Source organism: Cupriavidus sp. 01L46, from assembly GCF_056399905.1.
Genome location: NZ_JBFTSF010000066.1, coordinates 1 through 48,846 on the forward strand (window position 1 = coordinate 1; position 48,846 = coordinate 48,846).

Annotated in this window: 36 protein-coding genes, 2 tRNA genes and 3 pseudogenes; 7 read left to right on the plus strand and 34 right to left on the minus strand. The window is 64.6% G+C overall.

Going from position 1 to position 48,846, the window contains the following annotated elements; all coding sequences use genetic code 11:
• The 5 genes from AC1DS3_RS13940 to AC1DS3_RS13960 all read right to left on the minus strand — a co-directional run.
• Positions 1-566 (minus strand): C40 family peptidase (locus AC1DS3_RS13940; RefSeq protein WP_477127377.1); only part of this gene is annotated, 566 nt, incomplete at its 3' end.
• Between the two features lie 286 nt (positions 567-852).
• Positions 853-2,493 carry an ABC transporter ATP-binding protein gene (locus tag AC1DS3_RS13945; RefSeq protein ID WP_477127392.1) on the minus strand — a complete coding sequence of 547 codons (1,641 nt, stop codon included), beginning with the start codon at positions 2,491-2,493 and terminating at the stop codon, positions 853-855.
• Between the two features lie 110 nt (positions 2,494-2,603).
• Positions 2,604-3,731, minus strand: a complete 1,128-nt coding sequence (locus AC1DS3_RS13950; RefSeq protein WP_477127378.1) for an ABC transporter permease — start codon at positions 3,729-3,731, stop codon at positions 2,604-2,606.
• Positions 3,728-4,780: a microcin C ABC transporter permease YejB gene (locus AC1DS3_RS13955; protein ID WP_477127379.1), complete on the minus strand. Its 1,053-nt coding sequence runs from the start codon at positions 4,778-4,780 to the stop codon at positions 3,728-3,730. The genes AC1DS3_RS13950 and AC1DS3_RS13955 overlap by 4 nt, the downstream gene beginning before the upstream one ends.
• 18 nt (positions 4,781-4,798) lie before the next feature.
• Entirely contained in the window at positions 4,799-6,679 is a 1,881-nt protein-coding gene (locus tag AC1DS3_RS13960; protein WP_477127393.1) for an extracellular solute-binding protein, read from the minus strand.
• 238 nt (positions 6,680-6,917) lie between these two features.
• On the opposite strand from AC1DS3_RS13960, the gene fabI reads away from it, so the two are divergent.
• Positions 6,918-7,706 (plus strand): enoyl-ACP reductase FabI, encoded by a 789-nt coding sequence (gene fabI / locus AC1DS3_RS13965; protein WP_441636897.1) that lies wholly within the window; start codon positions 6,918-6,920, stop codon positions 7,704-7,706.
• Between the two features lie 103 nt (positions 7,707-7,809).
• Here the strand turns inward: fabI and AC1DS3_RS13970 are convergent, their stop codons facing one another.
• The 3 genes from AC1DS3_RS13970 to AC1DS3_RS13980 form a co-directional block, all read right to left on the minus strand.
• Positions 7,810-8,697 carry an alpha/beta hydrolase gene (locus AC1DS3_RS13970; protein ID WP_441636899.1) on the minus strand — a complete coding sequence of 296 codons (888 nt, stop codon included), beginning with the start codon at positions 8,695-8,697 and terminating at the stop codon, positions 7,810-7,812.
• A 162-nt stretch (positions 8,698-8,859) separates the two neighbouring features.
• Positions 8,860-8,936, minus strand: a tRNA-Arg gene (locus AC1DS3_RS13975).
• A 128-nt stretch (positions 8,937-9,064) separates the two neighbouring features.
• The gene (locus tag AC1DS3_RS13980) at positions 9,065-10,282 is read right to left on the minus strand and encodes a GGDEF domain-containing protein (protein ID WP_477127380.1); all 1,218 of its coding nucleotides are present in this window, start codon (positions 10,280-10,282) and stop codon (positions 9,065-9,067) included.
• A gap of 398 nt (positions 10,283-10,680) precedes the next feature.
• Here AC1DS3_RS13980 and AC1DS3_RS13985 point away from each other — a divergent pair.
• The 4 genes from AC1DS3_RS13985 (at position 10,681) to AC1DS3_RS14000 (ending at position 13,604) form a co-directional block, all read left to right on the plus strand.
• A tRNA-Pro gene (locus AC1DS3_RS13985) sits at positions 10,681-10,757 on the plus strand.
• Between the two features lie 748 nt (positions 10,758-11,505).
• A complete protein-coding gene (gene infA, locus AC1DS3_RS13990; RefSeq protein WP_006157708.1) occupies positions 11,506-11,727 on the plus strand; it encodes a translation initiation factor IF-1 in 222 nt (73 codons plus the stop codon).
• A 408-nt stretch (positions 11,728-12,135) separates the two neighbouring features.
• Positions 12,136-12,612, plus strand: coding sequence for a SixA phosphatase family protein (locus tag AC1DS3_RS13995; protein WP_477127381.1), 477 nt, complete (start codon positions 12,136-12,138; stop codon positions 12,610-12,612).
• Positions 12,613-12,749: 137 nt separating this feature from the next.
• A complete protein-coding gene (locus tag AC1DS3_RS14000; RefSeq protein ID WP_477127382.1) occupies positions 12,750-13,604 on the plus strand; it encodes a GNAT family N-acetyltransferase in 855 nt (284 codons plus the stop codon).
• Positions 13,605-13,687: 83 nt separating this feature from the next.
• Here the strand turns inward: AC1DS3_RS14000 and ppx are convergent, their stop codons facing one another.
• Positions 13,688-15,220 (minus strand): exopolyphosphatase, encoded by a 1,533-nt coding sequence (gene ppx, locus AC1DS3_RS14005; protein WP_477127383.1) that lies wholly within the window; start codon positions 15,218-15,220, stop codon positions 13,688-13,690.
• 145 nt (positions 15,221-15,365) lie between these two features.
• Here ppx and ppk1 point away from each other — a divergent pair, with 145 nt between their 5' ends.
• Positions 15,366-17,489 (plus strand): polyphosphate kinase 1, encoded by a 2,124-nt coding sequence (gene ppk1 / locus AC1DS3_RS14010; protein WP_477127384.1) that lies wholly within the window; start codon positions 15,366-15,368, stop codon positions 17,487-17,489.
• Positions 17,490-17,556: 67 nt separating this feature from the next.
• Here ppk1 and phoR read toward each other — a convergent pair whose 3' ends face one another.
• The 11 genes and pseudogenes from phoR to AC1DS3_RS14065 all read right to left on the minus strand — a co-directional run bounded on the left by phoR (position 17,557) and on the right by AC1DS3_RS14065 (position 29,800).
• Entirely contained in the window at positions 17,557-18,900 is a 1,344-nt protein-coding gene (gene phoR / locus AC1DS3_RS14015; RefSeq protein WP_441636910.1) for a phosphate regulon sensor histidine kinase PhoR, read from the minus strand.
• Between the two features lie 116 nt (positions 18,901-19,016).
• Positions 19,017-19,724: a phosphate regulon transcriptional regulator PhoB gene (gene phoB, locus AC1DS3_RS14020; protein WP_477127385.1), complete on the minus strand. Its 708-nt coding sequence runs from the start codon at positions 19,722-19,724 to the stop codon at positions 19,017-19,019.
• A 23-nt stretch (positions 19,725-19,747) separates the two neighbouring features.
• Entirely contained in the window at positions 19,748-20,452 is a 705-nt protein-coding gene (gene phoU, locus AC1DS3_RS14025) for a phosphate signaling complex protein PhoU (protein ID WP_441636912.1), read from the minus strand.
• Positions 20,453-20,507: 55 nt separating this feature from the next.
• Positions 20,508-21,296, minus strand: a complete 789-nt coding sequence (gene pstB, locus AC1DS3_RS14030) for a phosphate ABC transporter ATP-binding protein PstB (protein ID WP_253927527.1) — start codon at positions 21,294-21,296, stop codon at positions 20,508-20,510.
• A 53-nt stretch (positions 21,297-21,349) separates the two neighbouring features.
• Positions 21,350-22,255, minus strand: coding sequence for a phosphate ABC transporter permease PstA (pstA, locus tag AC1DS3_RS14035; protein WP_477127386.1), 906 nt, complete (start codon positions 22,253-22,255; stop codon positions 21,350-21,352).
• Positions 22,252-23,217 (minus strand): phosphate ABC transporter permease PstC, encoded by a 966-nt coding sequence (gene pstC, locus AC1DS3_RS14040; protein ID WP_174423342.1) that lies wholly within the window; start codon positions 23,215-23,217, stop codon positions 22,252-22,254. The genes pstA and pstC overlap by 4 nt, the downstream gene beginning before the upstream one ends.
• A 232-nt stretch (positions 23,218-23,449) precedes the next feature.
• A complete protein-coding gene (pstS, locus tag AC1DS3_RS14045; RefSeq protein WP_441636918.1) occupies positions 23,450-24,484 on the minus strand; it encodes a phosphate ABC transporter substrate-binding protein PstS in 1,035 nt (344 codons plus the stop codon).
• Between the two features lie 276 nt (positions 24,485-24,760).
• Positions 24,761-26,000, minus strand: a pseudogene (locus AC1DS3_RS14050) (phosphoglucosamine mutase).
• An 88-nt stretch (positions 26,001-26,088) separates the two neighbouring features.
• The gene (folP, locus tag AC1DS3_RS14055; RefSeq protein ID WP_441637011.1) at positions 26,089-26,886 is read right to left on the minus strand and encodes a dihydropteroate synthase; all 798 of its coding nucleotides are present in this window, start codon (positions 26,884-26,886) and stop codon (positions 26,089-26,091) included.
• A gap of 260 nt (positions 26,887-27,146) precedes the next feature.
• Positions 27,147-29,030, minus strand: coding sequence for an ATP-dependent zinc metalloprotease FtsH (gene ftsH, locus AC1DS3_RS14060; RefSeq protein ID WP_150983315.1), 1,884 nt, complete (start codon positions 29,028-29,030; stop codon positions 27,147-27,149).
• A gap of 104 nt (positions 29,031-29,134) precedes the next feature.
• Positions 29,135-29,800, minus strand: a complete 666-nt coding sequence (locus AC1DS3_RS14065) for an RlmE family RNA methyltransferase (RefSeq protein ID WP_441636921.1) — start codon at positions 29,798-29,800, stop codon at positions 29,135-29,137.
• Between the two features lie 195 nt (positions 29,801-29,995).
• On the opposite strand from AC1DS3_RS14065, the gene AC1DS3_RS14070 reads away from it, so the two are divergent.
• The gene (locus tag AC1DS3_RS14070) at positions 29,996-30,493 is read left to right on the plus strand and encodes a YhbY family RNA-binding protein (protein ID WP_477127394.1); all 498 of its coding nucleotides are present in this window, start codon (positions 29,996-29,998) and stop codon (positions 30,491-30,493) included.
• Between the two features lie 76 nt (positions 30,494-30,569).
• Here the strand turns inward: AC1DS3_RS14070 and AC1DS3_RS14075 are convergent, their stop codons facing one another.
• The 14 genes and pseudogenes from AC1DS3_RS14075 to AC1DS3_RS14140 form a co-directional block, all read right to left on the minus strand.
• On the minus strand, positions 30,570-31,073 hold the full coding sequence (locus AC1DS3_RS14075; RefSeq protein WP_441636923.1) for a DUF4149 domain-containing protein: 504 nt from the start codon (positions 31,071-31,073) through the stop codon (positions 30,570-30,572).
• Positions 31,074-31,083: 10 nt separating this feature from the next.
• Positions 31,084-31,557 (minus strand): transcription elongation factor GreA, encoded by a 474-nt coding sequence (gene greA, locus AC1DS3_RS14080; RefSeq protein ID WP_043352072.1) that lies wholly within the window; start codon positions 31,555-31,557, stop codon positions 31,084-31,086.
• 224 nt (positions 31,558-31,781) lie between these two features.
• On the minus strand, positions 31,782-35,030 hold the full coding sequence (gene carB, locus AC1DS3_RS14085) for a carbamoyl-phosphate synthase large subunit (RefSeq protein ID WP_477127387.1): 3,249 nt from the start codon (positions 35,028-35,030) through the stop codon (positions 31,782-31,784).
• Between the two features lie 65 nt (positions 35,031-35,095).
• The gene (leuE, locus tag AC1DS3_RS14090; protein WP_441636927.1) at positions 35,096-35,776 is read right to left on the minus strand and encodes a leucine efflux protein LeuE; all 681 of its coding nucleotides are present in this window, start codon (positions 35,774-35,776) and stop codon (positions 35,096-35,098) included.
• Positions 35,777-35,832: 56 nt separating this feature from the next.
• The gene (gene carA, locus AC1DS3_RS14095) at positions 35,833-36,969 is read right to left on the minus strand and encodes a glutamine-hydrolyzing carbamoyl-phosphate synthase small subunit (protein WP_441636929.1); all 1,137 of its coding nucleotides are present in this window, start codon (positions 36,967-36,969) and stop codon (positions 35,833-35,835) included.
• Positions 36,970-37,326: 357 nt separating this feature from the next.
• Positions 37,327-37,737, minus strand: a complete 411-nt coding sequence (locus AC1DS3_RS14100) for a RidA family protein (protein ID WP_441636931.1) — start codon at positions 37,735-37,737, stop codon at positions 37,327-37,329.
• 73 nt (positions 37,738-37,810) lie between these two features.
• Entirely contained in the window at positions 37,811-38,269 is a 459-nt protein-coding gene (locus AC1DS3_RS14105; protein WP_441636933.1) for an acyl-CoA thioesterase, read from the minus strand.
• Entirely contained in the window at positions 38,266-39,939 is a 1,674-nt protein-coding gene (locus AC1DS3_RS14110) for an AMP-binding protein (RefSeq protein WP_477127388.1), read from the minus strand. Before AC1DS3_RS14110 ends, AC1DS3_RS14105 begins: the two co-directional genes overlap by 4 nt.
• A 63-nt stretch (positions 39,940-40,002) precedes the next feature.
• Complete coding sequence (locus AC1DS3_RS14115) at positions 40,003-41,166, minus strand: acyl-CoA dehydrogenase family protein (protein WP_477127389.1); 1,164 nt, start codon at positions 41,164-41,166, stop codon at positions 40,003-40,005.
• Between the two features lie 15 nt (positions 41,167-41,181).
• The gene (locus AC1DS3_RS14120; RefSeq protein WP_477127390.1) at positions 41,182-42,033 is read right to left on the minus strand and encodes an enoyl-CoA hydratase family protein; all 852 of its coding nucleotides are present in this window, start codon (positions 42,031-42,033) and stop codon (positions 41,182-41,184) included.
• Between the two features lie 52 nt (positions 42,034-42,085).
• Positions 42,086-42,403: pseudogene (locus AC1DS3_RS14125) on the minus strand (SDR family oxidoreductase); the annotation flags it as partial.
• 90 nt (positions 42,404-42,493) lie between these two features.
• Positions 42,494-44,893, minus strand: a complete 2,400-nt coding sequence (locus tag AC1DS3_RS14130; RefSeq protein ID WP_441636943.1) for a bifunctional salicylyl-CoA 5-hydroxylase/oxidoreductase — start codon at positions 44,891-44,893, stop codon at positions 42,494-42,496.
• Between the two features lie 198 nt (positions 44,894-45,091).
• Positions 45,092-47,035 (minus strand): annotated as a pseudogene (locus tag AC1DS3_RS14135) (propionate--CoA ligase); the annotation flags it as partial.
• A 191-nt stretch (positions 47,036-47,226) separates the two neighbouring features.
• Positions 47,227-48,846 (minus strand): transglycosylase SLT domain-containing protein (locus AC1DS3_RS14140; protein WP_477127391.1); only part of this gene is annotated, 1,620 nt, incomplete at its 5' end.

The window sequence follows — 48,846 nt, forward strand, 5'->3', positions numbered from 1 at the left end:
CCGTTATAGCGTGTCACCCAATACGAGGCGCGCATGTCGTCGACGCGGATCTTGCTGCCGGTGGACGGCGCGTGCACGAACTTGTTGTCGCCAATATAGATGCCAACATGCGAGAAGGTGTGGCGCATGGTGTTGAAGAACACCAGGTCGCCGGGGCGCAGGTCGTTGGATGCCACGGTGGTGCCGACCTGGCTCATCTCGACCGAGCGGCGCGGCAGCACGAAGCCAAAGGTGTCATTGAACACGTAGCGAACGAAGCCGCTGCAGTCCAGGCCCGATTCGGGGCTGTTGCCACCGAAGCGGTAGCGCACGCCAATCAGTCCGAGGGCATTCATGACCAGGTCGCCGGCCTTGCTGGCCACATGGCTGGTGGAATTCATTACCGAAGAGAGCAAGCCGCGCTTGCCTTCCGGATGTGGGTCTGCACTCAGTTCGGTACGTGCATCGATGCGGGCGTCGGGATCCTTGAACACCGTATCAGCCAGCACTCCATTCGATAGAGTGGCACCGCAGGCAATGGCAATTCCTACGGCGCCGCGCGCCAGGGAATGAAGCATTCGCTGCATTGGTTCTCCTGATGAATCGTTCTTGACCGGCCCCGGGAAAACGCACCGGGCGGGCTTGAAATCAATGGGATGACTCGCACGCAAAAAGCGGACCAAGTGATGCAAACCACTCGCCACACGCATAAGCGACGTGCTAACCACCCCCGAAAATAGTTCTCGCCGGATGGTATAAGGTTGTCATCCACATGTCAAAGTTCGTTACAAAATTCAAATAAAACGCTTTGCAATCAAGGCTATACGACGAAAGTCGCAGATGCTTTCTCGGTTTGATTATGTCAACCGCAGGTCAATCGGGTGACACCCTGAGCTCGGCTGCACCAATTTGTGGCGGCGTCGGGTCGCTCGCACCAATTTCGGCCGCGATCATGAGCTTGCGGGTGTATGCGTGCTGCGGAGCACCCAGGACGGCCTCGGTATCCCCTGCTTCGACCACCTCGCCGGACTTCATCACGATGACGCGGTGCGCCATGGCGCGGATCACGGCGAGATCGTGGCTGATGAAGAGATAGCTCAGGTTGTACTTGCGCTGCAATTGCGTCAGGAGCGCCAGCACCTGCTGCTGGATGGATACGTCGAGCGCCGAGGTGGGTTCGTCGAGCACCAGCACCTGCGGCTTGAGGATCAGCACGCGCGCGATGGCAACGCGCTGGCGCTGGCCACCGGAAAACTCGTGCGGATACCGCCCCAGGGCAGTGCGGTCCATGCCTACCTCTCGCAGCGCCTCGGTGACGCGCTGGCGCATGGCATCGCGCGACAAGCCGGGCTGGTGCAGGGCCAGGCCCTCCCCCACGATCTGCTCGATGGTCATGCGCGGCGACAACGAGCCGAACGGATCCTGAAACACCACCTGCAGGCGCGAGCGCAAGGTGCTGCGCTCGCGCCGGGAGACCTCGTCCAGGCTCTTGCCCAGGAACTGGATATCCCCGGCGCCGCGGCGCTGCAGGTTCAGCACCGCATGGGCCAACGTGGTCTTGCCAGAGCCCGACTCGCCCACGATGCCGATGGTCTCGCCCTCGCGCAGCGCGAAATTCACGTCCTTGACGGCGGCAAACTGGTCGCGGCCAAACCATCCGGCCAGGCCGCGGCGCTTGCGCGCATAGTTCACGCACAGGCCGCGCGCCTCCAGCAACACGGGGGCTAGCGGGACCAGCGGAAGCACCTCGCGCCGCGGCCGGCTGTCGATCAGCTTGCGGGTGTAAGGATGCTGGGGCGCTGCGAAGACCGCGGCAGTTTCGCCAACCTCGACCAGCACGCCCTTCTCCATCACCCCCACTCGCTGGGCGAAGGCCCGCACCAGGTTGAGGTCGTGCGTGATCAGCATCACGGCCATGCCGAACTCCGCCTGCAGGTCGCGCAGCAACTCCAGGATCTGGACCCGGATGGTAACGTCCAGCGCCGTGGTGGGCTCGTCGGCCAGCAGCAGCTTGGGCCGGCAGGCCAGCGCCATGGCGATCATGGCGCGCTGGCGCTGGCCGCCCGAAAGCTGGTGGGGAAAGCTGTCGAAACGGTGCGTGGCGTCGCTGATGCCCGTGCGCTCGAGCAACGCGATGGCACGCTCGCGCGCCGCGCGCCGGTCCAGGCCCTCATGCAGCGCCAGCGTCTCCACGATCTGGTTGCCAATCGTGTAAAGCGGATTGAGCGCCGTCATCGGCTCCTGGAAGATCATGGCGATGTCGGCGCCGCGGATGCCGCGCATCTCGCGCTCCGACACCTTGAGCAGGTCGCGCCCCTCGAAACGCACCGAGCCCTGGTAGCGCGCGTCGTCCACCAGGCGCAGCATGGCCAGCGCCGTGACAGTCTTGCCCGAGCCTGACTCGCCCACCAGCGCGAAGCGCTCGCCGGCGCGCAGGTCGAAGCTGACATCGCGCACCGCCMGGGTGGCACCCTCGCCATGGCCGAAGGTGACCGACAGGCGTTCGATGCACATCAGCGGGCCGCCGGCATCCCCCTTGGCTTGCGCGGGTTGYGTCGGGTCGTTGGCGCTGGCTTGCGTGGCCCGTGCGGCTTGTGCGGCCTGTGTGGCTTGTTGCATTGCGCTCATGACACCGCCTCGGCCGCGGGAGAACCCTCTGGCGCCTTCGGCTCAACACGGCCGCGCAGCTGGGCCAGGCCCAGGCGCGTATCGAAGGCGTCGCGCAGCGCGTCGCCCATKAACGTCAGCAGCAGCAGCGTCACCACTAGTACGGCAAAGGTCGACAAGGAAATCCACCAGGCGTCGAGGTTAGCCTTGCCTTGCGCCAGCAGCTCGCCCAGGCTCGGCGTGGTGGGTGGCACGCCAAGGCCGAGGAAGTCGAGGCTGGTCAGGGCCAGGATGGCTGCACTCATGCGAAATGGCAGGAAGGTGATGACTGGTGTCAGGCTGTTGGGCAGGATATGGCGCCACATGATCTGTACATTGGACAGTCCCAGCGCCCGCGCCGCCTTGACGTAGTCGAGCGAGCGGTTGCGATAGAACTCGGCGCGCACGTAGTCGGACAAACCCATCCAGCCGAACAGCGAAAGCAGGATGATCAGCAGCGCCAGGCTCGGCGTGAAGATGGACGCGAAGATGATCAGCAGGTAGAGCTCGGGCATCGAGCTCCAGATTTCGATGGCGCGCTGCGAGATCAGATCGAAGCGCCCGCCAAAGAAACCCATCAGCGCGCCCGTCAAGGTGCCGATCACCACGCCGATCAACGTCAGCGCCAGGCTGAACAGCACCGAGACGCGGAACCCATAGAGCAGCCGCGCCAGCACATCGCGCCCGCGGTCATCGGTACCCAGCCAGTTCTCCGCGGAAGGCGGCGCCGGGTTCGGCTCCTTGGAGAAATAGTTGATCGAATCGTATGAGTACCGGTTGGGCGGGAAGATGGCGAAATTGCCGTTGCTGGTGATGCGGTCGTGGATAAACGGATCGAGATAGTCAGCCTTGGTGGGAAAGTCCCCGTCGAAGGTGCTCTCGGCGTAGGTCTTGACGATGGGGAAATACCACTCGCCCTTGTACTTCACCACCAGCGGCCGGTCGCTGGACAGGGTCTCGGCGACCATGCTCAGCAGGAAGATGGCGACGAAGAGGATCAGGCTCCAGTAGCCCAGGCGATTTCGGCGAAAGCGCTGCCAGGCGCGCTGGCGCGGTGACAGGGAATGCGGCAGCCCGTTGGGGAGCGTGCGCGAGCTGAATTTCATCGGTGCACCGCCTCGAAGTGRATGCGCGGGTCGACCATCACATAGCAAACRTCSGARATCAGSCGCGTCACCAGSCCGATCARSGTGAACAGGTAGAGCGTGCCCAGCACGACAGGATAGTCCCGCCGCAGCACCGCCTCGTAGGACAGCAGGCCAAGCCCGTCGAGCGAAAACAGGGTTTCGATCAGCAGCGAGCCGGTGAAGAAAGCACCGATGAAGGCCGCCGGAAAACCGGTCACGAGCGGAATCAGCGCGTTACGGAAGACGTGTTTCCAGAGCACGCGCCGCTCCGCCAGCCCCTTGGCGCGGGCGGTCAGGACGTACTGCTTGCGGATCTCTTCCAGGAACGCGTTCTTGGTCAGCATGGTGACGACCGCGAAGCTGCCCACCACCGAGGCGGTGATCGGCAGCACGAGGTGCCACAGGTAATCCATCACCTTGCCCATCAGCGTGAGCTGGTCCCAGTTATCCGATGTGAGGCCGCGCAAGGGGAACCACTGCACGAAGGTACCGCCTCCGAACAGCACCAGCAGCAGCACGCCCAGCACGAAGCCGGGAATGGCATAGCCCACCAGCACCACCATGCTGGTCACGACATCGAAGCGGCTGCCCGCCCGGATCGCCTTGGATATGCCGAGCGGCACCGATATCAGGTAGGTCAGGAAAAAGGTCCATAGCCCCAGGCTGACCGAGACCGRCATCTTCGACTTCACCAGTTCCCACACGCTGCGGTGCTGGAAATAGCTCTGCCCCAGGTCAAACTGGGCGAAGCGCTTGAGCATCATGAAATAGCGCTCCAGCGGCGGCTTGTCGAAGCCATACAGGGCCTGGATCTCCTTAATCTTGTCGGGGTCCACGCCGCGCCGGCCGCGATACTCCGCGCCGCCGCCGCTGGCCTCCCCGCCACCGCCACCCCGTCCCTTGAGCTCCAGCATCATTTGTTCGACCGGCCCTCCCGGAACGAACTGGATCACCGCGAAAGTCAGGGTGATGACGCCGAGCAGTGTCGGGATCATCAACAGTACGCGCTTGAGCAGATAGGCGAGCATCTTGTTTCCTTGTCGCGCTTATTGTGCGGCTGGCTTGGTGTCGGCACGCCACCAGTTGCTCAGGATCCAGCCTTCCGCCGTGTAGTAGTACGGCAGGCGCTGCGGATAGACCAGCTCTTTCCGGTATGCCACTCGATGCGACGCGCTGTACCAGTTGGGCACGATGTAGTAGCCGTGCATCAGCACGCGGTCCAGCGCGCGCCCGGCATTGACCAGTTCTTCGCGAGTATGGGCGTGCAGGACATTGTCCACCAAGCGGTCGATCGCCGGCGATTTCAGGCCAAACAGATTGTCGGAGCCGGGCGTGCCGGCCGCCTCGCTGTTGAAGCGGTCGCGCAGCTCGTTGCCCGGGCTCTGCGAATCGGGGAAACGGATCGACACCATGTCGAAGTCGAAGTCTTCCAGCCGCTTCTGGTACAGCGCGAAATCGGTGGTGCGCTGGTTCACCTCGATTCCCAGCTTTTCCAGGTTGCGCACGTAGGTGGTGATGACGCGGCTCATGGCCCCGCCGTCGTCCAGGAACTCAAAGACAAAAGGCTCGCCCTTGGCATTGCGCAGTGCACCATCCGCGTAGGTCCAGCCAGCCTGTGCCAGCAACCGGCGCGCATCGCGCAGGTTGTCGCGCAGCGAACGCGGCGGATTGGTTGTGGGCATCGACACGATGGGGCCAAACACCTCGGGCACCAGTTGCGCGCGCAGCGGCTCCAGCAGTTCCAGCTCGCCGGGGCCGGGCCGGCCGTCGAACGTGGCGCTGGCGGCCAGCTCGCTGTTGGAAAACCAGCTATCGAGGCGGCGATACGCGCCATAGAACAGCTGGCGATTGAGCCACTCGAAATCCAGCGCCAGGATCAGGGCCTGCCGCACCCGCACGTCCTGGAACATCGGCTTGCGCATGTTCATGACGAAGCCTTGCATGCCGGCTCCGTTGCGGTGCGGAAAATCGGTCTTGAGCAGTTCGCCATTGGAAAAGCGCTTGCCCTCGTAGCTCTTGGCCCAGCTCTTGGCCTTGTACTCGACGATGGCATCGAACTCGCCAGCCTTGAAGGCTTCGAGCTTGGCGGTCTCGTCCTTGTATAGGCGATAGACCACCCGGTCKAAGTTGAAGGTGCCGCGACGCACCGCCAGGTCTTTGCCCCAGTACGACGGGTCGCGCTTGAAGGTAATGCCGCGCCCGGCATCGTAGCGCTCGATCAGGTAGGGTCCGCTGGCCACCGGATCCTCGAAGGTCAGCTTGTCAAACGACACCGTGGCGGTCCACTTCTTGGAGAACACCGGCAAGGAGCCAACGATCAGCGGCAGCTCGATGTTGCGCTGCCTGAAATCGAACCGTACCGTGCGCGAATCCACCACCGTGACGGCCTTCACGTCGGTGCACATGCTGCGGTAGCCAGGGCTGGATGCCTTGCTCATCAGCATGTCGTAGGAGTACTTGACGTCGCCGGCCAGCACCGGATCGCCATTGCTGAAACGCGCCTGCGGCCGGATGTGGAAGGTAACGGACAATTCGTCCGGCGCCACGGTCACGTCATCCGCCAGCAAGCCATAAGCGCTGGCCGTTTCATCGCTGCTGGCAATCAACAGCGACTCGAACATCAGCGCGTTCACGCCCGGGGCGGAGGTACCCTTGAGCGTGAACGGGTTGAACTTGTCGAAGCTGGTGCGGCGGTCCGGGTTGGCGAGCGTCAGCGTGCCGCCGCGCGGCGCGTCCGGGTTGGCGTAGTCGAAATGGGTGAAATCGGCGGGATACTTGAGGCCGCCATACTGTGCGAAGCCATGGGCGGCTCCGGCTGACAAGGGAAAACCCGCGGTACACAGGGCTATTAATCCACAGCCCAGCGCCGCAACTGTGCGGAAGCGCTGCCATGCCGCCTGAAGCGGTCTACGTGCGCGAATATGCATCCGGTTTGGGTCCTCCACCTGAATCGGATCGTCCGCAGCCTTCGGCGGCGCGGTCAAGTTATGAGACAATTTTACATGGGTTCGGCTGGCATCCAGCCATCCGGACATTCCAGTACGCGGCACCGCTGTTTTGCCGGTCGTCAGCCTGCTGAAAAGCAGCCGCCGCGCGGTGCGCGCCGCAACCCGGACGCCATTGCACGAAACGTGCCCGTCCACCTCGAACATCATTGGAGAAGTTATGGGATTTCTCGCAGGTAAGCGAATCCTGATCACCGGTTTGCTGTCCAATCGCTCGATCGCCTACGGCATCGCAACCGCCTGCAAGCGCGAAGGCGCCGAGCTCGCCTTCACCTATGTCGGCGAGCGGTTCAAGGACCGCATCAACGACTTTGCCAAGGAATTCGGCAGCAGCCTGGTATTCGATTGCGACGTTGGCAGCGACGAGCAGATCGCCGCCACCTTCGCCGCGCTTGGCCAAAGCTGGGACAAGCTCGATGGCCTGGTGCACTCGATCGGCTTCGCCCCGCGCGAAGCCATCGCCGGCGACTTCCTGGAAGGCCTCTCGCGCGAATCCTTCCGCATCGCGCACGACATCTCCGCCTACAGCTTCCCCGCGCTGGCCAAGGCCGCCTTGCCCATGCTGTCCGACAAGGCCTCGCTGCTGACGCTGACCTACCTCGGCGCGGAGCGCGTGGTCCCGAACTACAACACCATGGGCCTGGCCAAGGCATCACTGGAAGCCAGCGTGCGCTACCTGGCCGCTTCGGTGGGCCCGCGCGGCATTCGTGCCAACGGCATTTCCGCCGGCCCGATCAAGACCCTGGCCGCATCCGGCATCAAGGGCTTCGGCAAGCTGCTGGGCCACATCGAGGAGGCAGCGCCGCTGCGCCGCAATGTGACCATCGACGAGGTCGGCAACGTGGCCGCCTTCCTGCTGTCGGACCTGTCCAGCGGCGTGACCGGCGAGATCACCTACGTGGATGCCGGCTTCAATACGGTAGGGGCGAGCCTGCCCGAAGAAGCGTAATCCCGGCACGGCCGCCTCGCGCGGCGGCCATTGCTAAAAAGGGGCGTACGGCTTTGGCCGACGCCCCTTTTTCGTGCCCGCCCGGCGGCACAGCGCGCGCGGCCTATTCGTCGCCCTGCCCGGCCAGGCGGCCCGAGCGCAGATAGGCGACGATAGGCGCCCAGAACGCGTCCTGCCGCTCCGGCTGGATCGCCGCATCGTGCGGCAGCGCCGACAGCGCCACCAGCCAGCTGGGGCCACCGGCGGCGCGCTCCAGCCGCTCGGCATAGGCAAAGGGAATCACTTCGTCCGCGCGGCTGTGCACAAGCAGCAGTGGCAGCATGGATTTTCGCAATTGGTCCTCGTTGTCCCACGGTTCCGGAAGCAGCCTGGCCATCCACGCCGGCACCCGCCCGGTCACCACCGCCGCCTCGCGTGCGGATGTGAAGCCGGCGGCAATCACAAGGCCAGCGGGCGCCGGGCGCAAGGCGGAGATCACGTCCAACAGCACCCCGGAACCCAGCGAAAAGCCCATCACATAGCGCCGGCTGGCACGCGGCGTCATGGCGAGGAACTGTCCATACGCGGCCAGGCCGTCCTCATGCAGGTTGAGCACGCCGGGCTTGCCGCCGCTGGCGCCATAGCCGCTGTAGTCGAATACGCAGGACGAGATCCCATTGCGGTAGAGCAACGCCTGCGCGCTGGCCCAGTCCGACAAGTTTTCCTCGTCGCCGTGGTAGATCAGCACGGCGGGCGCGTCACCGCCCTGAGCCAGGACGCAAGAGGCGCGCAGCATGCGCGCGCCGCTGGCAAACGCGAACTGGCGCGACGCGGCGCCCAGGCGGTCCGGCGTCATCGCGTCAGCCACGCCGGCCGGCTTGGGCTCGAACGCATCCTCCTCGACCGCCAGGAACAAGGCATGGCGGGCAATGGCGGCCAGCATCAGCAGGCACGCGCCTCCGGCCAGCCAGTAACGGAGCTTCCTGCCAGCACCTGTGTTGAACTTCGCCATGGGAATAGCCTCGGGCAAGGGCGCCGCGCCGGAAAAAACCACGGCAGCCCCGAAATATTAGACCGGACTGGCGGCCATCGGCAGCGCATCGTTCGAGTTCGCGATGCGATGGCGCCTCTGGGCGATGGAGAATGCTGAGGAATGGAGGAATGCGGGAGAAAATGGTCCKCCCTACACGATTCGAACGTGTGACCGCTCGCTTAGAAGGCGAGTGCTCTATCCAACTGAGCTAAGGGCGGACAGGAGGAACTACTGAAATGCAGAGGACTTGGCATGCCGCTGAACGCTTGGCATGCGAAGCCCGGTATTCTACCTCAGCCCCGCGGCCGATCCTACCGTGTCGGCATGTGGTCTGGCACAGCCCGGCTCAAGAGGCTTGCGAAACCCGCATTCGCGGTGTCGTCGCCATATCGGCAAGCCGCTCGATGGGCTGCGTGGACACACAGTTGCGCCCCATGGTCTTGGCATCGTAGAGCGCGTTGTCGGCGCGGCGCATGAGCGTATCAGCCCCCTCCCCCGGCAGCCGCTCGGCCATGCCGATGCTGACCGTATAGGAAATCGCATCCGGCTCGGAGGGGCACGGTGTGGTGCGCACAAGTGCACTCAAGCGCAGGCTGATCGCCCGGCCCTGGTCCAGCGCGGTGCCGGGCATCACGATGCCAAACTCTTCCCCACCCAGCCGGCCGACGAAATCGTCCGCGCGCACCGACTTGCGCAGCAGGCCGCTGAAGTGGCGCAGCACGCTGTCGCCGGCCAGATGGCCATAGAGATCGTTGATGGCCTTGAAATGATCCAGGTCGATGAACGCCACAGTCAGCGGGCGTTGCTGGCGGTCCGCTTGCTTGCAGGCCTCTTCCAGCGCCTCCCAATAGGGCCCGCGCGACAGGACGTCAGTCAGGTCGTCATAACTGGCGCGGCGCTCCAGACGTCGGCGCAGGCTATCGTGGGCAAGCAGCGCGAAGCTCACGGCCAGGCTGACAATGCCAAAGGCGTGCAGGACGGCAAAGGTTTCCCGGGGCGGGCGCTTCGCCAGCCAGGCAAGGCCAGCGGGCAGCAGCTTGAGGTCGATGGATTGATAGAGGCCCATGGCCGCGCAAGCGAGCGCGATCAGCCCGAGCGACAGCGCCGCCAGGCGGCCGGTGCCGCGCTTGGCGCGCACTTGCGGCGCCACCACGCGCAGCAATGACAGCGGAAGATACGTATTGGCCAGACTAAAGACGAGCGCCGGCTCCGCCGGCGACACGCCCGCCCAATCGAAGTAGGCGGCATTGGCCAGCACGGCAAGATTCAGCAAGCAAAGCGCGGCCGCCCCCMCGCGCTTGCCGAAAAAACGGCGCGTGCCATGGACCATCAAGGACAAAGCCGCCGTCATGACCAGATCCACCAGACCGAGCGTAAGCCATTCCGGCAGATAGTCCTGCGCAGCGAGCAAGACGGTGGCTGCGGTGACCAGCAACGCGCCAGCCACCCAAGAATTCAAACCGGCGCGGCCCATGCCGGGTGTGCGCTGCAAGACTGCGAACACCACCGCCATCTGCAGCCCGAAAAGGCCCGCGACCAGCACACTAACCTGCGACTGAAACATGATTTCCCCGTCCAACTTGGCAGGCAGCGTTCCGTCACGCCACCATGCGCCCCGGGACCCGCGCGGACCCGAGGCTTTCGCCATTCTTTCTTTTTAAGCTTCTGACCGTCTTCATGCGCCCCGGCGGACAGGGGCTGGGCCTCGCGATCGTGGCGAGGGCACTCTTATTCTCATGTTCGGCGCCAGTCCCGCTAGCGGCACGGATTGCCTGCGCGCCTGACCGGGCGCGGGGCCTGGCCGCTGCGGTGTGCGGATTATGTCAGCGCTTGCGACCAAGTCAAGCGAACCTTTTATCCATCAAATCCCACGGCAAGCCCCACACCGGCCTGCGCCTCGCTGGGTCGGTGCAAAAGTAAAATTTGACCCCGCCCCCGACGCCGGGCTACAATCCACGGCTTCGGGGCGTAGCGCAGCCTGGTAGCGCATCTGATTTGGGATCAGAGGGTCGCATGTTCGAATCATGTCGCCCCGACCAGTATTTAGCAATAAGATCAAAGGCTTAGACCGCAAGGTCTAAGCCTTTTTTTGTTGCCTGATTTTCCTGGGTTAGTGCCGGCCACTGCGCCGGCCAGCCAACTTCACTGCACCGCAGCACCCCAATGGCAATGCCATGAATATGGGATCCCCTGCGCGCTTGAAACACAGACACTGGCAGCGGGCGGGTCCGCGAACCGCCCGCACCACTTTCAGGCCCGCAACCCACCCGGCGGCGGGCTTTTTCTCTTGTTTTCGCGGGCATATCCGGGTAGAACGACCACGCGCGCGCCACGCCTCAACCGCACACCCATGATATAATCGCGCGTTAGCCCGGGGTTTATGCAGCATGCCCTGTAACCGGGCGCCCTTGCCGAGGAATGCAGCCATCACACTGTTGCGCAGTATCCAGCGCAGTTCGGCAAGCCACCGGGAACATCTTGCCCGCTTCATTACCCCCGCGCCTATCACGGTAGCACGGCCGCATTAGCTTGGGCCGCAACCGGCAAGGCAATCGGCCGGGCACTGACGCGCCCCCTGGCGATTCCCTAACGTGGACTTTTTTGCACGCGCTTTTTTGCCGTGCCGGTCCGGGTCAGCTTGCCTCCCGCAACTTCAAGGCGCAACCAAGCAAGCCGGCGCTTGTCACTGCTGGCACCCGGACCTCGCGAGCATACAGCCATGCCGGCGCTCGCCACACCGGATTTACCTAAATTCATGCAGCCCAAGGCTGCCGTAAAGGAAGAAGATTGGCTAAGGAAGAACTTATCGAATTTGGCGGTGTTGTCTCGGAAGCCCTGCCGGACAACCGTTACCGCGTGACGCTGGAAAACGGCGTGGAAATCTGGGCCTATGCCTCGGGCAAGATGCAGAAGCACCGCATCCGCATTCTGGCTGGTGACCGCGTGACGCTGGAAATGTCGCCCTACGATTTGACCAAGGGCCGCATCAACTTCCGCCACAAAGTCTGATCTCTTCCACGCTCGCCCACGGCGAGCGTTGCGCTAGACCGCATTCCAGGGCACCGCATCGCGGCGGTCCCGCCCTGGGAAACATCTGGCCATTGCCACCCGCACGCATCGGCAATAGTGGCTCCACTGAAACAATCATGATGGCTATTCCATCCTGATGCCTTGGGTGTGGAGCGCGGGTCGATGCGGGTGGCTTGCCGGCCATCGCGCCCCCTATCGCTTCCCCCCAGGCTGCCACCGCTTCCGCCACTTATGACTCGCCACATGCGTGTCATTTGGCAGTGCCATGCTGCGCTCCCGCCCGGTGTTTGCCCGTCTTGCACGTACCTGCGCGCGTGGCCATACTCGAAATATCCATTTCCCGTTTTCCCTTCTCCCTTCCCCTCTTAGCTTGAGCACACCGCCCCCATGAACCTGATCCTGTGGCGTCATGCCGAAGCCGAAGAGTTGTCTGGTGCGCATGGCTTTTCCCGCAATGCCGACCTGCAGCGCCCCCTGACCAGACGCGGACATAAGCAGGCGGATGCCTCCGCCGCATGGCTGCGCAGCCATCTGCCTCCCGGTACGCGGGTGGCCTGCAGTCCGGCCCTGCGTACGCGCGAAACCGCCGCCGCCCTGCGCGAGAACGCAGAGGTGTTGCCCGAGCTTGCCCCGGGCGCCGATGTCAGCGCGGTGCTGGCCGCGATCGACTGGCCCCAAGGCACCGAGCACACCGTGCTGGTCGGGCACCAGCCTTGGCTTGGCCAACTTGCCAGCTTGCTGCTGGCGGGCTCGGAAATGAACTGGAGCGTGCGCAAGAGCGGCAYCTGGTGGCTGTCGGGACGCACACGCGAAAGCGAATCGCAGGTCGTGTTGCGCGCTGTCATCAATCCGGAGTTTCTCTAGCATTTTTTTGCACCCCGCAACGGCGCGGCCCGGCTTTCCGGGCCGCTGTCACTGAACCGTCACGACCGCTTCACGGCACTGTCACCTGCCCTCTCTACATTCGACCGCAACAGTTTCGTCACCGAAAGGACATACTGATGCGAGAGCTCCCGACGCCCACCCAGCCGTTGTTCGATTCCCTGCCCAGTGGCCTGTCAGGCCATTCGGCGCGGAGGCGTCTTCATCGCCAGCAACCTGCACAAACACATGAACAAGCGCATGACCAGCCTGCTTTCAGTGTGGCGTGGGCGCGCCACCAGGATGAAGTAGAAGAAGCGCAGCGCCTGCGCTACAAGGTCTTCGCCGAAGAAATGGGCGCCAGGCTGAACCCGTCGAGGCCTGAACTCGACGTGGATATGTTCGACGCCTATTGCGACCACCTGATCGTGCGCGATACAGCCACGCTCAAAGTGGTCGGTACCTACCGCGTGATGGCGCCCCACCAGGCCAAGCGCATCGGCTGCCTCTATGCCGAGTCGGAGTTCGACCTGGTGCGCCTGGCTCACCTGAAGCCCAAGATGGTGGAGCTGGGCCGCTCGTGCRTGCACCGCGACTACCGCTCGGGCAGCGTGATCATGGCGCTGTGGGGCGGCCTGGGCGAGTACCTGCAGCGCTGGGGCATCGAGTCGATGCTGGGATGCGCGAGCGTGCCGATGAGCGATGGCGGCCACTATGCGGCCAGCCTGTACCGGGTCTTCGCCGAGCGCGCCCTGGCGCCGATCGAATATCACGCGTTCCCGCGCCTGCCTCTGCCGATCGACGAGCTCAATCAGACGCTGGACGTAGAGCCGCCGGCGCTGATCAAGGGTTACCTGCGGCTAGGCGCGCGAATTTGCGGCATGCCGGCGTGGGATCCCGACTTCAACGTGGCGGACTTCCTCACGCTGCTGCGCGTGAACGACATGAACCCCCGCTATGCGCGCCACTTCCTTGGCCTGAACCGCGACGCCTGAGCCTGTGCGGGCGCTCGCCGCCTGCATTGGCTTGCCCCGCTGGTCGAAGCGGGGGCCGCCATCTGGCCGCCCCCGCGCTTTGCTTAGGCGTACACCACCTTGTAGCGCTTGCCGATGCGTTCCCACTCGTCGGCTTCCTGCGCCAGGCTGTATTCGACCAGCGGGTTGGCCTCGATCCAGGCCTTGGGCAAGCGCACCTCGAACCCTTCGTCCAGCGCATCCGAACGCTGGCCCACGGTGATCTCGGGCAGCGGCTCGTCGGCACGGCGCCGGCACAGCACGAACGCCAGGCGCAGGCTGAAGAGCATCCGCCAGTCGAGGAACTTGCCGCTGCCGGAAAGCTTGCCTAGCTTGCCGGCATGCCCGAGCAGCAGCGTTGCCAGCCGTGCCTGGTCGGTCTTCGAGAAGCCCGGCATGTCGGCGTGCGTGGCGATGTACGCCGAGTGCTTGTGGTAGCCGCTGTGCGATATGGTCATGCCGATCTCATGCAGCCCGCCGGCCCAGCCCAGCAGTGCCAGGTTGTCGTCGCGGCGCTCATTGCGCGGCTCGGGAAACTGCGCCAGCAAGCCCAGCGCGGCCTGGCGCACGCGCTGGGCTTGCGCGCGGTCGACGCCATAGCGGCGCATGAACTGATCCACCGTGATGGTGCGCATGTCCTCGTGGTGCGTGYGGCCCAGCAGGTCGTAAAGCACACCCAGGCGCAGCGCGCCGTCGGTGACGTCCATGCGATCGATGTCGAGCTCGGCGAACACGCCGAGCATGATAGACAGGCCACCTGGCAGCACGGGAATGCGGTCCGCCTTCAGGCCCACCAGCTTGACCCGGTTGGCGTTCTCCGCCTTGACCAGCGCGCGCTTGAGTCGCTCCAGCCCTTCGCGGGTGATGCCGTGCTCGGCCGGGTTGTCGTTCATGCCGTTGAGCTCGATCAGTTCGGCCAGCGCGCGCGCCGTGCCGGACGAACCCACCGCCTGCTGCCAGCCGGCCGCCCGGTACTGGCGCACGAGCACCTGGATCTCCCTGCGCGCGGCCAGTTCCGCCTGCTTCATCGCGTAGTCATCGACGTTGCCGCTGGGGAAGAACTGGCGGCTGTGCGAGACGCAGCCGATGTAGAGGCTCTCCATCAGCTTGGACGTGTAGCCGCTGCCGATGATGAACTCGGTTGAGCCGCCACCGATATCGACCACCAGCCGGTTGCCCGCACAGGCCGGCGCATCGTGCGAGGCGCCCAGGTAGATCAACCGTGCTTCTTCGCGCCCGGCAATCACTTCAATCGGGAATCCAAGCGCGTGCTCGGCCTCGATCAGGAATTCCGACGCGTTCTTGGCTACCCGCAGCGTATTGGTTGCCACCGCCCGCACCTGGTCAGGGGAGAAATCGCGCAGGCGGTCGCCGAAACGCCGCAGGGCGTCGATGCCGCGCCGGCGGGCCGGCTGGTCCAGGTACTTGTCTGGCGTCAGGCCCGCGGCCAGGCGCACCGGCTCGCGCAGCGCATCGACCTGGAATAGCTGGCTGGCCGGCCCGGATGCGGTCAGGCTCTCATCCACCCGCMCGATCATCAGGCGGAAACTGTTTGAGCCCATGTCGACGGCGGCCAGCAAGCGAGGGGTTTGGTTCATCGCGGTAGGGGAATGTGGGTAAAAGCCGCAAGCCGCGGCGTAAATAACGGTGTCGGGCAGTCAGGCTCACCCAACCGTAGAAAATATGTCTTTATCATGTCTGCATCGTGACAAAATCACATTGTCATCAATTTGACATGATTCTATGAAAAAGTCGCCGCATTACCAAAAGAAGGTCATGCCTATGTCGACAAGCCCACCCGGCACGCTGCTCAACCGCGAAATGGGCATTCTGGAATTCAATACGAGAGTCATGGCACAGGCAGCTGACGCCAGCGTGCCGCTGCTCGAACGTCTGAAATTCATTTGTATTGTTTCAAGTAATCTGGACGAGTTCTTCGAGATCCGCATGGCCGGCTTGAAGGAGCAGATGCGTGACAATCCTTCCGGCATCACGCCCGATGGCCTTTCCTTGCAGCAGGCATACCAGATTGTCACGGAGCGCGTGCAAAAGCTGGTGGCCATGCAGTATGACATGCTGCAAAACGTGATTTTCCCCCTGTTGGAGAAAGAAGGGGTGTTCTTTCACCTCGCCTCCACCTGGAACGAGGCGCAGCGCGAATGGGCGCGCAGCTTCTTCACGCGCGAGCTCGGCCCGGTCCTGACGCCGATCGCGCTGGACCCGGCCCACCCCTTCCCTCGGGTGCTCAACAAGAGCCTGAATTTCATCATTGAATTGTCGGGCAAGGATGCCTTCGGCCGGGAGGCTGACCTGGCCATCGTGCAGGCGCCCCGCGCGCTGCCGCGCGTAGTCAGGATGCCCGAGGAGCTCTCGGGCTATCCCTACGGATTTGTGCTGCTGTCGTCCTTCATGCAAGCTTTCGTGCATGAGCTGTTCCCCGCGATCAAGGTCAACGGCTGCTATCAGTTCCGCGTCACCCGCAACTCTGACCTGTTCGTGTCGGAGGACRATATCACGGACCTGCGTGAAGCACTGCAAGGCGAACTGCCGACCCGCCACTTCGGCGACACCGTGCGCCTGGAAATCTCGTCCGATACCCCGCCGGCCATGGCGCGCCGCCTGCTGCTCGAATCCGGCCTGGGCGAGCAGGACGTGTACCGTGTGAGCGGMCCGGTCAACCTGGTGCGGCTGATGCAGATCCCCGACCTGGTCGACCGCCCTGCCCTCAAGTACCCGCCGCACGTGCCGGCGCCGGTCAAGGTGTTTGCGCCCGGCGCTTCGATGTTCGATGCGATCCGCCAGCAGGACGTGCTGCTGCACCATCCCTACGAGAGCTTCAGCTCGGTGCTCGACCTGCTGCAGCAGGCCGCCGTCGACCCTGCCGTCGTAGCCATCAAGCAGACCGTCTACCGCACCGGCAACGAGTCGCCGGTGATGGAGGCGCTGATGACGGCGGCGCGCAATGGCAAGGAAGTCACTGTGGTGGTGGAACTGCTGGCGCGCTTTGACGAGGAAACCAACATCAACTGGGCCGAGCGGCTCGAATCCGCCGGCGCGCATGTGGTCTATGGCGTAGTTGGCCACAAGTGCCATGCCAAGATGCTGCTGATGGTGCGCCGCGAACTGGAAGGCGCCAAGAGCAAGCAGTTCAAGCTGCGCCGCTACGCGCACCTGGGCACCGGCAACTATCATCCGCGCACCGCGCGGCTGTACACCGATTTTGGCCTGCTCACTGCCAACGAGAAGATCTGCGAGGACGTCCAGCACGTGTTCCAGCTGCTAACGGGCACCGCGGGCACCATCCGCCTGAATCACCTGTGGCAGTCGCCGTTCACCATGCAGAGCAATCTGGTGGAGCACATCCGCGCGGAAGCCCGCAACGCCCGTGCCGGCAAGCCCGCGCGCATCATGGCCAAGATGAATGCGCTGCTGGAGCCATCCATCATCGACGAGCTGTACAAGGCGTCACGCGCCGGCGTGAAGATCGACCTGATCATCCGTGGGGTGTGCGCGCTGCGCCCAGGGGTGCCGGGCCTGTCGGAGCACATCACGGTGCGCTCCATCGTCGGGCGCTTCCTCGAGCATCACCGGGTCTATTACTTCCTGGCCGGCGGCACGGAGGTGGTCTACCTGTCCAGCGCGGACTGGATGGACCGCAACCTGTTCCGTCGCGTCGAGGTGGCATTCCCGGTGCTGGACAAAGTCCTGAAGGCGCGGGTCATCAAGGAGAGCCTGCGGGTGCATCTGCACGACAATGCTTCCGCATGGATCATGCTGCCCGACGGCAGCTACATCCGCAAGCACACCAAGTCCAAGCAGCCGCACGTCAGCCAGCACGACCTGCTGGCCCTGTTCGGCAGCGCCTGAGGGTGAGGTCGGCAGGGCGCGCCTCGCGTGCGCCCTGCCACGCACGGCGCCGCGAACGGGCGCTCGCTCAGGCCGCCTTCTGCGGTGACTGTCCTGGCCGTGGCAAGGCGCCCGGCATATAGCCGCTGCGATCGACCGGGAAAACCACACGGAACACGCTGCCGCGCCCCACTTCACTGGTGATGCGCAGGTCGGCATGGTGGCGCGACAGCACATGCTTGACAATGGCCAGCCCGAGGCCGGTCCCTCCGGTATCGCGCGAACGGCTGCGGTCGACCCGGTAGAAACGCTCGGTCAGGCGCGGAATATGGTCGGCGGCAATGCCCAGGCCCGTATCGGTGACCGAGAAAATGGCGTGCTCGTTCTCGTAGTTCAGCGCGATGCTGATGCGCCCGCCCTCCGGCGTATAGCGCACCGCATTGGAAACCAGGTTGCCGAAGGCCGACAGCAGTTCACGCTCCGCACCGCGGATCGTGACGGCCGGATCAATCTGCGCGGAGATCTGGTGCTCGCCCTGGGATAGTGCCTCGGCGTCGTGCACGAGGTGCGCAACCAGCTCGGCCAGGTCGATCCGGTCCTGGCTCGGCGGCTGCTCGTCGCTTTCCAGCTTGGCCAGCACCAGCAAGTCCTCGACCAGGTGCTGCATGCGCATGGACTGCACCAGCATCATGTCGAGGTAGCGGTTGCGATCCTGCTCCGACACCGGCAGGTCGCGCACCGTTTCCAGGAAACCGGTCAGCACCGTCAGTGGTGTCTTCAGTTCGTGCGAGACGTTGGCGACGAAATCCCTGCGCATCGCCTCGGTGTTCTCCACCTTGGTGATGTCATGTGTCAGCACCAGCTTGCGGCTTTCGCCGTAAGGCAGGATCTGCACGGCGATCACGCTGCGCTTGTGCTCGCCCATGTCGCGCATCACCAGCGGCTCATCGAAACGCTGCAAGTGCAGGTACTGGACGAATTCCGGCCGCCGGATCAGGTGGGTGATGCGCTGGCGCACGTCGCGCCGCGCATTGAGGCCAAAATGCTGCTCGGCCACATCGTTGCACCATTCGATCTGGTCGGCATCATCCAGCATCAGGACGCCATTGGGCGACGCCTGGATAGCCTGGATAAAACGGGTATGTTGCTGCTCGACCTGCAACACCTGGGTGCGCCAGCGCTTGACCAGGCGATGCAGGCGGTAATACACCTCGCCCCATAGCCCCAGCGCGCTGGGAATCTCGCCGTAGGCCGGCGCGTCCAGCACTTTCCAGAGCCGGTTGATCTGGTAGATGTAATAAAGCAGATGCCCCAGCAACCCGACGCACAGCACGGCCAGCGCAGGCACGGGGCCAAGGAAGAAGTACAGCCCGGCCGAAGCCAGGGCCAGGAAAATCAGGATGGCCGCCGAACGGGCCCAGATGACGTTCATGAAGAAGTGAGAAGGTCAGGCAGGCGGCAAGACCGCATGGAATGCGGTGGAGTGTGCCACGAAACGGGCAAGCTGTAACAGGCGCCACGCCGGAAACGACGTGGCAAGCCTGCCGATCAGTGGCTGGGCGCGCGAGCCAGGCGGTAGCCGCTACCGCGCACCGTCTCGATCATGTTGCTGTAGCCGCCAGGGGTCAGCGCGGCGCGCAGGCGCTTGATGTGCACGTCGACGGTCCGCTCTTCCACGAACACGTGATCACCCCAGACCTGGTCCAGCAACTGCGAACGGCTATGAACGCRCTCCGGATGCGTCATCAAAAAGTGCAGCAAACGGAACTCAGTAGGACCCAGGTCCAGCTTGATCAGGCCAGATTCATCCTGGCCGGTGACCCGGTGCGTGGCCGGGTCCAGGCGCAGGCCATTGATGGCAACGACGTCGTCGGTCAGTTGCGGGGCACGGCGGCGCAGCACCGCCTTGATACGGGCCAGCAGTTCCTTGGGCGAGAACGGCTTGGTGACGTAGTCGTCCGCGCCGGCCTCGAGCCCCAGCACCTTGTCCTGCTCCTCGCTGCGCGCGGTAAGCATGATGATAGGAATCTGCTTGGTGCGGTCGTTATTGCGCAGCTCCTTGGCGAAGGTGGCTCCCGACTTGCCCGGGAGCATCCAGTCGAGCAGCACCAGGTCGGGCAGCACGTCGCTCATCAGCGACAGCGCCTGCTCGGCGTTATAGGCCCGGATCGGATAGTGTCCCGCGTGTTGCAGGTTGACCGCGATCAGTTCGGCAATCGCGGGTTCGTCTTCGACAACAAGAATGCTGCTTGGCATGTAATTTTCTCCGCGGTGGCGCCTTAACTCAGCGCTTCGCGCTCCATGTCCTCACGCGAGGCGTGGCGGACGTCGGTTCCCTTGACGATGTAGATGATGAATTCAGCGATGTTCTTGGCGTGGTCGCCAATGCGCTCGATCGCCTTGGCGATAAAGAGGAAATCCAGCGCGACCGAGATCGTGCGCGGGTCTTCCATCATATAGGTGATGAGCTTGCGCACGAACGCACGRAATTCGTCGTCGATGGCCTTGTCGTCCTTGACGATCCGGGCGGCAGCCACGGTGTCCAGGCGCGCAAAGGCATCGAGCGCCTGGCGCAGCAGCGCGATGGCCAGATCGCCCGAGAGCTTCACCTCCGAGTAATTGATCTGGTGGGCGCCGGCGTCTTCCATGATGTGCTTGGTGCGCTTGGCGATCTTCTCCGCCTCGTCGCCGGCGCGCTCCAGGTTGGTGATGGTCTTCGAAATCGCCATCACCAGGCGCAGGTCGCGCGCGGTCGGCTGCCGGCGCGCGATGATGTTGCCGCAATCGGCATCGATCTCGAGTTCCAAGGCATTCAGGTGGTGCTCGCGCGCGATGACCTGGTCGGCCAGGCCCGCGTCGAACTCCGAAAGCGCCCGCATGGCGTTTTCGATCTGCGACTCGACCAGACCGCCCATCTGCAGCAGTTTCGTGCTGATGGCGTTGAGGTCGGCGTCGAACTGGGTCGACAGATGCTTGTCAGACATGTTGCTCTCCTAGCCGCTCTATTCGTATGCTATGCGTTATGTGGGTAACGCTCAATCAGCCGAAACGGCCGGTGATGTAGTCTTCGGTTTCCTTGCGATGCGGCTTGATGAAGATCTTCTCGGTCTCGCCGAACTCGATCAGTTCACCCAGGTACATATACGCGGTGTAGTCCGAGCAGCGCGCGGCTTGCTGCATATTGTGGGTCACGATCACCACCGTGTACTCGTCCTTCAACTCCGCGATCAGTTCTTCGATACGGCCGGTCGAAATCGGGTCAAGTGCGGAGCACGGCTCATCCAGCAACAGCACTTCGGGGCGGATCGCGATGCCGCGCGCGATGCACAGGCGCTGCTGCTGGCCGCCGGACAGGCCATAGCCCGACTGGTTGAGCTTGTCCTTGGCTTCGTTCCACAGCGCCGCCTTGGACAGTGCCCATTCCACGCGGTCGTCCATCTCGGAGCGTGACAGCTTCTCGAACAGGCGCACCCCAAAGGCGATATTGTCATAGATCGACATGGGGAACGGCGTGGGCTTCTGGAACACCATGCCAACCTTGGCGCGCAGCAGAGCGATGTCCTTCTTGGTGGTCAGCAGGTTCTCGCCATCCATGTTGATCTCGCCCTCGGCACGCTGCTCCGGATAGAGCGCGTACATCTTGTTGAAGGTACGCAACAGGGTCGACTTGCCGCAGCCGGACGGGCCGATAAAGGCCGTCACCTTGCGCTCGGGGATCGACATGTTGACGTTCTTCAACGCATGGAACTGGCCGTAGTAGAAGTTCAGGTTGCGCACGTCGATCTTGGCGCGGGTCGTGTCGGGAATGTCGATGACGGTCGAGGTCATGCTCGTCTCTCGCAAAGAATTTGGGGTAGGCCGTGCGACTGTCGCGCTGCCGGTCATTTCTTGAACAGCATGCGTGCCAGGATATTGAGCGCCAGCACACCAACGGTAATCAGGAACACGCCGGCCCAGGCCAGTTGCTGCCACTCGACGAACGGGCTCATGGCGAAGCGGAAGATGGTCACCGGCAGGTTCGCCATCGGCTTGTTCAGGTCGCTGGTCCAGAACTGGTTGGACAAGGCCGTGAACAGCAGCGGCGCGGTCTCGCCGGCGATACGCGCAACCGCCAGCAGCACGCCGGTGACGATGCCTGCATACGACGACTTCACTGTGATCGACAGCACCATCTTCCACTTGGGCGTGCCGAGCGCGAAGGCGGCCTCGCGCAGCGCGTTGGGGACCAGGTTCAGCATGTTCTCGGTCGTGCGCACCACGATCGGAATCTGCAGCAACGCCAGCGCGCAGATGCCTGCCCAGGCGGAGAAATGGCCCATGCGGGTCACCACCAGCGCGTAGACKAACAGGCCGATCACGATCGACGGCGCCGACAGCAGGATGTCATTGATAAAGCGGATGAAACTGGCCAGTGGCGACGTCTTGCCGTATTCGGCCAGGTAGATGCCGGCCAGGATGCCCAAGGGTGTGCCGCACAGCGTGGCGAGGCCCACCATCACGAAACTGCCGTAGATCGCATTGGCCAGKCCGCCGCCGGCGGTATTCGGCGCCGGCGTCATCTGCGTGAACAGATCCATCGACAGGCCGCCCACGCCCAGCGAAATGGTGGTCCACAGGATCCAGGCCAACCAGAACAGACCGAACCCCATGGCGCCCAGCGACGCGGTCAGGGCATAGAAGTTGGTGCGGCGGCGCCGTGCCTGCAGGCGCGTGCGCGTGGCATCCGCATCMGGACTGACTGCCGGAATCGGCGTAGAGGAAGTGGAGGACATGGCGGCTTGGCTCATTTTGCACCCTCGTTCTTGGCCAGGCGGAGCAATAGGATCTTGGACAGCGCCAGGACCACGAACGTGATAAAGAACAGGATCAGGCCAAGCTCCATCAGCGCGGCGGTATGCAGGCCGGCGCCGGCTTCGGCGAACTCATTGGCCAGTGCCGAGGTGATGCTGTTGCCCGGCGAGAACAGCGAGGCGTTGTCCAGCAGGTTGGTATTGCCGATCACGAAGGTGACCGCCATGGTCTCGCCCAGCGCGCGGCCCAGGCCCAGCATCACGCCGCCGATCACGCCGGCACGGGTGAAAGGCAGCACCACGCGCCACATCACTTCCCACGTGGTGCAGCCGATGCCATAAGCCGATTCCTTGAGCAACACCGGGGTAACTTCGAACACATCGCGCATCACAGACGCGATGTAGGGAATGATCATGATCGCCAGGATCACGCCGGCGCACAGCAGGCCGATGCCCAGGGGCGCGCCCTGGAACAGCTTGCCGATCAGCGGCACCTGGCCCACGGTAGCGGCCAGCGGCTTCTGGAAGTACTCGCCGAAGATCGGCGAGAAGACCAGCAGGCCCCACATGCCGTAGACGATCGAGGGTACGGCGGCCAGCAATTCGATAGCGGTGCCGAGCGGGCGGCGCAGCCAGGCCGGCGACAGCTCGGTCAGGAACAGCGCGATGCCAAAGCTGATAGGCACCGCGATGATCAGGGCGATCAAGGAGGTAACGATGGTGCCGTAGATCGGCACCAGCGCGCCATAGACGTCCGCGGGTGGATCCCACTCTGCGGTCCACAGGAAGCGCAGGCCGAAGGCCTCGATCGAAGGCCAGGCGCTGATCGCAAGCGATACGATGATGCCGCCAAGCAGCAGCAAGGTCACGATGGCGGCGCCGCGCGTCAGGCCACCAAACAGGATGTCACCGGTACGGCTAGGCGGCCGTACTGCGGATAGATCGGATGTAGTCGCCATGATGTGGTATTGGAGTTCGTTTAGTAGGCGGCTGGCTGGCCGCACCGACCGCTCGGGCCAATAGGCCCCTTGCATTGCGTCGTGCTTGCCCGCGCGCGTTGCCGCGTTTGCTGCGCTGCTTCTTCTGCTTCTTAGACTGCTGCTTCTACTGCCTTGCTGCCTTCAATGCTGCCGGTCCCGCGCCCTCGGGGCGCCGGACCGGCACGGCGCGGCTGCCGTGGCAGCCCGCCAATCAGTTGTACAACGCCTTGCCCGAGCCGTCCTTGACCGAGTTCTTCCAGGTCGCGCGGATCTGGTTCACCACGGCGTCCGGCAGCGGTACGTAGTCAAGTTCGCTGGCCATGTTGCCGCCGCTCTTGTACGCCCAGTCGAAGAACTTCAGCACTTCGGCGCCCTGCGCTGCCTTTTCCTGGTTCTTGTGCACCAGGATGAAGGTCGCGCCGGCGATCGGCCATGCCGTCTTGCCCGGTTCGTTGGTCAGGATCTGATAGTAGGTCTTGCTCCAGTCGGCGCCTGCCGCAGCTGCCTTGAAACCGTCGTCACCAGGCTGAACCACTGCGCCGGCAGCGTTCTTCATGTTCAGGTGGGTCATCTTGTTCTGCTTGGCGTAGGCGTACTCAACGTAGCCAATGGCGCCGTTCAGGCGTTGCACGAAAGCGGCTACGCCTTCGTTACCCTTGCCGCCAGTGCCACCGCCCGGCCAGTTGACCGTGGTGCCCTCGCCCACCGAGCTCTTCCAGTCCGAGCTGACCTTGGACAGGTAGTTGGTGAAGATGAAAGTGGTGCCCGAACCATCGGCACGGCGCACCGGCAGGATGTCCTGGCCCGGCAGCTTGGCGTGCGGGTTCAGTGCCTTGATGGCGGGATCGTCCCACTTCTTGATCTTGCCCAGGTAGATGTTCGCCAGCACGTCGCCGGTGATGGTCAGTTCGCCCGGCTTGATGCCTTGCAGGTTGATCACCGGCACCACGCCGCCGATCACCGTGGGAAACTGCACCAAACCTTGCTTGGCCAGTTCTTCGTCCTTCAGGGGCGCGTCCGAAGCACCGAAGTCGACAGTCTTGGCGCCGATCTGCTTGATGCCGCCAGACGAGCCGATGGATTGATAGTTGACCTTGTTACCCGTTGCCTTTTGATATGCATCGGCCCACTTGGAATACACGGGCGCCGGGAAAGAAGCGCCAGCACCGGTAATTTCCGCCGCGAACGCAGTGCCCGCTACCACCAACGACACAATGCCTGCAACGGCAGTCTTGACCAGCTTCATATGTCCTCCAGAGACATGGTTGGGGAATGACAATTTTTTGACAAGTCGAACTTTAAGCCCCGACTATGACAATTCAATGACATCACGAGATCTTCTTCAAAGTCAGCGGAGGCAGCCTCCCGCATCACATCGATCCACTCGCCGGCAACGCCCTCCCCGACCCGCATCCGGCAGCAGGCAAGCCCAAAAAACTTGCGGTTAATTGCCTTTCAACAAAAAATAACGCCGGGCGAAAAGCCCGGCGTTTTGGCAACAACTAGCGGCGATGACCCGGTTTCAGGCCCGCAAGGCGTCCGCCAGCGTCTGCGCCGCCTGCTCCGCGGTCTCGACCTTCTCGGCTTCGACCATCACGCGCACCACCGGCTCGGTCCCCGATGCTCGGATCAATACCCGGCCCCGGCCCTCGAGCTGCGGCTCGATCACGGCGCGCGCCGCGCTCAGTCCCGCGTGGGACTGCCAATCAAAGCCCTTTTCCACGCGCACATTGATCAGCGTTTGCGGGAACAGCGAAACGCCTTCCAGCAATTGCGACAGGGTCTTGCCGCTGCGGCGCAACGCGGCCAGCACTTGCAGCGCGGAAACGATGCCATCGCCGGTGGTGTGGCGGTCCAGGCAGAGCAGATGGCCCGAACCCTCACCGCCCAGCGTCCACTTGCGCTTGTTCAGCTCTTCCAGCACATAGCGATCGCCCACCTTGGCGCGCACGAACTCCACGCCCTGGCGCTTTAACGCGAGCTCCACCGCCATATTGGTCATCAGCGTACCCACCGCGCCCTCCACGGCCTGGCCCGCCTGCAGGCGGTCCTGGACGATCAGGTACAGCAGTTCATCCCCGTTGAACAGGCGTCCGTCGCGGTCCACCACCTGCAGGCGGATCCGGCTGGTTGCCGATCGAGATCACGTCGGCGCCAAGCTCATGGAAGACGTGCGGAGCAATGTGGTAAGCGGCGCCATGCGCGCAGTCCACCACCAGCTTGAGCTTGTGCAGGTCCTGCTCGTAGGGGAACGTGCTCTTGCAGAATTCGATGTAGCGGCCAGCGGCGTCCTCGATGCGGCGCGCGCGGCCGAGATCGTCCGAGCGCACGCAGACCATCGGCTMTTCCAGCGCTTGCTCGATCGCCATTTCCACGGCGTCCGGCAGCTTGTCGCCATCGGCGGAGAAGAACTTGATGCCGTTGTCGTAGTACGGGTTGTGGCTGGCGGAGATCACCACGCCGGCCGACAAGCGCAGCGCACGTGTGAGATAGGCCACTCCGGGTGTTGGCAGCGGCCCGGTCAGCAGCACGTTGACGCCTGCGGAGGTAAAGCCGGCCTCTAGCGCGGCCTCCAGCATATAGCCGGAAATGCGCGTGTCCTTGCCGATCAGCACGGTCGGGCGTGCCTGATCTTGCTGCTTCGCGCCATGGGCGAGCACCATGCCCGCCGCATAGCCCAGGCGCATCACGAAGTCGGGSGTGATCGGSGSCTCGCCAACCCTGCCGCGAATCCCGTCCGTGCCGAAATACTTGCGTGTCATATGGTCATTCTCCCGTTGTTCGGTGTTGCGGATGCCGAATGCTAAAGGCTAAGCGCGCAATGCCGCATGCCCGCAATCAAAACAAATGTTAACAGGCAATAGTTTCATGGCGGATGGCCCACCAGATCTTGAGMGCATCCACCGTTTGTTCCACATCGTGCACACGCACGATATACGCCCCCCGTTCCGCCGCGCATACCGCCGCTGCGAGGCTGGCGGCGATCCGCTGCTGCGGCGGCCGCCCGCCCAGGATCGCGCCGAGCGTCGACTTGCGCGACAGGCCCACCAGCAAGGGCAGGCCATCCACCGCCAGTTGCGGCAGCTGGCCCAGCAACTGCAGATTATGATCCGGCGCCTTGCCAAAGCCAAAGCCCGGATCGAGCGTGATGCGGCTATCTGCCACGCCGGCGGCGCGCAGCGCGTCCACCCGCTCGCGCAGGAAACCAGCCACCTCGCGCACCACATCCTCGTACTGGGGTTGCTCCTGCATGGTCTGCGGATCGCGCTGCATATGCATCACGCATAGTCCGGCCTGCCCCGCCTGTGCCTCGCTCACCGCCTCGACAGCGCCAGGCATGCGAAAGCCCCAGATGTCATTGATCAGGTCCGCCCCGGCAGCCAGCGCCGCGCGCATGACTTCCGGCTTATAGGTATCGATGGATATCGGTCGGCCGCAGTCGCGCAGCGCCTCGACGATGGGCAGCACGCGCGCCAGCTCCTCGTCCAGCGGCAATGCCGCCGACCCCGGCCGGCTGGACTCGCCGCCGATATCGATGATGTCCACGCCTTCGGCAATCATGCGCTCGGCATGGCGCAAGGCGGCATCGCGGCCAGCATGCTGGCCGCCATCGGAAAAGGAATCGGGAGTGACGTTCAGGATGCCCATCACCAGCGGACGGCGGTCGCGCGCGAAGCGGTAGCGGCCGCACTGGAAACTCGAATCGGTTGAGATCGACGACAAGATACGAAAGGACAAAAGCCAGGAAAGTGGAAAGCCGCTGCGCGGCGTACGCGCCGGCAAAGAAAAAGCCGGCGCACAAGGCGCCGGCTTCAGGCTTGGTGAACGACCGTTACAACCACGACAACCGCGCCAGCGCGCTTCCGGATTACCGGAGCGCCGGCGGCACCATCGTGCCGGCCATCCGCTCAGGCCGTGGCCGGAGCGTTGGTCGGGGCCACCGGCGAGCCACCCGACGGGGTGTTGCCACCACCGTTCTGGCTGGACGCGCCACGCGGCGGCCGCGGCGGCTTGCCCGCCATGATGTCGTTGACCTGGTCCGCATCGATGGTTTCCCATTCCATGAGAGCCGCAGTCATGGCTTCAACCTTGTCGCGGTTTTCTTCGAGCAGGCGCTTGGCCAGGCCGTATTGCTCGTCGACGATACGGCGGATTTCCGCATCGACCTTGACCTGGGTAGCTTCCGACACCGTCTTGGACGACATCTTGCCGAACATGCCGTCCTGCTCGGTATCCACGTACACCATGGTGCCCAGGGTGTCGCTCATGCCGAAGCGGGTGACCATGTCGCGGGCCGTCTTGGTGGCGCGCTCGAAGTCATTGGAAGCACCGGTGCTCATGGCGTTGAGGAAGACCTCTTCCGCAGCGCGGCCGCCAAACAGGATGGCGATCTCGTCAAGCATGTTGTCCTTGTACTTCGAGTACTTGTCGTGCTCCGGCAGCTGCCACGTCACGCCCAGTGCCCAGCCGCGCGGCATGATGGTGACCTTGTGCACCGGATCCGCCTTGGGCAGCAGCTTGGCCACCACCGCATGGCCGGACTCGTGGTACGCGGTTGCGCGGCGCTCTTCTTCGCGCATGACCGTGGACTTGCGCTCCGGACCCATGTAGATCTTGTCCTTGGCGTCCTCGAAGTCCTGCATGTCGACCACGCGCTTGCTGCGGCGGGCGGCGAACAGTGCGGCTTCGTTGACCAGGTTGGCCAGGTCGGCGCCGGAGAAGCCCGGGGTACCACGTGCGATCACCGAGGCGTCGACGTCGTTGCCGATCGGCACCTTGCGCATGTGGACCTTGAGGATCTGCTCGCGGCCGCGGATGTCGGGCAGTCCGACATACACCTGACGGTCGAAACGGCCCGGGCGCAGCAGCGCCTTGTCCAGAACGTCCGAACGGTTGGTCGCGGCGATCACGATCACACCCGAGTTGGCCTCGAAACCGTCCATCTCGACCAGCATCTGGTTGAGGGTCTGCTCGCGCTCGTCGTTGCCGCCGCCCATGCCCGCGCCGCGGTGACGGCCGACCGCATCGATTTCATCGATGAAGACGATGCAGGGCGCCTGCTTCTTGGCATTCTCGAACATGTCGCGAACACGGGCCGCGCCCACGCCAACGAACATTTCAACGAAGTCCGAGCCGGAGATGCTGAAGAACGGCACCTTGGCTTCGCCGGCGATGGCGCGCGCCAGCAGCGTCTTGCCGGTGCCCGGAGGGCCGACCAGTAGCACACCGCGCGGGATACGGCCGCCCAGTTTCTGGAATTTCTGCGGATCCTTGAGGAAGTCCACCAGTTCGATCACTTCTTCCTTGGATTCATCGCAACCGGCGACGTCCTGGAAAGTGACTGCATTCTGGTTTTCATCKATCAGGCGCGCGCGCGACTTGCCGAAGGAGAAGGCACCGCCTTTCCCACCGCCCTGCATCTGCCGCATCATGTAGAACCAGAACACGATGATCAGCAGGGTGGGCCCGAGGTAATACAGGGCCTGGACCAGCATGTTGGGCTCGTCGTCTGCCTTGCCGGTGACCTGGACGCCGAACTTCATCAGATCGCCAACCATCCAGATGTCGCCCGGCGAAATAATGGTGTACTTCTGCCCTTCCTTGGGCGTCACCACCAGATTGCGGCCTTGCACGTCAACCCGGCCCACCTTGCCGGCCTTGGCATCATCCATGAACTGCGAATAGGTGACGCCTTCCTGCGTGCGGGGCTTGTCGAACTGCTTGAAGACGGTAAACAACACCAGCGCGATCACGAGCCAGATTGCCGCCTTTTGAAACARGTTGTTATTCAAGGCCAAACTCCTTTACGAACGCCTTGCCAACGGGATAGCTGCATTGTAATGCAGCGCCCGGCGTCGGGGTAAAAAGCAAATTCATCGAAGCGATAGGCACCGCTTCACCCCGCCGACTTGAGGAAACGCCCAAGAATGAAGGTCTCTGAAGACTTATCGCGTGACGCCTTGGGCTTGCGTTTCGCGACCACCTTGAACTGGCGCTTGAACTTCTCCACGATCTGGCTGTAGCCGCTGCCATGGAAACACTTTACCAGCAATGAGCCCTCCGGCTTCAGATGGGCCTGGGCAAATTCCAGCGCCAGGTCACATAAGTAATCGATACGGGCCGCATCGGCAAAGGCTACACCGGACAAATTGGGGGCCATGTCCGACAAAACAAGATCAATCTTTGCGCCGCCGGACGCTTGCAGCACGATTTCCTCCAACTGGCGAAATACGTCCTCCTCGCGAAAGTCACCTTGGATAAATGTGACGTCGGCGACAGCCTCCATCGGCAACAGGTCGATGGCGATCACTGCACCGTCGATGCCGCCGTCCTTGGCGCGCGTAGACGCCGCCAGCTTGTTGCGTGCGTACTGGCTCCAGCTGCCGGGGGCCGCGCCGAGGTCGACAATGACCTGGCCGGGGCGGATCAGCTTGTCCTGCTCGTCGATCTCCTTCAGCTTATACGCTGCGCGAGCGCGGTAGCCCTCGCGCTGCGCCATTTTGACGTAGGGATCGTTGATATGGTCGTGCAACCACGCCTGATTGAATTTGTTCTTGGCCATTCCGGATACATCTGTATGGAGAAAAACGCCGCCGGCCCGCGGCCGCCCGTGCGTTTTTCACTCGTTTTGCTGTTTTTGCAGCCTGACCGCGCCAGTTTGACGGATAATACGCGCCGATTCGCTTTTTCGGCACTTCGGTGCCTTGGTTTGCGCACCACTTGCGCGCCCATTTGCGCCCTCGCCTGCGCTTTACTTATGCCCGCTCTTCAACTTATTCCCGCCCAGCGTTCAGAACTCCGCTCCCGTGCCCATGGCCTCAATCCGGTCGTGATGATCGGCGGCGAAGGTCTGACGCGTCCGGTCCTGGCCGAAATCGACCGTAGCCTGGCCTMTCACGACCTGATCAAGATCCGCGTATTCGGCGACGACCGCGAAAGCCGCATCGCCATGTACGAAACCATCTGCGAAGATCTGGACGCCGCTCCGATCCAGCATATCGGCAAGCTGCTGGTGGTATGGCGTCCGGGGCCGGCCGTCCTGAAGGAAAATCGTCCGCAGGAACTGGGCCGCCTGGCCCCGCGGGGCGGCGCCGCCCCGCGCACCGTCACGGTCAAGAAGCCTAGCGCCGCGCCCAATCGGCGCCCCAAGCGCTCGCAAGTGACGGTGCTGGGCAATGAACGCGTCACCGCCGGCGGCAACGTCAAGCGCGCGCGCGTTCGTCCGACCAGCCAGAAGAAGAAAGCGCTCGACTGACGTCGAAGCCATGCCAGCGCGCCCGTCGGGGCCACTGGCATGGCAGGGGACGGCCACCTGGGCTCGCCCCTGCGCCTTACTCGCCAGCCGAGCGCGGCGCCGCTGCGCGCCACACGGTGACCAGCGCAAGCAAGCTGTGCACCAGGTAGAAAACGCTGGACACCCCATGCAGCATGCCGAATTGTCCCTTATAAGGCGACTCGGACACGCCCACGCCAAGCGCCGCCGCCTTCTCCTTCAGGTTTTCCATGAAGGGCTGGATGCCGAAATACCCTGCCAGCACACACAGCAGCATGCCCAGCACAAGCCAGCGCAGGCCGCGATAGCGTCCCGCGCCACGGCGGATCATCAGGTTGCACAGCGCCAGCTGCAGCACACCGACCACCACGCCGAGGATAGCCTCTGTCCTGAAGAGCTGCCCGGCGATCAAGCCTGCCGTCTCGCGGCTGGGCAGCACGGAAAACAACGTCGGGGCCACCATGTAGCCCACTGTCCACAGACTGCCGGCCCAGACCACGGTCAGCAGGAGGAAGATCCGATGCGGCAGCGGCGGCAGGCTCGAATAGGAGGAAGAGAACACGCAGCCTCGTTTAGACGTAGCGAACCGTGATGACTTCGTATTCGCGCTCGCCGCCAGGGGCCAGCACGATCGCCACATCGCCCTCGAACTTGCCGATCAGCGCACGCGCGATCGGCGAGCTGACGGAAATCTTGCCGCTATCCAGGTCGGCCTCGTCGTCGCCGACGATCTGGTAGCTCACGGGCTTGCCCGACTCCAGGTCTTCGAGGTCGACGGTAGCGCCAAACACGATGCGGCCATCGGTATCGAGCTGGGTCGGGTCGATGACCTGCGCCGCCGACAGCTTGGACTCCACCTCGATGATCCGGCCTTCGATAAAGGCCTGCTTTTCCTTGGCGGCGTCGTACTCGGCGTTCTCGGAGAGGTCACCTTGCGCACGTGCTTCGGAAATGGCGTTGATCACGGCGGGACGTTCGACGGCCTTCAGGCGCTGCAGTTCCTCTTTCAGCAGCTCGGCACCGCGCTTGGTAATCGGAATGCTCATGTCTTCGTTCAACAAAAAAATGAGCCGCAGCGGAGCAGGAACCATGCGCCGGCATCACTGCCCGGGGCACTTCCGCTCAACCGCGGCTTTGAGGTTGTCAGGTTGTATCGACGGTTAGATCGACGAAATTGCTGCTAGTTTAGGCCAAGACGGCCGCCCGCAGCAACTGCGGGCGGCCCGGAGGCCTTCAGCCGTCTACGCTACCGCCGTCTGGTCTTCGCGCCTCAGGCCAGCGAGGCGTGCAGGCTTTGCAGGTCATAGACCTCCAGGCTCTGCATGTGCTTGAGGCCCTCCACCGCGGCGCGCGCGCCGGCGATGGTGGTGTAGTAAGGCACCCGGCTGGCCAGCGCCGAGATACGGATCGAGCGCGAGTCGGCAATGGCGGTACGCGTCTCATCCACGGTGGTGAACACCAGTGCCAGCTCGCCGTTCTTGAGCATGTCGACGATGTGCGGGCGGCCGTCCTTCACCTTGTTGACCACGCGCACCGGGATGCCGGCGGCTTCGATGGCCGACGCGGTGCCGCGGGTGGCGACAATCGGGTAGCCCATGTCGTGCAGCATGCGCGCCACGCCAACCGCGTGCGGCTTGTCGCTGTCCTTGACGGTCAGCAACACGGTGCCCTTCTCCGGCAGGCGCGAGCCCGCGGCCAGCTGGCTCTTGAAGAGCGCTTCGCCGAAGGTCTTGCCCACGCCCATCACCTCGCCGGTGGAGCGCATCTCTGGTCCGAGCACCGGGTCGACGCCGGGGAACTTGTTGAAGGGGAACACCGCTTCCTTGACGCTGAAGTACGGGGGCACCACTTCATCGAACACGCCTTGCGAGTCGAGCGTCTGGCCCGCCATGCAGCGCGCGGCGATCTTGGCCAGCGACAGGCCGGTAGCCTTGGACACATAAGGCACGGTACGCGAGGCGCGCGGGTTCACTTCCAGCACGTAGACGATATCCTCGCCATTGACTTGCTGGATGGCGAACTGCACGTTCATCAGGCCGATCACATTGAGGGCCTTGGCCATCGCCGCGGTCTGGCGCTTGAGCTCGTCCACGGTGGCTTGCGCCAGCGAGTACGGGGGCAGCGAGCAGGCGGAGTCGCCCGAGTGCACGCCGGCTTGCTCGATATGCTCCATCACGCCGCCGATAAACACGCGCTGGCCGTCGCACAGGGCGTCGACGTCGCACTCGATGGCGTCGTTCAGGAAGCGGTCCAGCAGCACCGGGGAGTCGTGCGACACCTTGACGGCCTCGCGCATGTAGCGCTCGAGGTCGCGCGGCTCATGCACGATTTCCATCGCGCGGCCACCCAGCACGTACGACGGGCGCACCACCAGCGGATAGCCGATCTCGGTGGCCAGGCGCAATGCTTCGTCCTCGGCACGGGCGGTACGGTTGGGCGGCTGGCGCAGGCCCAGTTCATGCAGCAGCTTCTGGAAGCGCTCGCGGTCTTCCGCGGCATCGATCATGTCGGGGCTGGTGCCGATGATGGGCACGCCGTTGGCCTCCAGGTCCAGCGCCAGCTTCAGCGGGGTCTGGCCGCCGTACTGCACGATCACGCCGACGGGCTTTTCGCGGTCGACGATTTCCAGCACGTCTTCGAGCGTCAGCGGCTCGAAGTAGAGGCGGTCCGAGGTGTCATAGTCGGTCGACACGGTTTCCGGGTTGCAGTTGACCATGATGGTCTCGTACCCGTCTTCGCGCAGSGCCAGCGCSGCGTGCACGCAGCAGTAGTCGAACTCGATGCCYTGRCCGATMCGGTTMGGGCCGCCGCCCAGCACCATGATCTTGCGATTGGTGGTGGGGTCGGCTTCGCACTCGCCATGCTCGGCTTCATACGTGCCGTACAGGTAGGCGGTGTTGGTGGCGAACTCGGCGGCGCAGGTGTCCACGCGCTTGTACACCGGGCGCACGCCGGCGGCATGGCGTGCAGCGCGCACGGCTGCAGGCTCGGCGCCCATCAGCTTGGCCAGGCGGCGGTCCGAGAAACCCTTCTGCTTCAGGTGACGCAGCTCGGCGGCCGACAGGCTGTCCAGCTTGCGTGCCTTGACCAGGGTCTCGGTCTTGACGATGTCTTCGATCTGGGCCAGGAACCACGGGTCGATGGCGGTCTCGGCGTGCACTTCTTCCAGCGACATGCCGATGCGGAAGGCGTCGCCCACGTACCAGATGCGGTCCGGGCCGGCTTCGCCGATTTCCTCGACGATCTCGTCGCGGTCGGTGGACTTGTCATCCAGGCCGTCCACGCCTACTTCCAGGCCGCGCAGGGCCTTCTGGAACGATTCCTGGAAGGTGCGGCCCATGGCCATCACTTCACCCACGGACTTCATCTGGGTGGTCAGGTGGCTGTCGGCCTGCGGGAATTTCTCGAACGCGAAACGCGGCACCTTGGTGACCACGTAGTCGATCGACGGCTCGAACGAGGCCGGGGTCGCGCCGCCGGTGATCTCGTTCTTCAGCTCGTCCAGCGTGTAGCCCACCGCCAGCTTGGCGGCAACCTTGGCGATCGGGAAGCCCGTGGCCTTGGAGGCCAGCGCCGACGAACGCGACACGCGCGGGTTCATTTCAATCACGATCATGCGGCCGTCGGCCGGGTTGATCGAGAACTGCACGTTGGAGCCGCCGGTATCGACGCCGATCTCGCGCAGCACCGCCAGCGAGGCGTTACGCAGGATCTGGTATTCCTTGTCGGTCAGGGTCTGGGCGGGCGCCACCRTGATGGAGTCGCCGGTGTGGATGCCCATCGGGTCCAGGTTCTCGATCGAGCAGATGATGATGCAGTTGTCCTTTTTGTCGCGGACCACTTCCATCTCATACTCTTTCCAGCCCAGCAGCGACTCTTCGATCAGCAGTTCGCGGGTCGGCGAGAGATCCAGGCCACGCTTGCAGATTTCCTCGAATTCCTCGCGGTTGTAGGCAATGCCGCCGCCGGAGCCGCCCAGCGTGAAAGACGGGCGGATCACGATCGGGTAGCCGCCGGTCGCGGTTTCCTTGGCGATCTGCGTCTGCACGGCCAGCGCTTCTTCCATCGAGTGGGCGATGCCGGACTTGGCCGAGCCCAGGCCGATCTTGGTCATCGCTTCCTTGAACTTCTGGCGATCCTCGGCCTTGTCGATGGCTTCCGGCGACGCGCCGATCAACTCGACGTTGTACTTTGCCAGCACGCCATGGCGATGCAGGTCCAGCGCGCAGTTCAGCGCGGTCTGGCCGCCCATGGTCGGCAGGATGGCGTCGGGACGCTCTTTTTCAATGATGCGCTCGACCACTTCCCAGGTAATCGGCTCAATGTAGGTCACATCGGCCGTGTTGGGATCGGTCATGATCGTGGCTGGGTTCGAATTCACCAGCACGACCTTGAAACCTTCCTCGCGCAGCGCCTTGCAGGCCTGGGCGCCGGAATAGTCGAACTCGCACGCCTGCCCGATGATGATGGGGCCGGCGCCGATGATCAGGATGCTCTTTATGTCTGTGCGCTTTGGCATTGCACGCTCTCATTATTGGCCGGCCCGCACAATCGCGCGGGCCGCACCGGATATCAGGATTCGATTCAGTTCAGGGTGGCCGTCGCCAGCTTGGCGCCGAAACCGATGAACATGGCGCCTACCCCGCTCGCCATGCCCGCCGACAGGCGTCGTCGTCGGCGAAATGCTTCGGCCAGCCTGGCGCCCACGAAGATGATCGTGGTCAGGTAGGCGAAGCTGCACAACTGGCACACCAGCCCCAGCGCGACAAACGACAGCACCGGGTAGCCGAACTGCGGATCGACGAACTGGATGAAGAAGGAGATGAAGAACAGGATGGCCTTGGGGTTGAGCAGGCTCACCACCAGCGCCTTGCGCAACGGGCTGACCGCGCGGTCCACGGGCGTTTCAGCCTGCGCCGCCGTCCCGCCGTCGCTGCCACGGCTCAACCATGCGCGCACGGCACCGCGCAGCATCTGGAAACCGATCCAGCCCAGATAAGCGGCACCGATGTACTTCACCACGTAGAACAAGGCGGGGCTGGCCTTGAGCAGCGAGGCCACGCCCGCCGCCGACAGCACCATCAGGATGGCGTCCCCCAGGAACACCCCGCAGGCACCCTTGTAGCCTTCGCGCACGCCGCGTTGCGCCGCAACGGATAGCACATACATCGAGTTCGGCCCCGGCAGCAGCACGATAAAGATCGTGCCGAGCACAAAGGTCCAGAAATCGGTAATGCCCAGCGCGGTATGCATGAAGGCGTTCATCGGGTCGTCCTGCGGTCTGCTTGTCTACGTAACTTCTCGTCTTGGCTTGAACGTGCTTACTGGCGTGCGTCCGCCATCATCTTGGTGAAGCGATCGAACAGGTAAGCCACGTCGTGCGGGCCCGGCGATGCTTCCGGGTGGCCCTGGAAGCAGAATGCCGGCTTGTCGGTCAGCGCGAAGCCCTGTAGCGAGCCGTCGAACAGCGACACGTGGGTGGCGCGCACGTTGGCAGGCAGGGTGTCGGCGTCCACCGCAAAACCATGGTTCTGCGAAGTGATCACCACGCGGCCGTCGTCGAGGTCCTTCACCGGATGGTTCGCGCCATGGTGGCCGAACTTCATCTTCAGCGTCTTCGCGCCGACGGCCAGGGCCATGATCTGGTGGCCCAGGCAGATGCCGAACGTGGGGATGCCGCGGTCGATGAACTCACGGGTGGCACGGATCGCGTAGTCGCAGGGCTCGGGATCGCCAGGGCCGTTCGACAGGAACACGCCGTCCGGGTTGAGCGCCAGGGCATCTTCCGCGCTGGCTTGCGCCGGCAGCACGGTCACCTTGCAGCCGCGTGCGGCCAGCATGCGCAGGATGTTGAACTTCACGCCGTAGTCAAAGGCCACCACGTGGAAACGCGGCGACTCCAGCTTGCCGTAGCCTTGGCCCAGCACCCATTCGGTCTGGTTCCACTCGTACGGCTCCTTGGCCGACACCACCTTGGCCAGGTCCATGCCGGCCAGGCCGGGGAAGGAACGCGCCAGGTCGATGGCCTTCTGCACATTGTCCTCGCCAGCGAGGATGCAGCCGTTCTGCGCACCCTTCTCGCGCAGGATGCGGGTCAGCTTGCGGGTATCGATGCCGGCAATCGCCACCACCTTTTCCTGCTTCAGGTAATGGCCGAGGGAATGTTCCTTGCGGAAGTTGGAGGCCAGGAGCGGCAGATCCTTGATGATCAGGCCGGCGGCATGGACTTTCGTGGCTTCGACATCCTCAGTATTGACCCCGACATTGCCGATATGCGGATACGTCAACGTGACGATCTGCCGGGAATAGCTGGGGTCGGTGAGGATTTCCTGGTAACCGGTCAGAGCGGTGTTGAACACCACTTCGCCGATGGTATGGCCGGAAGCGCCAATGGAATAGCCACGAAAGACCGTGCCGTCTGCAAGCGCGAGAATGGCGGACGGAAAAGACGGTAACACGGGTAGGCTCCTGCTGGATTCACCCCGTGACCGACCTGCTCAACGCCTCTTGCCCCGTTTATCCGGCGGGGCGACAGGCAGCGCGCGGATTGTCGATTTCGTCGACTGGGCGCGATGCTTGTCGCCGGGGCCGTTCGCTCGGTGCTCGATACGCCACATAAAACAATGCGGCGGAGCCAGGGCGAAATGGGGGCGGCGGAAGGTGGAATTCGGTAGGCGCTAGGGTGAGGGGTTCTGAAAGCGAAACTTTTGGATTATACCCCGCGCCACCCATTTTCTCAAGTTATCAAGGACTTGCGGACGCCTCCGCCCTCTTCCGCGGGCCCGGCAGCCCGGCGGCATGCCAGGCCGCTGGCGTCATTCGCCGGCCGGCACCACCGCTGTCACCTCGATCTCCACCTTGGCGCGCGCCTCCACCAGATCGGCCACTTCGACCGCCGTCATGGCCGGAAAATGACGCCCGATGGTGGCGCGGTAGTGCTCGCCGATGGCGCGATAGGCCGCCACATATTCCACCTTGTCCTTCACATACCAGGTCATGCGCACGATGTGCTCCGGACGCGCGCCGCCCGCCGCCAGCACCGCCACGATATTGCGCAGCGCCTGGCCAACCTGCTCGGAGAAGTCGTCGGTTTCGAACTCGCACAGGCCGTTCCAGCCGATCTGTCCGCCGACAAAGAGYAGGCGGCTGCCCACCTGCATTTCGGTCATGGTGCCGTTCGAGTAGCCGCGTGGCGCGGCCCAGTCTGGTGGCTGGAGAATCTTCATGGTCGGTTTTCCGTAAGGTAAGAAGAGATTAGGATCTTGGATCGGGATCTTGTTTTCTGTTTGGCCGGCTTCGCTACGCCCCGGACGCGCGCATCGGTGCGGCCGCCGGCGCATCGGCCGCCAGGAACCGCTCCATGGCCGCGCGGACTGCCTGCGGCAGTGCGCGCGGCGTCATCTGCGCGGTATCCACGCATACCAGCCGCTGCGCGATCTCCACGCGCAGGTCCCCTGCCGGCCCGACAAAGCGCACCTGCAAGGAGAAACTGCTGCGCCCCAATCGCGTCACACGCAGCTCCCGCGTCAACAATTCGCCCAGGCGGCTGGGCGCGACAAAGCGGGTGGACAATTCTGCCGTCGGCACGCCGGCCTGGCCCGCGCCATGCATTTCGGCGAAGGGCCAGCCGAGCGCGTCGCGGAACCAGTCCTCGACCAGGTCGTTGAGTATCTCGAAGTAGCGCGGAAAGAACACGATGCCGGCAGCATCGCAATCCTTGAAGCGCACCCGCGCGGTGTTGCTGAAGAACTCGTTCACGGCTGCCTCGCCCCCCCCGGCGCTCCGCTCTGCTCGGCCATCTGCCGCAGGCGGAAACGCTGCAGCTTGCCGGTCTCGGTACGCGGCAGCGCATCGACAAAAATCACCTTGCGCGGATACTTGTACGGCGCGATCTCGGCCTTGACGTAGGACTGCAGTGCCGCGCAAGTCTCGTCGCTTGCCGCCACGCCCGGGCGCAGCACCACATAGGCGGCAACAATCTGGCCGCGCTCGGGGTCGGGCATGCCGACCACGCCGCACTCGGCCACCGCCTCGTGGCGCATCAGCGCGCTCTCCACTTCCGGCCCGGCGATGTTGTAGCCGGCCGAGACGATCATGTCGTCGGAGCGCGCCTGGTAGTAGTAATAGCCGTCGGCATCCGCCTTGAAGGTATCGCCCGGCAGGTTCCAGCCGTCCTTTACATAGTTGGCCTGGCGCGGGTCATCCAGGTAGCGGCATCCGGTGGGGCCGCGCACCGCCAGCTTGCCAACCGTGCCATGCGGCACCGGCTGCATCTGCTCGTCGACGATCTGCGCGATATAGCCGGGCACCACCTTGCCGATGGCACCGGGGCGCACTTCGGCGCCCGCGCTGGAAATGAAGATATGCATCATCTCGGTGCCGCCGATGCCATCGGTCATCTCGATGCCCGTGGCCGCCTTCCAGCTCTGGCGCGTGGCGTCCGGCAGCGCCTCGCCTGCCGACACGCTCTTCTGCAGGCTGGAGATATCGTAGCCCGGCGCCAGCGCAGCCATCTGCCGGTAGAAGGTCGGCGCGGTGAACACGATGGTGGCGCGCCAGGCCTGGATCAGCGCCAGCAGGCTTTCGGGCGTGAGCCGTTCCGCCAGCACGGTGGACGCCCCGACCCGCAGCGGAAAGCACAGGATGCCGCCAAGGCCAAACGTAAAGGCCAGCGGCGGCGTGCCGCAGAAGATATCGTCCGGGCCGGGCTTGAGGACGTGGCGGGGGAACAGGTCGCACATCGCGATCACGTCGCGATGGAAATGCATCGTGCCCTTGGGCTGCCCCGTCGTACCGCTGGTGAAGGCAATCAGGCAGATATCATCGGCCGTGGTATCGCAGGCTTCGAAGCGCTYGGGCTTGTTCGCCATCGCGGCTTCCACCGAACCGGCGCCGCTGCCGTTGAAGTACAGCGCCTGGGTCAGGCTCGGGCAATGGTGCTCGCCACCCGGCTTGAGGTTGGCCTCCAGCTCCTCGCGCAGGCGTTCGTCGCACAGCGCGGCGCTGACTGCCGCGCGGTCGATCACCTGCTTGAGTTCCTTCGCACGCAGCAGCGGCATGGTCGGCACCGCGATCAGGCCCGCCTTGACCACGGCCAGCCAGCACGCCGCCATCATCAGGTTGTTCGGGCCGCGCAGCAGCACCCGATTGCCCGGCACCAGCTTCATGTCGCCGGTCAGCACATGGGCGATGCGATTCGATAGCGCAGCCAGTTCGGCGTAGCTGACGGTACGGTGCGCGCCGTCTTGCTCGTAGCGGATTGCCACGCGCTCGCCGCGCCCCTCGCGCACGTGGCGTTCGACCAGTTCGAGCGCGCAGTTCATGCGCTMCGGATACCGGGTATCGGCGTTGAACAGGAACGCCGGCCACTGCTGCGGGGGCGGCAGGCGGTCCAGTGCATAGGTATCGAGGTGGGCTGTGCTCGCCATGGTTGTCTCCGCTTCCTTCATTCTGGTGATGCTGGTCAGGGTTATCCGCTCGCGCCGGCCGCGTCAGGCGCGGTGCTGCGCCAGCGTTTCGCGCGCGATGATCAGCTTCYGCACTTCGGTGGCGCCCTCGTAGATCCGCAAGGAACGGATCTCGCGATACAGGCTTTCCACGCGGGTGCCAACCTTGACGCCGAGGCCGCCGAACATCTGCACCGCGCGGTCGATCACCTGCTGCGCGTTCTCGGTGGCCACCATCTTGGCCATGGCTGCTTCACGCGTGGTGCGTACGCCGGCCACATCGCGCAGCCACGCGGCGCGGTAGGTCAGCAGCGCCGCCGAATCGATGGCAGTGGCCATGTCGCCGATGGCGGCCTGCGTCAGCTGCAGGTCCGCCAGCACGCCGCCGAACATCGGCCGTGCGGTGGCACGGGCCAACGCTTCGTCGAGCGCGGCGCGGCCAAAGCCCAGCKAGGCGGCTGCCACCGACGCGCGGAAGATGTCCAGCGTCATCATGGCCACCTTGAAGCCCTGCCCTGCCTCGCCAAGCCTTGCGGTGACGGGCACTCGGCAGTTCTCGAAACGCAGCGTGGCAAGCGGGTGCGGCGCCATCACGTCGATGCGCTCGGCGATGGTCAGGCCCGGGGTGTCCGCATCCACGACAAACGCGGAGATGCCGCGCGCACCCGGCGCCTCGCCGGTGCGGGCGAAGACGCAATAGAAGTCAGCGATGCCGCCGTTGGAGATCCAGGTCTTGACGCCATCGAGCACGTAGTGATTGCCATCCAGCACAGCACGGCATTGCATCGCGGCGACATCGGAACCGGCATCGGGTTCGGACAACGCGAACGCGGCAATCGCCTCGCCGCGCGCCACGCGTGGCAGGTAGCGTTCGCGCATGGCGTCGCTGCCGGCCAGCGTGATCGCGCCGCTGCCCAGGCCTTGCATGGCGAAGGCGAAGTCGGCCAGGCCATCATGGCGGGCCAGCGTCTCGCGCAGCAGGCACAGCGAGCGCGAGTCGAGCGTATCGAGCGCRCCGCCGTAGGCGGCTGGCACGCAGTAGCGCAGCCAGCCGGCCGCGCCGAGCTGGCGCACCAGCGCGCGGCAGGCGGCATCGGTGTCGCTGTGGTCGACCTTGAGCGAGGCCGTGGCCCACGCATCGAGCCGTTGCTCCAGTTCGCGGTGCGCGTCGTCGAAGAACGGCAGGGAGAGATAACTTTTGTCGGACATGGCTTGCTGTTCCTTTCAGTCGCCTTCGAACACCGGGCGCGTCTTGGCCACGAACGCGTCGTAGGCGCGGCGGAAATCCCGGGTCTGCATGCAGATGGCCTGCGCCTCGGCCTCGGCCTCGATGGCTTCGTCCAGGCCCATATTCCATTCCTGGTGCAGCAGCTTCTTGGTCACGCCGTGGGCGAACGTCGGGCCCGCCGCGATCTGCGCGGCCAGTGCCTGCGCCTCGGYGAGCACGGCGTCCGGCGCATGCAGCGCATTGAAGAAGCCCCACTGCAGCCCTTCTGCCGCGGTCATCGCGCGGCCGGTGTAAAGCAACTCGCTCGCACGGCCCTGCCCGATCACGCGCGGCAGCAGCGAGCAGGCGCCCATATCGGCACCGGCCAGCCCGACCCGCACGAACAGGAAAGCGGTCTTGGCCTGCGCCGTGCCCAGACGCATGTCCGAGGCCAGCGCCATCATCGCGCCGGCGCCGGCGCAGATGCCGTCGATGGCGCTGACGATGGGTTGCTGACAAGCCCGCATGGCCTTGATCAGGTCGCCGGTCATGCGCGTGAATTCCAGCAGCTCCGGCATGGTCATGCGCGTGAGCGGGCCGATGATTTCGTGCACATCGCCGCCCGAGCAGAAGTTGCCGCCGGCGCCGGTGATGACCACCGTCTTGATGTCGGTGGCGTAGCACAGGCCGCGGAACAGGTCGCGCAGCTCGGCGTAGGAATCGAACGTGAGCGGGTTCTTGCGCTCGGGGCGGTTCAGCGTCACGGTGCCGACCTTGCCGTCGGCCGAGACCGACCACAGGAAGTGCCGCGGCTGGTAGCCAGCGAAGCTGCGCTTGTGGTGGCGCATGTCCAGTGCTATTTCGCTCATCTCGTTTCTCGCTTGTTCATTCTGATTCTGGTTGGCTTGCATGCGTTGGCGTTCAACCCGCCATGACCTCGCCGCCGGCCACGGCGATCGACTGTCCGGTGATGGCGCTGGCCGACGGCTGGCACAGCCACGCCACGGCGTCCGCGACTTCTTCGGGCTGCACCAGCCGCCCCTGCGGATTGCCTTTGGCCAGTTCGGCACGGGCCTGCGCCTCGGTGCGGCCGGTCTTGCGCACGATGTTGGCGACCGCGTCGCGCACGATGTCGGTTTCCGTATAGCCGGGGCAGACGGCATTGACGGTGACTCCGCTGCTCGCCGCTTCCAGTGCCAGCGCGCGGGTCAGGCCAATCACGCCGTGCTTGGCGCGAGAGCAGGCGGCGCGCAATGGCAGCGCCGATGCCGCGCCCGCCGCCCGTGACCAGCGCGTGCCGGCCCTGCAGGGAAAGATGCGCATTCATGCTCAGTGATCCTCCGGCTGGCGGGCTTGCTGGGCTTGATGGGCTAGTTGCGCCGCTCGCTCCAGATTGGTCTCGAGCTGGCGCTTGCCTGCCTGGTATTGCTTGGGCCAGGCCAGGTCGCGATGACCAAGCCGCGCCGCTTCGTGAATGGTCCACGCCGGATCCGCCAGATGCGGCCGCGCAATCGCGCACAAGTCCGCACGGCCGGCGGCGATGATGCTGTCGACGTGATCCGCCTCGAAGATCGCGCCAACAGCGATGGTGGCGATGCCGGCTTCGTTGCGGATGCGGTCGGCAAACGGCGTCTGGTACATGCGGCCGTACACCGGTGCCTGGTCCGGGCTCACCTGCCCGGACGAGCAGTCGATCATGTCGGCGCCCGCAGCCTTGAAGGCGCGCGCAATCTCGATCGCGTCATCGGGCGTGATCCCGCCTTCGACCCAGTCGTGGGCCGAGATCCGCACGGACATCGGGCGCTCCTGCGGCCACACGGCACGCACGGCGGCAAAGACTTCCAGCGGGTAGCGCAGCCGCGCTTGCAGCGAGCCGCCGTATTCGTCGCTGCGCTGGTTGGTCAGCGGCGAAATGAAGCTGGAGAGCAGGTAGCCGTGGGCGCAGTGCAGCTCAAGCCAGTCGAACCCGGCTTCGGCAGCGCGCCGCGCGCTGGCCACGAAATCGTCGCGCACGGCGTCCATATCGGCGCGGCTCATCTCGCGCGGCACTTGCGAGATGCCCGGCATATACGGCAACGGCGATGCCGACAGCACCGGCCAGTTGCCTTCGGCGAGCGGATAGTCCATCTGCTCCCAGCCGAGTTGCGTGGAGCCCTTGCGCCCGGCGTGGCCGATCTGCATGGCGATGCGCGCGTCGCTGTTGGCGTGCACGAAATCGACAATGCGGCGCCAGGCATCGCGCTGCTCATCGTTCCACAAACCCGGGCAGCCCGGGGTGATGCGCGCATCCGGCGAGGTGCAGGTCATCTCCGCCACCACCATGCCGGCGCCACCGAGCGCGCGCGCGCCCAGGTGCGCCAGGTGGAAGTCGCCCGGCACGCCGCCGTCGCAGGAGTACATGGCCATTGGCGACACCACCACGCGGTTCTTCAGCGTGACATCGCGCACGCGGAACGGCGTGAACATCGGCGGCACGGCGCGGGCCTCTGCCACCTGTGCGGTGCTGTCGCCATTGGCGACGTTGACGGCCGCCTGCCCCGCCAGCCAGCGCTCGAAACCCTCGACGTAGCCGGGATCCCGCACGCGCAGGTTTTCGTGCGAGATGCGCTGCGAGCGCGTCAGCAGCGAATAGGCGAACTGCTCCGGTGCCATGCCCGCGTAGCGCTCGACATTTTCGAACCACTCGGTGGAGTTGCGCGCGGCATTCTGGATCTTGAGCACTTCTACGCTGCGGGTGGCCTGGTAGCGCTCCAGCGCCTGCGGCAGCACGTCGGCGCCGCCCGCGCCGGCATCGCGGATATTGTTGGCCAGGTCGATGGCGTCTTCCAGCGCCAGCTTGGTGCCGGAGCCGATCGAGAAATGCGCGGTATGCGCGGCGTCGCCCATCAGCACCACCGGCACGCGGCGGCCATCGGCCAGCGTGTTCCAGCGCACCCAGGTGCCGCAAATCACGCGGGGGAATCGAATCCAGTTGGCGGAGCCGCGCAGGTGCGTGGCGTTGCTGATCAGCGCATTGCCATCGAGGTAGCGGGCGAACAGCCGTTCGCAATAGGCTACCCCTTCCTCCTGGCTCATCTGCTCGATGCCGGCGGCACGCCACACGTCTTCGGGTGCCTCGACAATAAACGTCGACGTGTTGTCGTCGAAGCGGTAGGCATGGGCCTGGAACCAGCCGTGCTCGGTTTTTTCAAAGGCGAACGTGAAGGCGTCAAACAGCTTGCGCGTGCCGAGCCAGACAAAGCGGCACAGGCGCGTATCGATATCGGGCTGGAAGGTCTCGGCATAGCGCCCGCGCACGCGGCTGTTGATGCCGTCGGCGGCAATCACGAGGTCGGCCCGGTATTGCTGCGCCAGTTCCTGGTCGTCCGCCACGTCGGTCTCGAACACCAGGTGCACGCCAAGCGCCTCGCAACGCGCCTGCAGGATGTTGAGCAAGCGCTTGCGGCCGATGCCGATAAAGCCATGCCCGCCGGAGCGCAGCGTGCGCCCGCCGATATGGATATCGATATCGTCCCAGTGGTTGAACGCCGCGTTGATCTGCTCCGCGCTGACGGGGTCGGCCTGCTTGAGGTTGTCCATGGTGGCATCGGAGAACACCACGCCCCAGCCAAAGGTGTCATAGGGCCGGTTGCGCTCCACCACGTAGACCTCGTTGGATGGGTCCCGCAGCTTCATCAGCAAGCCGAAGTACAGGCCCGAGGGGCCACCGCCGATACAGAGCACTCGCATTTTTTCGTCTCCTGCGTGCCGGCTTGCGCCCTGGGATTCTGAGTTCCAGGAGCGCCGTGCGGCACATACGATGCGCGGGAGCGCATCTAGATCATGCTTAAATATTTGATGCTTAAAATATTAGTCCGCATGCGCGCCCCTGGCAAGGACAATCTTTTGCGCAGTGCAGCGCCCGCCGGAAGGCGGGCGCCCGTGCCTTTAGCCTTGCATCGCCGCCTGCAACTGCGCGAGTGCGGTCGGATCCTCAATCGTGGTCAGGTCGCCCGGGTCGCGCCCTTCCGCCACCGCCTGCATGGCGCGGCGCAGCAGCTTGCCGGAGCGCGTCTTGGGCAGCGCATTGACAAAGAACACGCGTGCCGGGCGCGCCACCGCCCCCAGTTGCTGGTCCACCGTCTTCATCACGTCGCCCTCCAGCACCAGCCGCTCTGCCTGGGTGGCGGTACGGCCCGCGTCGCGCACGATCACGAAGGCCATCGCCACCTGGCCCTTGAGCGCATCGTGCACGCCCACCACCGCCACCTCGGCCACCGCCGGGTGCGACGAAATGCTCTCCTCGATCTCGCGCGTGCCAAGACGGTGGCCCGCCACATTGATCACATCGTCGGTACGGCCGAGGATAAAGATATAACCATCCTCGTCCTGCACGCCCCAGTCGAACGTGGAATAGCAGCGCCGTCCCGGCACGCCGGACCAATACGTCTTGACGAAGCGTTCGTCGTCGCCCCACACCGTGGTCATGCAGCCCGGCGGCAGCGGCCCGTCGATGGCGACCACGCCTTTCTGCCCCGGCAGGCATTCGGCCCCGGTGGCCTCGTCGACGATCTTCAGGTCATAGCCATACACCGGCACGCCCGGCGAGCCGAGCTTGGCCGGCAGCGGGTCAAGGCCGCGCTGGATGGCGATGATCGGCCAGCCCGTCTCGGTCTGCCAGTAGTTGTCCACCACCGGCTTGCCGATACCCTGCTGGATCCAGCTCGCGGTGGGCTCATCCAACGGCTCGCCGGCCAGGAACAGCAGGCGCAGGCTGGAGAGGTCGTAGCGCGTGAGCCAGGCCGGGTCCTGCTTCTTCAGCACGCGAATGGCGGTGGGCGCGCYGAACATGATGTTCACGCGGTACTGCTCCACCAGCTGCCACAGGATGCCGCCGTCCGGGCGGATCGGCGTGCCTTCGTACATGACCGTGGCCATGCCCGCCAGCAGCGGCCCGTAGACGATATAGCTGTGCCCCACCACCCAGCCGATATCGGAACTGGAGAACATGGTGTCGCCCGCCTTGCCGCAGAAGATGTACTCCATCGAGGCCGCCAGCGCGACCGCGTAGCCGCCGGTATCGCGCTGCACGCCCTTGGGCTTGCCGGTGGTGCCGGACGTGTAAAGCACGTAGGACGGCTCGCTCGATTCGAGCCACACGCACGGCACGCGCGCCGCGCCAACGCGTTCGCGCCAGGCGCCATAGTCTTCATCGCGGCCAGGCGTGCGCGTCATCGGGGAAAGCTGGCGATCCACCAGCAGCACGCGCTTCGGCTTGTGCGTGGCCAGTTTCACCGCCTCGTCCAGCAACGGCTTGTAGGGCACCACCTTGCCGGCGCGCGAGCCGGCATCCGCACTAACGATCACGCGCGGCTGCGCATCGTCGATGCGCGCGGCCAGGCTCACCGAGGCAAAGCCGCCGAACACGACGGAATGAATGGCGCCAATGCGCGCGCAGGCCAGCATGGCGAACGCGGCCTCTGGAATCATCGGCATGTAGATCAGCACGCGGTCGCCCTTTACCACGCCCAACCGCTGCAGGATCGCGGCCATGCGGTTGACCTCGCCGTGCAATTCGGCGTAGCTGTAGGTGCGGTGCTGGCCGGTTTCAGTCGATACGTAGATCAGCGCGGCCTGGTCCGCGCGCTCGGCCAGGTGGCGATCGACGGCGTTATGGCAAAGATTGGTGCGGCCACCGACGAACCACCGGGTGAATGGCGGGCGGCTGTCGTCCAGCACGGTGTCGAACGGGGTTTCCCAGTCGATGCGGCGAGCCTGTTCGGCCCAGAAGCCTTCAGGGTCGCTCAGCGAACGGGCGTGCAGGGCACGGGTGGCCGTCATGGCTTGTCTCCTCCGCTTGGATGCGGGCTGTAGATTTGTTGGTTTGCTAGTTTGTTGATTTGCTGCCGCTAGTTTGCCACCACTGGGGCGGCATGGCGCCTGGCATGCCGTGGCCGATCCGGGCCACAGGTTCCCGCAGTCTGGGCATGCCGCCTTACGCAAGTCTTACCCACGATACGCCGCACCAAGCAAAAGGGCGTGCCATTGGCACGCCCTTGATCTGGCTCAAACCCGCTACCGCTTCAGCGCGCGTGCACCTTGGTCCTTGCCGGCCCCGCCGCTGATTTGGTGGCCGGCTTCGCAGAGGCCGGCTTGGCGCTGGCCTTGGCTGCCGAAACGGTGGGCACGGGCTTGGCCGATGACCTTGCCGTGGCCGCGGCGCCCTTGCGTGGCGCAGCCTCGACCGTCACGCGCTGGCGCGGCGCGGCGCGTCCCTTGGCCGATCCCCGCACCGGCTCGGCCCGCACGGGGACCAGCGCGGAAGCGGTGGGTGCCGGGTCGGGCGCGCTGGCCAAGCGAGCCGCCGAGCGCGCCGGCACCATCAGCACCAGGCTCTGCCCCGCCACCAGCTTGGTGCCGGAGAGCTTGTTCCAGGCCTGCACCTGGCCAGCCGACACACCATAGCGATGCGCGAGCGTTGCCACCGTATCGCGCCGCCCGGCCCGCACCACCACGCGGCGTGCGTCGGGCACGTCTGGCTCCATGGCCATCGTGGCGCTTTCTGCCAGCGTGGCGCTGATGTCCTGGTTGTGATCCTCGGAGCGCGGCACTACCACCGTGGAGCCGGCCTTCAGCCGCATGCCTTTGGGAATGCGGTTGATCTCGCGAATCGTGTCCGCGTCGATATTCAGCCGTGCCGCCAGCGCCTCGATGCGCTCGCGGTTATCTACCGTCACGGCCGTCCAGCTCGACAGGCCGCCACGATAGGTGTTCAGGTTGTACTGGAAGCGCTCGGCGTTATCGAAGGGCAGCAGGATCTGCGGATTTGCCGCGCCCAGGATCACCGGCCGGTTGAAGGACGGATTGAGCGCCTTGAACTCGTCGAGCGGCAGGTTGGCGAGCTTGGCCGCCAGCTTGACGTCGATGTCGCGCGAGGTGGTCACCGTGACAAAGTACGGGTGATCCGGAATATCCGGCAACTTCACCCCATACAACTGGGGATTGGCAATGATGTTCTTGACCGCCTGCAGCTTCGGCACGTAATAGCGCGTCTCGTTGGGCATGTTCAGGCTGGCGTAGTCGGTCGGCAGCCCGCGCGCCTGGTTGCGCGCGATGGCGCGCGACACCGCGCCCTCGCCCCAGTTGTACGCCKCCAGCGCCAGTTGCCAGTCGCCGAACATGTCGTACAGCCGCTGCAGGTAGTCCAGCGCAGCATCGGTCGAGGCCAGCACATCACGCCGCTCGTCGCGGAACATGTTCTGCTTCAGGTTGTAGCTCTTGCCGGTGCTGGGAATGAACTGCCACATGCCGGCGGCCTTGGCGGTGGACTCGGCCTGCGGGTTGAACGCGCTCTCCACGAACGGCAGCAGCGCCAGYTCCGTGGGCATYTTGCGSCGCTCCAGCTCCTCGACAATGTGGTACAGGTAGCGGCTCGAGCGCCCCACCATCCGTTCCATGTATTCCGGGCGCTGCGCGTACCACTGCGTGCGATCGTCAACCAGCGTGCCTTCCAGGTCCGGCATGCCGAAGCCGCGGCGGATGCGGTCCCAGATGTCGCTCGACGGCCCGCGCAGCCAGTCCAGGCTGTCGCGGTCCACGTTGATGACACCTGCGCTGTTGATCGAATTGAGCGGATCGGGCTTGGAAATCGCAGGCCTGGAAGCGGAGGCGGTCGCTGTGGCGCCATCGGCGCCATCGGGCGG

Coding starts and splice junctions, on each gene's coding strand:
- fabI (WP_441636897.1), top strand. CDS start 6,918: ATGGGATTTCTCGCAGGTAAGCGAATCCTGATCACCGGTTTGCTGTCC.
- AC1DS3_RS13970 (WP_441636899.1), bottom strand. CDS start 8,697: ATGGCGAAGTTCAACACAGGTGCTGGCAGGAAGCTCCGTTACTGGCTG.
- phoR (WP_441636910.1), bottom strand. CDS start 18,900: ATGAACGTCATCTGGGCCCGTTCGGCGGCCATCCTGATTTTCCTGGCC.
- pstB (WP_253927527.1), bottom strand. CDS start 21,296: ATGACCTCGACCGTCATCGACATTCCCGACACGACCCGCGCCAAGATC.
- pstC (WP_174423342.1), bottom strand. CDS start 23,217: ATGGCGACTACATCCGATCTATCCGCAGTACGGCCGCCTAGCCGTACC.
- pstS (WP_441636918.1), bottom strand. CDS start 24,484: ATGAAGCTGGTCAAGACTGCCGTTGCAGGCATTGTGTCGTTGGTGGTA.
- AC1DS3_RS14065 (WP_441636921.1), bottom strand. CDS start 29,800: ATGGCCAAGAACAAATTCAATCAGGCGTGGTTGCACGACCATATCAAC.
- greA (WP_043352072.1), bottom strand. CDS start 31,557: ATGAGCATTCCGATTACCAAGCGCGGTGCCGAGCTGCTGAAAGAGGAA.
- leuE (WP_441636927.1), bottom strand. CDS start 35,776: ATGAACGCCTTCATGCATACCGCGCTGGGCATTACCGATTTCTGGACC.
- AC1DS3_RS14130 (WP_441636943.1), bottom strand. CDS start 44,893: ATGCGAGTGCTCTGTATCGGCGGTGGCCCCTCGGGCCTGTACTTCGGC.